This is a genomic window from Synechococcus sp. FACHB-909 (assembly GCF_014698945.1).
Classification (GTDB): Bacteria; Cyanobacteriota; Cyanobacteriia; order PCC-6307; family Cyanobiaceae; genus Cyanobium.
In genome coordinates, this window is record NZ_JACJTY010000002.1 from 275,022 (window position 1) to 331,415 (window position 56,394).

General features: G+C 69.7%; 47 protein-coding genes and 1 pseudogene (2 of these 48 running past the window's edge). 19 read left to right on the forward strand and 29 right to left on the reverse strand.

Annotated elements, in window-relative coordinates:
* Positions 1-456: the 5' portion of an NAD(P)-dependent oxidoreductase gene (locus H6G99_RS04760; protein ID WP_190610241.1), read on the reverse strand. It extends 402 nt beyond the left edge of the window; 456 of the gene's 858 nt are visible here — the first part of the coding sequence; its start codon is at positions 454-456; its stop codon lies off the left edge, out of view.
* Between the two features lie 27 nt (positions 457-483).
* Complete coding sequence (locus tag H6G99_RS04765) at positions 484-2,034, reverse strand: jacalin-like lectin (RefSeq protein ID WP_190610243.1); 1,551 nt, start codon at positions 2,032-2,034, stop codon at positions 484-486.
* 51 nt (positions 2,035-2,085) lie between these two features.
* Between H6G99_RS04765 and H6G99_RS04770 the strand changes: the two genes are divergently transcribed.
* Both H6G99_RS04770 and H6G99_RS04775 read left to right on the forward strand, forming a co-directional pair.
* The gene (locus H6G99_RS04770) at positions 2,086-2,772 is read left to right on the forward strand and encodes a TVP38/TMEM64 family protein (RefSeq protein WP_190610244.1); all 687 of its coding nucleotides are present in this window, start codon (positions 2,086-2,088) and stop codon (positions 2,770-2,772) included.
* On the forward strand, positions 2,723-3,622 hold the full coding sequence (locus tag H6G99_RS04775; protein WP_190610246.1) for a class I SAM-dependent methyltransferase: 900 nt from the start codon (positions 2,723-2,725) through the stop codon (positions 3,620-3,622). The genes H6G99_RS04770 and H6G99_RS04775 overlap by 50 nt, the downstream gene beginning before the upstream one ends.
* On the opposite strand, the gene H6G99_RS04780 is transcribed toward H6G99_RS04775, so the two are convergent.
* From H6G99_RS04780 to H6G99_RS04810, 7 genes and pseudogenes are all read right to left on the reverse strand, one after another.
* Positions 3,588-4,757 carry an HlyD family secretion protein gene (locus H6G99_RS04780; RefSeq protein ID WP_094585664.1) on the reverse strand — a complete coding sequence of 390 codons (1,170 nt, stop codon included), beginning with the start codon at positions 4,755-4,757 and terminating at the stop codon, positions 3,588-3,590. The two genes, H6G99_RS04775 and H6G99_RS04780, sit on opposite strands and share 35 nt — an antisense overlap.
* Entirely contained in the window at positions 4,757-7,699 is a 2,943-nt protein-coding gene (locus tag H6G99_RS04785; RefSeq protein ID WP_190610248.1) for an ABC transporter transmembrane domain-containing protein, read from the reverse strand. Before H6G99_RS04785 ends, H6G99_RS04780 begins: the two co-directional genes overlap by 1 nt.
* Positions 7,696-8,490, reverse strand: coding sequence for a peptidylprolyl isomerase (locus H6G99_RS04790; protein WP_353617175.1), 795 nt, complete (start codon positions 8,488-8,490; stop codon positions 7,696-7,698). Before H6G99_RS04790 ends, H6G99_RS04785 begins: the two co-directional genes overlap by 4 nt.
* 90 nt (positions 8,491-8,580) lie before the next feature.
* On the reverse strand, positions 8,581-10,767 hold the full coding sequence (locus H6G99_RS04795; RefSeq protein ID WP_190610249.1) for a glycosyltransferase: 2,187 nt from the start codon (positions 10,765-10,767) through the stop codon (positions 8,581-8,583).
* Positions 10,764-12,050 carry an HlyD family secretion protein gene (locus tag H6G99_RS04800; RefSeq protein ID WP_190610251.1) on the reverse strand — a complete coding sequence of 429 codons (1,287 nt, stop codon included), beginning with the start codon at positions 12,048-12,050 and terminating at the stop codon, positions 10,764-10,766. The genes H6G99_RS04795 and H6G99_RS04800 overlap by 4 nt, the downstream gene beginning before the upstream one ends.
* A gap of 123 nt (positions 12,051-12,173) precedes the next feature.
* A complete protein-coding gene (locus H6G99_RS04805) occupies positions 12,174-13,244 on the reverse strand; it encodes an endo-1,4-beta-xylanase (RefSeq protein WP_190610253.1) in 1,071 nt (356 codons plus the stop codon).
* A gap of 191 nt (positions 13,245-13,435) precedes the next feature.
* Positions 13,436-13,750: pseudogene (locus tag H6G99_RS04810) on the reverse strand (hypothetical protein); the annotation flags it as partial.
* A gap of 116 nt (positions 13,751-13,866) precedes the next feature.
* Here H6G99_RS04810 and H6G99_RS04815 point away from each other — a divergent pair.
* The gene (locus H6G99_RS04815; RefSeq protein ID WP_190610256.1) at positions 13,867-14,583 is read left to right on the forward strand and encodes a hypothetical protein; all 717 of its coding nucleotides are present in this window, start codon (positions 13,867-13,869) and stop codon (positions 14,581-14,583) included.
* A gap of 48 nt (positions 14,584-14,631) precedes the next feature.
* Here H6G99_RS04815 and ligA read toward each other — a convergent pair whose 3' ends face one another.
* Together ligA and H6G99_RS04825 are read right to left on the reverse strand one after the other, a co-directional pair.
* Positions 14,632-16,764, reverse strand: a complete 2,133-nt coding sequence (ligA, locus tag H6G99_RS04820; RefSeq protein WP_190610258.1) for an NAD-dependent DNA ligase LigA — start codon at positions 16,762-16,764, stop codon at positions 14,632-14,634.
* Positions 16,765-16,767: 3 nt separating this feature from the next.
* Positions 16,768-17,190, reverse strand: coding sequence for a hypothetical protein (locus H6G99_RS04825; protein ID WP_094585671.1), 423 nt, complete (start codon positions 17,188-17,190; stop codon positions 16,768-16,770).
* Positions 17,191-17,251: 61 nt separating this feature from the next.
* On the opposite strand from H6G99_RS04825, the gene H6G99_RS04830 reads away from it, so the two are divergent.
* From H6G99_RS04830 to H6G99_RS04840, 3 genes are all read left to right on the forward strand, one after another.
* Entirely contained in the window at positions 17,252-17,794 is a 543-nt protein-coding gene (locus H6G99_RS04830; RefSeq protein WP_190610259.1) for a SprT family zinc-dependent metalloprotease, read from the forward strand.
* A 129-nt stretch (positions 17,795-17,923) separates the two neighbouring features.
* Positions 17,924-18,607 (forward strand): RNA helicase, encoded by a 684-nt coding sequence (locus H6G99_RS04835; protein ID WP_286190988.1) that lies wholly within the window; start codon positions 17,924-17,926, stop codon positions 18,605-18,607.
* A 68-nt stretch (positions 18,608-18,675) separates the two neighbouring features.
* The gene (locus H6G99_RS04840; RefSeq protein ID WP_094585673.1) at positions 18,676-19,197 is read left to right on the forward strand and encodes a DUF1269 domain-containing protein; all 522 of its coding nucleotides are present in this window, start codon (positions 18,676-18,678) and stop codon (positions 19,195-19,197) included.
* Here H6G99_RS04840 and H6G99_RS04845 read toward each other — a convergent pair.
* The 4 genes from H6G99_RS04845 to mnmG form a co-directional block, all read right to left on the reverse strand.
* The gene (locus H6G99_RS04845; RefSeq protein ID WP_190610261.1) at positions 19,118-19,636 is read right to left on the reverse strand and encodes a hypothetical protein; all 519 of its coding nucleotides are present in this window, start codon (positions 19,634-19,636) and stop codon (positions 19,118-19,120) included. The two genes, H6G99_RS04840 and H6G99_RS04845, sit on opposite strands and share 80 nt — an antisense overlap.
* A 77-nt stretch (positions 19,637-19,713) precedes the next feature.
* The gene (locus H6G99_RS04850) at positions 19,714-20,325 is read right to left on the reverse strand and encodes a chorismate lyase (RefSeq protein ID WP_190610263.1); all 612 of its coding nucleotides are present in this window, start codon (positions 20,323-20,325) and stop codon (positions 19,714-19,716) included.
* 24 nt (positions 20,326-20,349) lie between these two features.
* Complete coding sequence (locus H6G99_RS04855; RefSeq protein ID WP_190610265.1) at positions 20,350-21,192, reverse strand: hypothetical protein; 843 nt, start codon at positions 21,190-21,192, stop codon at positions 20,350-20,352.
* Positions 21,193-21,218: 26 nt separating this feature from the next.
* Complete coding sequence (gene mnmG / locus H6G99_RS04860; protein WP_190610267.1) at positions 21,219-23,174, reverse strand: tRNA uridine-5-carboxymethylaminomethyl(34) synthesis enzyme MnmG; 1,956 nt, start codon at positions 23,172-23,174, stop codon at positions 21,219-21,221.
* Positions 23,175-23,265: 91 nt separating this feature from the next.
* Here mnmG and H6G99_RS04865 point away from each other — a divergent pair, with 91 nt between their 5' ends.
* Positions 23,266-23,832 (forward strand): cysteine hydrolase family protein, encoded by a 567-nt coding sequence (locus H6G99_RS04865; RefSeq protein ID WP_190610269.1) that lies wholly within the window; start codon positions 23,266-23,268, stop codon positions 23,830-23,832.
* Between the two features lie 6 nt (positions 23,833-23,838).
* On the opposite strand, the gene H6G99_RS04870 is transcribed toward H6G99_RS04865, so the two are convergent.
* The 4 genes from H6G99_RS04870 to H6G99_RS04885 all read right to left on the reverse strand — a co-directional run bounded on the left by H6G99_RS04870 (position 23,839) and on the right by H6G99_RS04885 (position 27,702).
* The gene (locus H6G99_RS04870) at positions 23,839-24,558 is read right to left on the reverse strand and encodes a sterol desaturase family protein (RefSeq protein WP_190610271.1); all 720 of its coding nucleotides are present in this window, start codon (positions 24,556-24,558) and stop codon (positions 23,839-23,841) included.
* A 95-nt stretch (positions 24,559-24,653) separates the two neighbouring features.
* Positions 24,654-26,063 carry a replicative DNA helicase gene (gene dnaB, locus H6G99_RS04875; protein ID WP_190610272.1) on the reverse strand — a complete coding sequence of 470 codons (1,410 nt, stop codon included), beginning with the start codon at positions 26,061-26,063 and terminating at the stop codon, positions 24,654-24,656.
* Positions 26,064-26,181: 118 nt separating this feature from the next.
* Positions 26,182-26,643 carry a 50S ribosomal protein L9 gene (rplI, locus tag H6G99_RS04880; RefSeq protein WP_015110235.1) on the reverse strand — a complete coding sequence of 154 codons (462 nt, stop codon included), beginning with the start codon at positions 26,641-26,643 and terminating at the stop codon, positions 26,182-26,184.
* A 42-nt stretch (positions 26,644-26,685) separates the two neighbouring features.
* The gene (locus tag H6G99_RS04885) at positions 26,686-27,702 is read right to left on the reverse strand and encodes an acyl-CoA desaturase (protein ID WP_190610274.1); all 1,017 of its coding nucleotides are present in this window, start codon (positions 27,700-27,702) and stop codon (positions 26,686-26,688) included.
* A gap of 56 nt (positions 27,703-27,758) precedes the next feature.
* On the opposite strand from H6G99_RS04885, the gene H6G99_RS04890 reads away from it, so the two are divergent.
* The gene (locus H6G99_RS04890; RefSeq protein ID WP_190610276.1) at positions 27,759-28,574 is read left to right on the forward strand and encodes a DUF8644 domain-containing protein; all 816 of its coding nucleotides are present in this window, start codon (positions 27,759-27,761) and stop codon (positions 28,572-28,574) included.
* A 9-nt stretch (positions 28,575-28,583) separates the two neighbouring features.
* Here H6G99_RS04890 and H6G99_RS04895 read toward each other — a convergent pair whose 3' ends face one another.
* Positions 28,584-29,456, reverse strand: a complete 873-nt coding sequence (locus H6G99_RS04895) for a fatty acid desaturase (protein ID WP_199297003.1) — start codon at positions 29,454-29,456, stop codon at positions 28,584-28,586.
* A gap of 206 nt (positions 29,457-29,662) precedes the next feature.
* On the opposite strand from H6G99_RS04895, the gene H6G99_RS04900 reads away from it, so the two are divergent.
* The 6 genes from H6G99_RS04900 (at position 29,663) to H6G99_RS04925 (ending at position 36,988) form a co-directional block, all read left to right on the forward strand.
* Positions 29,663-30,940, forward strand: coding sequence for a methionine gamma-lyase family protein (locus H6G99_RS04900; protein ID WP_190610538.1), 1,278 nt, complete (start codon positions 29,663-29,665; stop codon positions 30,938-30,940).
* A gap of 27 nt (positions 30,941-30,967) precedes the next feature.
* Positions 30,968-31,357 carry a glycine cleavage system protein GcvH gene (gene gcvH, locus H6G99_RS04905; protein WP_190610278.1) on the forward strand — a complete coding sequence of 130 codons (390 nt, stop codon included), beginning with the start codon at positions 30,968-30,970 and terminating at the stop codon, positions 31,355-31,357.
* Between the two features lie 38 nt (positions 31,358-31,395).
* Positions 31,396-34,332 (forward strand): aminomethyl-transferring glycine dehydrogenase, encoded by a 2,937-nt coding sequence (gene gcvP / locus H6G99_RS04910; protein WP_190610280.1) that lies wholly within the window; start codon positions 31,396-31,398, stop codon positions 34,330-34,332.
* 86 nt (positions 34,333-34,418) lie between these two features.
* The gene (locus tag H6G99_RS04915) at positions 34,419-34,652 is read left to right on the forward strand and encodes a hypothetical protein (protein WP_353617310.1); all 234 of its coding nucleotides are present in this window, start codon (positions 34,419-34,421) and stop codon (positions 34,650-34,652) included.
* A 381-nt stretch (positions 34,653-35,033) separates the two neighbouring features.
* Positions 35,034-35,831 (forward strand): DUF1194 domain-containing protein, encoded by a 798-nt coding sequence (locus H6G99_RS04920; RefSeq protein ID WP_190610284.1) that lies wholly within the window; start codon positions 35,034-35,036, stop codon positions 35,829-35,831.
* Positions 35,832-36,151: 320 nt separating this feature from the next.
* Positions 36,152-36,988: a hypothetical protein gene (locus H6G99_RS04925; RefSeq protein ID WP_190610285.1), complete on the forward strand. Its 837-nt coding sequence runs from the start codon at positions 36,152-36,154 to the stop codon at positions 36,986-36,988.
* A 38-nt stretch (positions 36,989-37,026) separates the two neighbouring features.
* Here the strand turns inward: H6G99_RS04925 and H6G99_RS04930 are convergent, their stop codons facing one another.
* Positions 37,027-38,844 carry a diflavin flavoprotein gene (locus tag H6G99_RS04930; RefSeq protein WP_190610287.1) on the reverse strand — a complete coding sequence of 606 codons (1,818 nt, stop codon included), beginning with the start codon at positions 38,842-38,844 and terminating at the stop codon, positions 37,027-37,029.
* Positions 38,844-40,631 carry a diflavin flavoprotein gene (locus tag H6G99_RS04935; RefSeq protein WP_286190989.1) on the reverse strand — a complete coding sequence of 596 codons (1,788 nt, stop codon included), beginning with the start codon at positions 40,629-40,631 and terminating at the stop codon, positions 38,844-38,846. The genes H6G99_RS04930 and H6G99_RS04935 overlap by 1 nt, the downstream gene beginning before the upstream one ends.
* Positions 40,632-40,778: 147 nt before the next feature.
* On the opposite strand from H6G99_RS04935, the gene H6G99_RS16550 reads away from it, so the two are divergent.
* Positions 40,779-41,144 (forward strand): PilZ domain-containing protein, encoded by a 366-nt coding sequence (locus H6G99_RS16550; RefSeq protein WP_094585690.1) that lies wholly within the window; start codon positions 40,779-40,781, stop codon positions 41,142-41,144.
* 5 nt (positions 41,145-41,149) lie between these two features.
* Here the strand turns inward: H6G99_RS16550 and H6G99_RS04945 are convergent, their stop codons facing one another.
* From H6G99_RS04945 to H6G99_RS04965, 5 genes are all read right to left on the reverse strand, one after another.
* On the reverse strand, positions 41,150-41,584 hold the full coding sequence (locus H6G99_RS04945; protein WP_190610288.1) for an Hsp20/alpha crystallin family protein: 435 nt from the start codon (positions 41,582-41,584) through the stop codon (positions 41,150-41,152).
* 137 nt (positions 41,585-41,721) lie between these two features.
* Positions 41,722-42,243, reverse strand: coding sequence for an MEKHLA domain-containing protein (locus H6G99_RS04950; RefSeq protein WP_190610540.1), 522 nt, complete (start codon positions 42,241-42,243; stop codon positions 41,722-41,724).
* Between the two features lie 10 nt (positions 42,244-42,253).
* Entirely contained in the window at positions 42,254-43,132 is an 879-nt protein-coding gene (locus tag H6G99_RS04955; protein WP_094585693.1) for a hypothetical protein, read from the reverse strand.
* 106 nt (positions 43,133-43,238) lie between these two features.
* The gene (locus H6G99_RS04960) at positions 43,239-44,123 is read right to left on the reverse strand and encodes a DUF1194 domain-containing protein (RefSeq protein WP_190610290.1); all 885 of its coding nucleotides are present in this window, start codon (positions 44,121-44,123) and stop codon (positions 43,239-43,241) included.
* A 188-nt stretch (positions 44,124-44,311) separates the two neighbouring features.
* Positions 44,312-45,178: an SWIM zinc finger family protein gene (locus H6G99_RS04965; RefSeq protein WP_190610291.1), complete on the reverse strand. Its 867-nt coding sequence runs from the start codon at positions 45,176-45,178 to the stop codon at positions 44,312-44,314.
* 70 nt (positions 45,179-45,248) lie between these two features.
* Here H6G99_RS04965 and H6G99_RS04970 point away from each other — a divergent pair, with 70 nt between their 5' ends.
* A complete protein-coding gene (locus tag H6G99_RS04970; RefSeq protein ID WP_353617176.1) occupies positions 45,249-46,409 on the forward strand; it encodes a fatty acid desaturase family protein in 1,161 nt (386 codons plus the stop codon).
* 21 nt (positions 46,410-46,430) lie between these two features.
* Here H6G99_RS04970 and H6G99_RS04975 read toward each other — a convergent pair whose 3' ends face one another.
* Positions 46,431-49,529: a DEAD/DEAH box helicase gene (locus H6G99_RS04975; RefSeq protein ID WP_190610295.1), complete on the reverse strand. Its 3,099-nt coding sequence runs from the start codon at positions 49,527-49,529 to the stop codon at positions 46,431-46,433.
* Entirely contained in the window at positions 49,526-49,975 is a 450-nt protein-coding gene (locus tag H6G99_RS04980; protein WP_190610297.1) for a hypothetical protein, read from the reverse strand. The genes H6G99_RS04975 and H6G99_RS04980 overlap by 4 nt, the downstream gene beginning before the upstream one ends.
* 309 nt (positions 49,976-50,284) lie before the next feature.
* On the opposite strand from H6G99_RS04980, the gene H6G99_RS04985 reads away from it, so the two are divergent.
* The 3 genes from H6G99_RS04985 to alaS form a co-directional block, all read left to right on the forward strand.
* On the forward strand, positions 50,285-52,027 hold the full coding sequence (locus tag H6G99_RS04985; protein WP_190610298.1) for an HD family phosphohydrolase: 1,743 nt from the start codon (positions 50,285-50,287) through the stop codon (positions 52,025-52,027).
* Positions 52,020-53,873, forward strand: a complete 1,854-nt coding sequence (gene glsA, locus H6G99_RS04990; RefSeq protein ID WP_190610300.1) for a glutaminase A — start codon at positions 52,020-52,022, stop codon at positions 53,871-53,873. Before H6G99_RS04985 ends, glsA begins: the two co-directional genes overlap by 8 nt.
* 74 nt (positions 53,874-53,947) lie before the next feature.
* On the forward strand, positions 53,948-56,394 hold the 5' portion of the coding sequence (gene alaS / locus H6G99_RS04995; protein ID WP_190610302.1) for an alanine--tRNA ligase. Its footprint extends 235 nt past the window's final position; 2,447 of the gene's 2,682 nt are visible here — the first part of the coding sequence; its start codon is at positions 53,948-53,950; the stop codon falls past the right edge of the window.

Below are 56,394 nucleotides of genomic sequence, written 5' to 3' on the forward strand. Positions count from 1 at the left end.
ACCGCCCAGCGCCGCCAGCACCGGCCGGGCCCGCTCCAGGGCCGCCGCCTCACCGCCCACCATCAGCTGCAGGTTGCCGGCCAGGGCCTCCGGCCGGCTGCCCAGCACCGGCACCTCCAGCAGCTCCGCGCCCCGCTCCGCCAGCGCGGCGGCCAGCTCCCGGCTTTCCTCCGGCGCGATCGTGGCCACCTGCAGCACCAGCCGGCCTGCCAGGGCCGCGCCGGCCTGCTCCAGCAGCACGGTCCGCGTGGTGGGGCCGTCGCTCAGCACCGTGATCACCACCTCCGCTCCGGCCACCGCCTCGGCTGGGGTGGCCGCGACCCGCGCACCCAGGGCCTGCAGCGGCGCGCAGCGCTCCCGGTGGCGGTTCCACACCGTCAGCGGCTGGCCGCCCTGCAGCAGCCGCTCGCCGATCGCCGCCCCCAGCAGGCCGGTGCCCAGCAGGCTGATCTCCATCGGTGCGGCCCTGCGGCGGCCGCCAACCTACCGGTGCTCTGGCTCGTCGGCTTCCTCCTCCAGTGGCTGCCAGATCAGGGGCCCGAAGCGGGCCACCACGGCCCGCAGGCCATCGAGTTCGCGGCCGCTGCGGCCGCTGAAGCCCAGCACCACACAGTCTTCGGGCACCGTCCAGTCCACCGAGCGGTCGCCGGCATCGCCGCCGCCGCCGATGCGCTGGCCGTCGCTGCTGCTCAGGAACAGCCGGTCGACGCGGCTGCCGCTGAGGCCCTCGATGCGGCGGATCGTGACGCCCTCCGGCAGCTCCAGGACGCCCCGGTCGCCGCCGCCGCCGCCGCCATGGACCTCCGGCTCGGGGGTCTCGTCCTCGCCGGCATAGCCCAGCCGGATCTGGTCCACCCGGGAGCCGGTGCGCAGCCCCACCTCCACCAGCCGCTGCCGCCGGCGGATCGCGTCGGCCCGCCCGGGGAAGGCGAAGGGGGCGCCGCCGTTGCCCCCCATGGGCAGCTCCTCGGCAAGGGTCACGTTCAGTTCCGGGCTGCCCGCCGCCAGGGACGGCAGCGCCGGGGCCTCCAGGGGGGTGGCGGCGGCGTCCCAGTAGGCGGCCCGGCAGGCGTCGATGGCCCGGCGATCGGCGGCGGCGGCGGCGCGCCGGACGGCCAGGGTCGGGTCCGGCGCCACGCCGTAGAGGCGGTACGTTTCCGCCACCCAGTCCATCTGGCGGATCAGTCCCACCACCTGCTCGCGACGCTCCAGCAGGCCGTCGCCCGCGTCTCCGCCGCTGAACAGCCGCCGGTTGGCGGCCACTGGCTCGAAGGCGGCGCCGATGGCCGGCACTGTCTCGTAGCCCCGCGTCCGCACCCTGATCAGCGCCGGCTGATCCAGCGGCAACCGGGCGAAGTCGTGGGCGAAGGGGATCAGGGAGGCGGCGTCCGCCGGCGGCTGGGCCCTGGTGCCGCTCACCTGCATCCGGAAGCCGACGTTCACCGCGGCGCTGCGGGCGACCGTCGTCACGGTCTCCACCAGAGCGGGGTTCAGGGTCAGGCCGCCCAGGCCCACTGCAGCGCCGATCTGCCGCTCCACCAAGCGGGCCTGCTCCCGCGACTGGGCGTAGAAGGTGAACACCCCATGGCACTCCCCGCCCACCTCCGCCGCCGCCACGAAGCCATCCCCGTGCAGGCCAACGAAGGCCTCGAGCTCGGCGGCGCCGGCCGGCACCGCCACCCCCTCCAGCAGCCGGGTCTGGCCCACCTCCACCGCGGCGCTCACCTGCCGCGCCCACACCACCAGCGAGAGGCTGAAGGCGGTGGTCTTCAGGGTGTCGCGGAACGACCGCTTGGCCTGCAGCAGGCTCAGGGGACCCAGGCCGACCCCCAGGGAGGTGCCGTTGTGCAGCGAATGCACCAGCTCCTCGCTGCTGCGGCAGAGCTGCCAGCCCACCGTGCTGCCGCCCCCCGCCGCCAGCACCGTGCCACCCACGGCCGCCTCGAGGGGTTCGCCGGGGTCGGCGACGCTGTGGCGCCCCCGGAACAGGGCCCCCCGGGCGACCTGCAGCGCCAGCTCCGACGGGTCAGCCATGGCGATACGGGCAGAGAACCCAAGCCTAGGCAGGCTCGATACGGTGGCCCCATGGACCCGCTCTGGCTGTCGGATCACCTGCTGAGCTGGCTGCGTTCGCCGCTGGGGGCGCTGGCCTTCGTGCCCCTCTATGCCCTGTGGGTCACCCTGCTGCTGCCGGGGGTCTGGGCCTCGATGCTGGCCGGGGTGCTCTATGGCCCGGTGGCGGGCAGCGCGCTGGTGTTCGCCGGGGCCTGCCTGGGGGCCCAGGCGGTGTTCCTGCTGGGGCGCGGCCGCTGGCGGGGCTGGGCCCGCCGCCGCCTGGCCGGTGCGCCGCGGCTGCAGGCGGTGGAGCAGGCGGTGTGCCGCCAGGGCCTGGTGCTGGTGCTGCTCACCCGCCTGTCGCCGGCCTTCCCCTTCAGCCTGCTCAACCTGGCCTACGGCCTCAGCGAGGTGAGCCTGCGCGACTACTCGATCGGCCTGATCGGCATCCTCCCGGGCACCGTGCTGTTCTGTGCCCTGGGGGCGGCGGCCGGCGATCCGCGGCGCTTTTCGGCCCTGCTGGCCGGCCCGGCCGATGGCGTCACCTGGGCCCTGCGGCTGCTGGGGGTGGCGGCCACCCTGGCGGTGGTGCTGCTGGTGGGCCGCCAGGTGCGCCTGGCCCTGGAGGAACGCGGGGTAGCCTCCCACGTTGCGATGCAGGCCAGCGATGGTGACGGCCGAGACTCCCCCCCACCCCAGCGCCGGCGCCTGCCCTAACTGCGGCGGCGATCGCCTCACCCCGGTGCGACAGGTGCGGGTCAGCAAGGCCCATGTCGCGGCTGAGCTCGCCCACTGCACCAGCTGCGACTTCCTGTTCCTGGCCGATCCCACCTGGCTGGACGTGGCCTACGAGGAGTCCTTCTACGGCGACACCGGCTACGTCGACCGCAACCTGCATGCCTCGCGGCTGCTGCGGCTGCTGCTGGTGATCGGCCGGCTGGGCCGCTTCGGCGCCAGCGAGCCGGGCTGCGACCTGGGCACGGGCCTGGGCATGTTGCCGCGGCTGCTGCGCGACCACGGTTTCGATTTCCACGGCACCGACGCCTATGCGGCCATGGAACTCATCCGTCCTTTCTGCGGCCCGCCCGGCGATGGGCCGATCGGCTGCAAGACCGCCTTCGAGGTGATCGAGCATGTGCCCTGCACCCCCGACTTCCTGCGCCAGGAGGTGGGGGCCACGCCCCTGTTCGTCTTCTCCACCCTGATGCGCCGGGAGGGCGAGATCCCCGGGCCGGACTGGTGGTACTACGCCTTCGGCAACGGCCAGCACATCAGCTTCCACAGCCGCCGCAGCTTCGAGGTGGCCATGGAGCAGGCGGGGATGGATCCGTCCTGGCTGGTCTGCATCGACGGCCCCGTGCATGCACGGGCCCTGCATCTGATCGCCCCTTCGGCCCGCTGGCGGCGGGCCTTCCGGGTGGCCGGCGCTCTGGTGAACCGGGGCCTCGACGGGCTGCTGCTGCCCTGGCTGGAGCCCCTGGTGGGGCTGCGCACCCGCATCATCCCCGACCACACCATCGCCATGGAGCGGCTCAGATCTGCCGCAGAGCGTCAGCCTTGTCCTTGAAGTCGCTGAGCAGCAGCTGCAGGTAGGTGACCTTGCGCAGCTTGACGTTGGCGGTGAGGGACATGCCCACCTGCAGCGGCAGCACCTTGCCGCTCTTGAGCTTCAGCTGCTGGGAGTTGAGCCGGATGTCCACCGGAAAGCGGTAGAAGTTGTCGATCTGATCCGGGGGCAGGGCATCGGAGCCGATGCGCCTCACCGTGCCCTGCAGCACGCCGAAATCGGTGGCGGGGAAGGAGTCGATGCTGATGTCGGCGGCCTTGCCCACCGAAACGAAACCGATCTCCCGGCTGGGCACCTCCACCCGCGCCTCCAGCTTGTCGAAGGGCACCACCTTCATCACCGGTTCGCTGGTCTGGGCGACGAAGCCGCGGGAGCGGGACTTGAGCTCGAACACCACCCCCGACTCGGGGGCCCGGATCTCCTGGTACCGGATGTTGACGTTGAGCTCGGTCAGCTTGCTGCGCAGATCGGCCAGTTCGCTCTGGATCTCGCGGACGCCCTGCTGCAGGATCGCCTGCTGGCGCAGCCGGTCGACCTGGGTTTCCTCCAGCTTGCCCTGCACCTCCTGCACCTTGTTGCGCTGGGAGAGGTACTGGAGTTCGGCGGTGGCGCCCTCCTTGTTGAGGGTCTCGAGCCGCCCGAGCACGTCCTTCTCCAGGGTCAGGCTCTGGCGCAGCACCCGCTGCTCGGTGTCGTTGAACTGCAGGTAGCGGTCGAGCTCCACCTGCTTGAGCCGCAGCTGCTGCTGCTTGTACCGGATCGTCTGCAGCAGGCTGCGCTGGCGGTCGCGGGTGGCCTCGGTGTCGAGGCGCAGCAGCACCTGGCCCTTCTCCACCCGCTCGCCCTCCTTCACCAACACCTCGTCCACCACGCCGCCGACCGGCATCTGGATGTCCTTCACGGCGCCGATGGGTTCGAGCTTGCCCGGGGCGGTGACGATCTCCTCGGTCTGGGCGAAGGCCAGCCAGCCGAGGCCGAACAGGGTGACCCCCATCAGGGTCCAGGTGATCGAGCGGGCCCAGAAGCGGGACTGCTGCAGCACCACATCGTCGCTGTCGGTGTGGATGCTGCGCTCGAGGCCGTTCTGGGCCCGCCGCAGCAGGCCGGCCGGAGTGGGCAGGGGAGGACGTGCCATCAGCCCGCCTCCTGCTGGCGATACAGCGCGAAATAGCGGCCCTTCAGGGCCATCAGTTCGTCATGGGTGCCGGTCTCGACGATGGCGCCCTGGTGCATCATCACGATCAGGTCGGCGCGGCGGATGGTGGAGAGGCGGTGGGTGATGAAGAACACGGTGCTCTGGCTCATCGCTTCGCGCAGGTTGTCGCACACCTGGCGTTCGGTGTCGTAGTCGAGGGCGCTGGTGGCCTCGTCCATCACCAGCAGCTGGGGCTGGCTCAAAAGGGTGCGGGCGATGGCGATGCGCTGGCGCTGGCCGCCGGAGAGGGAGGCGCCCCGTTCCCCCAGGGGGGTGCTGTAGCCGGCGGAGAGCTCCATGATGAAGTCGTGGGCGCCGGCGATGCGGGCGGCCTGCACGATGGCGTCGCTGGGGGCCTCCGGGTTGGTGAGGGCGATGTTCTCGCTGATGGTGCCGGAGAAGAGCAGGGGGTCCTGGGGCACGATGCCCACCTGGCGGCGCAGGGAGTAGAGCTCCACCTTGTCGATGTCGTAGCCGTCCACGAGGATGCGGCCCTTGGTGGGGGCATAGAGGCGGGGGAGCAGTTTCATCAGCGTGCTCTTGCCGCTGCCGCTCTGGCCCACGACCCCGGTGAAGGTGCCGGGGGGCACATGCAGGCTGACGTTGCTGAGCACCTCCGGCCCGCCGGGGTTGAAGCGGAAGCTGAGGTTCTCGAACACCACGTCGCCCTTCACCGGCGGCAGGGGAATGTGGCCGCGGTCGGCTTCGCTCGACTCCTCCGGGGTGTCGACCACGTCGGCGAGGCGCTCGAACGAGACCCGCAGCTCCTGGATGTTCTGCCAGATCGAGGAGAGCCGCAGCAGGGGCTGGGTGACGTAGCCGCTGATGATCCGGAAGGCGATCAGCTGACCCAGGGTGAGCTCCCCCTTGAGCACCAGGGTGGCCCCCACCCAGAGCACCAGCAGCTGGGAGAGCTTCTGGAGCACCGAGCTGGTCTCGTTGAGGAAGGTGCCGGTGATCGTCTTCTCGAAGGTGCGGGAGATGTATTTGGCGTACATCTCCTGCCATTTCCAGCGGCTCACCATCTCCACGTTCTGGGCCTTCACCGTCTGGATGCCGGTGAGCACCTCCACCAGGTGGCTCTGGGTGCGGGCGTTCTCCTCGGCCGCCTGGCGGTACTGGCGCCGGAACAGGGGCGCCCCCAGCAGGGTGAGCCCCACCTGGATGGGCAGCACCGCCAGGGCGATCAGGGTCAGCAGCCAGCTGTAGATCGCCATCACGATGATGTAGATCACCGAGAAGGCGGCATCCAGCAGCGTGATCAGGGCCTGGCCCGTGAGGAAGTTGCGGATCTTCTCCAGCTCGGCGATCCGGGTGCCGAGCTCGCCGACGGGGCGCTTGTCGAAGTAGCCGAGCGGCAGCCGCAGCAGGTGGTCGATCACCTCGGCGCCGAGGCGCAGGTCGATGCGGTTGGTGGTGTCGGTGAACAGGAAGGTGCGCAGCGAGCCGATCACCCCCTCCATCAGGGTGACCACCACCAGGGCCATGCCCAGGATCTGCAGCGTGTCGAGGCTGCGCTGGGAGATCACCTTGTCGATGATCACCTGGATCAGCAGGGGGTTGGCCAGGCTGAACAGCTGGACCACGAAGGAGGCCAGCAGCACCTGGAGCAACATGCCCCGGTAGCGCTTCAGGGCCGGCCAGAACCAGCCCGGACCGAAGGTCTGCTCCGGGGTGTCGATGCTGCGCTCCAGCAGCAGCAGCTCCAGCCCCTCCGGGTACTGCTCGGCGATCTGGGCGGGGCTGAGGTGAACCCAGCCCTCCGCCGGCGAGGCCAGCCGCAGGCCGGCGGCGTTGCTGGCGGTGGCGACGGCGAAGCCCTCCTTCCACGGCACCAGGCAGGGGGTGATCAGCCGGGTGGCGGAGGCCGCCGGCACCTTGGCACCGGTGACCAGCAGGCCGAGCATGGCGGCGATCTGGCCGCAGAGCTGCAGATCCGGCGGCTGGCCGCGGCGCATCTTGTCGCGCAGGATCTTGTCCACCGCGTCGCGGCGGTAGGGCAGCTCCAGAAGCTTGCCGAGCATCTGGAAGCAGGCCAGGGTCTCCTCCAGCGGACCGTTGCCCCGCACCAGGGTGAGGTGGCGGTCGGCCCGCTCCTGGCCCAGATCGAGGCTGCTGGGCTGGGCCAGCCCGCCGGCTTCGGCCTCGATCGGTTCGCCCGGGCCGCCGGCTTCGGCGCCGATCGGTTTCGGCGCCGGGTCCTCTGCGGGGGCGGGGGCGAGGGCCACCAGGCGCAGCGGCAGCGGCGGGCGGGCCTGGGGCAGGGGCACCGCCGGGTCGAGCACCGAGCCGATCGCCAGGTCGGGAACGTTGGCGCTGGCCAGCAGCAGTTCCTCGCCGTCCAGCAGGGTGACGGCCCCATCGTCTGGCGACACCGCCCGTGCCCGATGGCGCAGGCGTTCGAGCTTCTCCCGCCACAGGGCCGGATCGAAGCGGCCTGCGGCGGCCCCCTCCCGCTGCAGCAGCAGCTGGTGCAGCTCCGCCGTCCACAGGTGGCGGCCACACCACTGGCGCAGGCCGTCCTCGGCCAGCAGCAGCTCGAGCATCACCGCGTCGGGGATCGCTGTCGCCAGCAGGTCGGAGGCGGCGCTCACCGGTTCGATCCCCTCGGCCCGCAGCAGCGAGGCCAGCCCCACGACGGCGCCGGGTCCGAGGCGCTCGATGGTGAAGGGCCGACCGTCCCGTTCCGCCAGCAGGCGTGCATCCCCCTCAAGGAGCACCAGCACCCGGTCGCCGATGTTGCCGGCGCTGCTGAGGTCCTCGCCGACGCGGAAGCGACACGGGCGGGCCTCCGCCAGCAGGCGCTCATGGCCGGCGGCGGAAAGGCCGTCGAAGGGCGGCAGGGTGAGCCAGTCGGTGCGCCCCGGGACGGTGGAGGTCATCGTCCCTGCCCCGGACGCAGCCGCAGGGCCACCTCCTGATCCACCCATTCCTCGAACAGCTCCCGGGCCATCCGTTTCTGCATGGCGTCGTCGAAGCTGGCCGAGCGGAGCGTTTCCAGCCGCACCACCAGCCACCAGCGATCGATGCGCAGGGGCGGGTGCAGCTGGCCCGGGCGGCTGGTGCGCAGGAGTTCGGCCAGGGAGGGATGGGCCTGCAGCAGCGGCACCGGACCCACCACCCCCCGGGTGGAGCGCTCGGGCCCCTTGGCGTAGGTGGCCGCCAGCTCGGCGAAATCGGCTTCCCCCTCGGCGATGCGCAGGTAGAGCTCCCGGGCCAGGGCACCGTCCTCCACCCGCAGCAGGCTGTAGATCACCTGGTCCAGCTGGTTCTTGCGGGCCAGGTAACGCTGCTCGGCCCGGTGCAGGAAATGCTCCTGGCAGTGACGATCGATCCTGGCCGGCAGCTCGGCCTGCCAGAGCACGTCGGCCTCCGACAGCTCATGGCGCTGCAGGTGGGCCCGGAGGTCGTCGGCGGAGCGGAGGCCGTGGCTGGCCCCCCACTCCTGCTGGGCCTTCTGGCGCTCCTCCTCCGCCAGGGTCACCGCGGCCACGGCCGTGGCGATCACCGACTGGCGCAGCAGGGGAACCAGCAGCTGATGGCGGGCCAGGTGGCGCCGCAGCTCCCCGGGGATCTCCGGCAGCGGCTCCAACTGCACCACCACCGGTGGCCCGGAGGGACGCGCGGGCGGATCGAGGCTGATGTCGTGATCCAAGGAAAGGGCGACGGCCACGGGATCGGCTAACACCCGGGCATTCTGGGGCTGAACCGGCGATTCCCGATGTATCGGCGGCAGGATCAGCCGTCATACCGGATCGGCCGGTCAGGAGCGCCGCACGATCGGCTCGGCGCGCACCACGCTGCCGAGGAGCAGGAACAGGGCCTCGATGCTGCCCACCCGCGTCACTTTCTGGAACCAGGCATTTTCCCCGTAGATCAGCTGGATGAGGGCGGCCTCCGTCTCCTGGGCCGGCATCTGGAAGCTCAGCCCCAGCAGCGGCAGCTGGCGCAGGCGGCCGGAGCGCATCAGGCGCACCGGCAGTTCCAGGTGGAACTGGGGCACCCGCAGCAGGCCCTCGGTTTCCTTCCCTGTGGGGGCGGCGGTGTTGAGCACCAGACTCGCCCCCTGCTCGGAGACGTCGTTGGTGGTGCCCCAGTACTCCTTGCCCCCCAGTTCCAGGCAGGCCGCCAGTTCCAGGGGGAAACGGTCGGCCTGGCGACGCACCGGCTTGTCGATGCAGGCCAGCAGACAGATGAACATCAGCAGGCCGTTGTAGAGATTCCAGCCCACCATCAGGCCTTCCCCCTCGAAGACGGATCGGGACCAGCGGATGTCCAGCAGGGGCAGGCCGTAGTTCAGCACCAGCACACCCACGAACAGGAACAGGTAGGTGAGAAAGGGCCAGGCGAAACGCAGATCCAGGATCTGTTTCTGGCTGGTGACGTCCTTGTTGGTCACCAGGCTGCCCACGGAACGGAACGGCCGGAACAGAATCTGTGACAGCCTCCTCAGGGCCGGGAAGCAGAACAGGGCTTCATAGACTTCCGTCCAGAAATGGAAATAGTGGCCGTTGGTCTGCCAGGAGGGCAGGAAGTAGAGCATGATCACGAACGGCAGGCCGTAGGCGAGGTACTCCACCGGCGGAGCGGCGATCAGGGTGAAGCCGATCAGCATCGACAACAGCGGGAAAATGATGTAGACGGCGCGAAACAGGGGTGTCAGCAGGCTGAGCAGCAGATTCAGATAGAAGACCTTCTGCCAGACATTCAGCGTCTTCCAGATCGGCAGTTGCTTGGGAGACGTGAAGACCTGCACATTGCCCTGCATCCAGCGCAGCCGCTGCTCGAGGTAATCGCGGAAGGTGCGGGGCACTTCGCCCAGGCTCAGCACCTCATCGAGGTAGATCATGCGCCAGCCGCGGGTGAGCAGGCGGGTGCCCGTCTGGTTGTCTTCGACGATGCAGTGGGTGACATAACCGCCGATGGACTCCAGGGCCGATCGCCGCGCCAGGTAGGAGGTGCCGCAGCAGACCACGGCATTGAACGGATCGCGGATCACCTGGACGTAACGGAAGAAATAGTCCATGTCGTCCGGCACCAGCACATCCAGCCCGAGGTTGCGGTTGTGGAAATCGGAGTTGAAGTAGTGCTGCGGCGTCTGCACCAGGGCAACTTCGGGATCCTTGAAGAAACCCACCGTGCGGTCGAGGAAGCGGCTGAAGGGAATGAAATCGCAATCAAAGACGGCGATCAGCTCACCCTTGGAATGGGCCAGGGCGTAGTTGAGATTGCCGGCCTTGCGGTGCAGATTGTCGGGCCGGCTCAGATACTGCACCCCCAGCTCGGCGGCCAGGGCGGCAATGGCGGGCCGGTGGCCATCATCCAGAACGTAGATGGTCTTGTTGGCGTACTGGATGTTGCGGCAGGCCATGACGCAGCGACGGATCAGTCGCTCGGATTCGTTGTAGGTGGGAATCCACAGATCCACACTGGGCTGCTGTTCCTTTGCCCAGGCCAGCAGCTGGTCCGCCTCGCGTCGCCGTTGCTGGGGCCTGTAGCGGAGGGAGGGGTAGAACTGCAGCGCCGATGTCAGCAGGTAGGTGACCTCGCAGAGGAAGAAGACGAGGCTGAAGAACAGGCTGACCGGGTGGGCCGTGTTGATGGTGGTGGCGCGCCAGATGAAGTAGCGGATCGTGAAGACCGACAGCATCACGTTCACCAGCAGGTAACTGGAGGGACGCCTGGGCAGCAGGTTCACCCCCAGGCAGATGCCGATCGCCAGGGCCAGGGGCAGCAGCACGTCGACCCACACATCCCGCACCTGCCAGAGCTCCGGCAGCACCCGGAAGCTCAGGGGATTCAGCAGCCCGACCGCCACCACGGACACCTGCAGGTTGGCCAGCAGCACCGCCAGCACCAGGCACCCCGCCGAGAGCAGCAGCACCATCCAGACCCAGGGCGAGATCCTCGAGCGGCCCTGGGGATCCGAAAACGCATGCAGGAACTTCATCGCTGGAAGCTGACCTTCGCCGTGAACCCCACGTAGCAGAACTCCCCAGGAGGCGCCGGGAAGTCGTTGAGGATGCGGATCTTCACCTCGCTTTCCCTGGCCAGGTTGATCGGCACCGGCGTGGGGGCCTCCTCGCCCAGCTGGGTGCGGCCGATGCCGGAGCGGATCCCCACCACCTCACCCCGCAGCTTGTCCCGGCTGCCCACCAGCTCGATCCTGGCCTTGCTGCCCAGGCGGATCCGGTTGAGGTCGTTCTCCGCCACCGTGGTGGTGAGCCAGCGCTGGCTGCAGTCGATCATCTGGATCACCGACTGCATCGCATCGACGGAGTCGCCCCGCTGGGCCCCCAGCTGCCAGATCACCGCCTTGCGGGGGCTGATCAGGCGGGCGCTGCTGCGCTCCTGCCATTCCTTGCGGGCCACAACCACCTGCTGCTCCAGGCCACTCACCTGGAAGGCCTGGGTGCGCACATCGCCTTCGGCGTTCTCCAGGGCGATGGTGGCCTCCTGGAGCCGCACCACCGGATCGGAGTTGCTGCGGTTGTTGCGCAGGGTCAGCTCGTTGCGGGAGGCCTCCAGCACCGCCGCCTGGCCGGCCAGCTGGGCCTCCAGGCCCCGGACCTCACGGGCGCGCTGCAGTTCGGTGGTGCGGGCCCGGTCGACCACATTCGCGGCCACGGCACCGGCCCGGAACAGCTCATCCTGGCGCCGGGTCTCCCGCTGGGCGAAGGCCAGTTCCTTGCGGGCGCGATCCAGGGCGAAACCCAGGCTGTCCCGGTCGCCCTGGTCGCGGGCCACCTCCAGGTTGCGCTGCTGGCGGGCGTCCTGGGTGAGCCGCTCCACGAGCTTCTGGCGCAGGTCGCGGCGCGTCCGCAGTTCCTGCAGCCGGCCCCGGGCCGTTTCCAGATCCGTCTCGAGGGCCGAGAGGGCATCCCGGGAGGCCCTGGGGTTAACGATGATCGCCAGGGTCTGGCCGGGGCGGACCTCCACGCCCGTGCCGACGTTGAGGCTTTCCAGGGTGCCGGTGACCGGACTCCGCAGCACGATCGGGGTGGCATTGATGACCGCATCGCGGGAGCGGGCGGTGAAGAAGTTGATCACGATGGCCAGGGCCGTGATCAGCAGCCCTGCCGAAATCAGCAGGATGGTGAGATCCGCCCTGCGGGAGCTGGGAATGGTGTCGTCGTCATCCGTCGCGGCGATGTCAGGGGCGGCGACATCCAGGACCTGACCGGCAGCGCCGGCGGATTCAGGCTCACTTGCGCCCGCGGCGGATGGGGGCATCCCAGCGTTGGATGGAAGACACGCCATGCTAACAGCGCCGGATTTTTTTGCTTCGATAAGACCTATCGATTGGTTGTGAATCTGTCATCAGCCGGCTCTCCTGAGGCCGCCCATCTGAGCCGCTCAGCGCTTCTCGAGGGCCGCCTGAATCGTGGCGGTTGCCGGTTTGGGTTGGTTGTCTTCATCGAAGGGCAGGGGCCGCTGGGGCAGGCCATCCGCCCGCGGCATGAACGCATTCAGCCAGGTGGTGCGATCACTCAATCCCCAGGTGGTGATCAGCTTCAGCCGCGGTTCCGGCAGGACCGCCGCCAGGAAGGCGCCGTACACCGCCGCCACGGCCCGGTCCCGCTCCGGGATGGCCGCCGGCAGTTCCCGGTCGTTCACGTCCAGTTCGGTCACGAGGATGTCCAGGTCCAAGGCGGCCAGCTCCTTCAGGAAGGCGGGCAGGGTGCGGAAGGTGGTCGGTCCGCTGCCGTTGGCATAGAGATGGGCCTGCAGACCGACGGCGTTCAGCGGGACGCCGCGCTGCCGCAGCTGCCGCAGGAGCTTCAGGAGGGCCTGCCGTTTGCGCGCCGTCTTGGCGTCATCGCCCTCCAGCCCGTACTCGTTGATCACCAGGGCCGCCTTCGGGTCGGCCTGGTGGGCAAGGGTCAGCGCCCGGGCGATGTAGTCGGGGCCCAGCCGCTCCAGCCAGAGGCTGCGGCGCAGGCCCGTGCCGTCGTCGGCGATCGGTTCGTTCACCACGTCCCACGACGGAAGCTGGCCGCGGTAATGGCCCACCACGGTGCGGATGTAGGTCGCCATGGCCCGATCGAGCTGAGCCGGTGGCAGGGCCTTCACCCAGGCCGGCAGCTGCTCGTGCCACACCAGGGTGTGGCCCCGCATCGCCAGGCCCTGCTCGCGGGCGAAGGCCAGCAGCCGGTCCGGGGCGCTGAAATCGAAGCGGCCGGGCGCGGCCTCCACCCCATCCCACTTCAGCTCCGATTCGGGCACGATCAGGCCGCTCTGCTCGCTCACCAGGCGGCGCAGGCCCGGATCCCGCAGCTGGTCATTGGTGACGGCGGTGCCCCAGCGCAGCCCGCGCGCCGCCGCCAGCCCCTGCAGGGTCGGGGCCGCTCCCGGGGGCAGGGCCCGGGCCACGCTCCAGCCCAGGGCGGCCACCACGGCGATCACGATCAGTTGCCGACGTCGCATGGAGCGGGGCGGGGGGAGGGGCGCCCCCATCACTCTGGCCGGCCGTCCCGGCGCCGTCATCCCAACGGGAGGCTCAGGCCGGATCCGCCGCCAGCAGCGCCCGCAGGCCGTCCTCATCCAGCACGCTCACCCCCAGGGACTGGGCCTTGGTGAGCTTGCCGCCGGCCTCCTCGCCGGCCACCATCGTTGTAGACGCAGCGGATGGCGGCCTCCCCCTCCTCCCGCACCAGCGCCGAGCCGCATTCCTGGCAGGTGAGGCGCAGCAGGCGGCTGGGGGCCTCCTCGGCGGCGTACTTGAGGGCGATCGCCCAGCGGGGTGCCTTCTGGGTGAAGCCCGCCTCCTCCTGCAGGCGCAGGTCGTCGAGTTTCACCACCACCCCATCGGTGGCATAGGGCAGGCCGCGGCGCTCCTGCTCCCAGCGGTCGCAGAAGGCATACACCGCCGCGAGCGAATGGAGCAACCCGGCTCTGGGACTCACCCGGAAGCCGGCGGCCTGGAGCCACTGCTCCGATATCACTGGGTGATCAATTAGGACCTGCGATCAAAGAAGCACCACAATCGACTGCGAACTGTCAGACTATGCTCGTTAGGCTACTGAAGAGGATGCGATCTTTGTCAGTCATGTGGGTTGAGGACTCGTTTGATGTGGAGCCTGGCATTGGCGTCGCCTGTGCCCGAGATAACTCGACCTCCGATCCTCTGTTTAAGCAGGCTCAAGACCATCTGCGCCGTGAATTGTCTTTATTCCTGCTCACCAAGGATGATGTGGACATTGTCTATAAGCCACAATGCAGTCTGCTGTTGACAAGCTCTCTAGACCACATTGAATCCAACAACAAGGTTCGTGATGCCTATGGTGCCGGAGTTCCAGTCGTGCTGGCATCCGATGTTCTTACATGCTCTGTCGGAGAAAGAATTCGAGCTTTCCTTGCGCCTTCTCGTCATGCGGAATATTGTAATGACAAGCAAGAATTTGAGGGGTCCTGGCATCTCGCTAGCCACGTCCTAAAGGCCAGCGATCGGTATTTTGCGACGCACACTCGAGCTGGAGGTAAGTTGAAGTGCATTGAGCGCATTGAAGAGCATCTGCGCAATGTTATTGGCGAGTCACAGGACGTGGGCAATGCGCTTCCTCAAAAGCAGCCGATCGATTTTGTTGTCGTGCCAACTCTCCGCACAATTTCAAAAAACCTCAAGCTTGCGGTCAATCGGCATCCTCCTGTTCCGGTGATTCGCTCTTACGAGTTAATTGATAAAGCCGAAGGTGATGAGGTGCCAGCATGGATTTGGAAGGGCGGTGAAATGTGGGCATATCCTCGGAAGTGCAATCCTCGATAGCTGTACCCCGAATTGAACTAGGATCGAAATTCCGAGCAGCTTCGAAAGCTATTCTGTGTCTTTGCGCCCAAATTGTCTTTTGATTTCTGCCATTTTTGGCTGATTCAACAAAGTCTTCAGCCCATCTTCATCTAGCACTTGAATCCCAAGGCTCTTGGCTTTGGTTAGCTTGCTGCCAGCTTTTTCCCCGGCTACGACGTAGTCAGTCTTGTTGCTCACACTGCTGATCACCCTGCCCCCTGCTGCCTCGATCAGGGTTTGGGCATCGGCTCTCTTTAGTGTGGGTAGGGTGCCGGTCAGCACAAAGCTCTTGTTGGCTAGATCGGTTGACCGGTGGCCGCGTGGCTGATTTAGGTCATCTGAGAGAACGAATTGGGCACTTTCCGAAAGAAGGGTGCCCGTTTCCTGTTGAAGAGATTTGATTAAGTCCTCGTTGGCGCGCGTGGAAAACCAGATGATCAGGCTTTGAATAGTGCTTTCGCCAATGCCTGGTATTTCACGGAGGATTTCCGGCGTCTCATCAAGAGCGGAACGTAGATCGGCCACGCTTCTATATCGACTGGCCAGAGCTTTGGCATTCACCTCTCCCACGTGGCGTATCCCCAGCCCGTAGAGCTGGCGGTACCAGGGCTGCTGCTTTGAGGTCTCCAGAGCGGCCACCAGATTGCTTGCACTCTTCGCCCCCATTCCCTCCATGCTGGCCAGGAGAGCCGCATTGAGCCGGTAGAGATCCGCGATGGAGTGCACTGATCCGTTCTCCACAAGTTGCTCGATCCGTTTTTCGCCCAGCCCTTTGACATCGAGGGCCCCCTTGCTCACCCAGTGGCGCAGGGAGCCCCGCAGGATGGCGGGGCAGCCGTTGTTGACGCAGCGGGTGGCGGCCTCCCCCTCCTCCCGCACCAGCGCCGAGCCGCATTCCGGGCAGGTGGGCGGCAGCTCCAGCCGCCTGGCCCCCTCCGGCCGCAGCTCGACCAGCACCCGCACCACCTCGGGGATGATCTCGCCCGCCTTGCGCACCACGATCGTGTCGCCGGCGCAGAGATCCAGCTCCGCCAGCCGGTCGGCGTTGTGGAGGGTGGCGCGGCTCACGGTGGTGCCCGCCAGGGGCACCGGCTCGAACTCCGCCACCGGCGTGACCACCCCCGTGCGGCCCACCTGGCAGGTGAGGCGCAGCAGGCGGCTGGGGGCCTCCTCGGCGGCGTACTTGAGGGCGATCGCCCAGCGGGGTGCCTTCTGGGTGAAGCCCGCATCCTCCTGCAGGCGCAGGTCGTCGAGTTTCACCACCACCCCATCGGTGGCATAGGGCAGGCCGCGGCGCTCCTGCTCCCAGCGGTCGCAGAAGGCCTTCACCGCCGCCAGGTCGGGGCAGAGGGCGCAGTGGGGATTGACGCGGAACCCGGCCGCCTTCAGCCAATCCAGGGCCTGCCACTGGCTGCGGGGCACGGCCGGGTCGCCGGGGCCGGCCCGCCAGTCCTCGGGCAGGTGCAGGGTGTAGGCGAAGAACGACAGCCCGCGGGAGGCCACCACCTTCGGATCCAGCTGCCGCAGGGTGCCGGCACAGGCGTTGCGCGGATTGGCGAAGGGGGCCTCGCCCCGCTCGGCGCGCTCGGCGTTGATGGCGGCGAAGGTGGACTCCGGGATGAAGGCCTCACCGCGCACCTCCACCCAGGCGGGGGGCTGCTCCAGGTCGAGCCGCAGGGGCACGCTGCGGATCGTGCGCACGTTGGCGGTGATCTCCTCGCCCCGCTCCCCGTCCCCCCGGGTGGCGGCCCGCACCAGCACCCCCTGCTCATAGCTGAGGGCGAGGGCGTTGCCGTCGATCTTGAGTTCGCCCACCATCGGCAGGGCCGGAGGAGGGGATCCGGCCGGCGGCTCCCGGTCGAGCACCCGCAGCAGCCGGGAGTACCAGCCGTCGAGCTCGTCGTGGGAGAAGGCGTTGTCGAGGCTCAGCAGGCCGATCCGGTGGGCCACGCTGGTGAACCCCTCGGCCGGGGAACCGCCCACCCGTCGGGTGGGGCTGTCGGGCCGGATCAGCTCCGGATCGGCCTCCTCCAGGGCCACGAGCTCCCGGTAGAGCCGGTCATACACCGGGTCCTCCATCACCGGAGCATCGAGCACGTAGTAGGCGTGGGCGGCGCGGTTGAGCAGCCGCCGCAGTTCCTCCGCCCGGGCTTGGGCCACGGCTCAGGCGGCCGCCAGCTTGGTGATCCGATCCACCCGCCAGGCCTCCTCCACCTTCACGAAGGTGAAGTCGAGGGGGAGTTCCTCCTTGCCGTCGGTCTTGAGCTTGACCGTCAGGATCACCTGGCCCTCCTGCAGCCGGGGACGGCCGGACTTGAGGTTGCGGTACTTGTTGAGCTGCAGCCCGGCCAGGAAGCGGATGAACTGCTGGCGGTTGACGTGGGAGCGGTAGTTGCGGGTGGTGAGCAGGTAGGCCCCGTCCACCTGGCCGGAGGCCACCTGGGTGAAGAACTGCTTGATCAGCGGATTGATGCCCCGGGCGCTGAGCACCAGCCGGACCGCCGAGATGGTCCAGTACAGAAGCAAGCCACCGGCTCCCGCCAGCAGGAGCTTGGTGCCGATGTCGCGGGCCAGTCCCCAGTCCATGGTGATCCCATCCGTTCGCAGCGTTGCAGAGTCTGACGGACGACCCCACCAGAATGGGCCGATGCCCCTGGAACCGCTCCTGCCCCTGTTCCACCGGCTCAACCGCGAGCACTTCGACGGCCAGCTCACCCGCCAGGACAGGCCGCTGGTGGACGTGCGCTGGAGCGACGGCAGGCTCACCCGCACCGCCGGGCTCTATCGGCGGGGGCGTCTGGCGGACGGGCGTGACCTCTGCGAGATCGTCCTCTCGAGGCCCCTCCTGGAGCCGCTGCCGCGGCAGGCCACCCTGGGCACCCTCTGCCACGAAATGATCCATGCCTGGGTGGACCGGGTGCTGGTGGCGTCGGAGGTCCATGGCCCCCGGTTCCGGGCCCGCATGGAGCAGATCAACCGGGCCCAGGACGACTTTCAGGTGAGCCTGCGGCACCGCTATCCCCTGCCGGTGGCCGCCAGCCGCTGGATCGCCCGCTGCCCGTGCTGCGACAGCCGCACGCCCTACCAGCGCCGCCGGCAGGGCCTGGCCTGCCGCCGCTGCTGCGAGCGCCTCCATGGCGGGCGCTGGGATGCGAGCTGTCTGCTGGTGTTCGAGCCCAACACCGCCTAGGTTCTGGCGCAGGTGTTGGGGCCGATGGCGACGTTTCTCTGGACCCTGGAATGGGGTGGCTTCACCATTGCCCTGGTGGGGATGGGGCGGGAGCACTGGCTGTCCGGTCGGCGCCGCTAAATTGGTCTGATGCATCCGATGGATCAGGGCTACGGCCGCGAACGGGATCCCTGGGACCGCGAACCTCCCGAGCGCGACTCCCGTGAACGCGAACCCCGCGAACGCGACATCCAGCCGCGCGATGCTCGGGAACGCGAGCTGTCCCGGCGGCCCCGTGGCGGCAGCGATCCTCTCGATCAGCGCGTTGATCGCTGGGTGACGGCCGGCCGACAGTTCGTTGAGGGGGTGGCGGGGTCGCGGCCGGGGGGCCGACCCGCCGGGCGGGGGACCGACCGTCGCTCCCAGCTGCGGCCCCGGATGGATGAGCTCGGCCGCTGGGTGGAGGGCCGCCTCGACTGGCTGCTCGACGACGGCGACGACTGGCGGGAACCCTGGCAGGAGAGCGACCGCGGTGCCCCCGGGGCTCCGGTGGAACCGCCGGCCCCGGGCCGTTCCCGCCGCCCGATGCTCGAGGCGGTCTCCCGCCGCGGCCGCTCAGGGCCGCCGCCATCGCCCGCCCCCGCCTCGGCTTCCACCGCCGCCCCTCTCTCGGCTCCAGGCTCCGGCGCGGCAGACGATGGCGACTGGCCCGATGACGCCAGCTTCACCCTGCCCCGCTGGCAGCGCCCCGAAGGCCCCGGCGAGCCGGAACCGACCTTCACGCCTCCGGCCTCCGGCCGGCCGCTGCCCCGCTCGAGCCGCCGCCGCGCCTGAGCCGGCGACACCGCCATTTCGGCGGGAAGTGGGCTAGGACTGGCTTCGTACTTGCAGGGACGTCGGCCATGAGCAGCCTGGTGGTGGTTGGGTTTCCGTCCGTGGCGGAGGCCGACCAGGTGCGGCGCCAGCTGGTGGAGATCCAGAAGGAAGAACTGATCGCCCTCGAGGATGCGGTCGTCGTCGAGGCCGAACCGGACGGCAAGGTGCGCCTGCACCAGTCGCTCAATCTCACCAAGGCCGGTGCCCTCGGCGGTGGCTTCTGGGGCACCCTCGTGGGCCTGCTGTTCCTCAATCCCCTGCTCGGGGCCGCCGTCGGCGTCGGCCTGGGGGCCGCTTCAGGTTCCCTGTCGGACCTGGGCATCAACGACAACTTCATGCGGGAGGTGGGAGAAACCCTCCCCCCCGGCAGTGCGGCCCTGTGCCTGCTGCTGCGCGACGCCACCCCCGATCGGCTGATCGAGCGGCTGCGGGTTCATGCGCCCCACGCCAAGCTGCTGCGCACCAACCTCAGCCATACCGACGAGGACCGGCTGCGTCAGATGCTCGAGCAGGCGAGCAAGCAGGCCCAGGCCCTGCGGCTGTCCTGACCTTCGGGTTGACGCGGAAGCTGCAGCCCCGCTGACGCAGTTCCCTGTTCACCGGCTTCACCAGGTCGCGGGGAACGTCAATGGCCATCTCCTCGGCCGAGATGCTGATCGACGGGGAGCCGTTCTGCAGGGCGCTGAGCAGATCGGCCCAGAGACTCACCATGGTGCGCTGGGCCTGGGGCACCAGCCCCAGCCGCTCGAGGTGGGGGGCGCAGCCCTGGTGCAGCCAGAGGCTGGAGTGGTGATGACCCGGCTGGGGACGCATGGCCAGGCCGGCCGCCAGGGCTTCGGCGGTGGGTTCGCCGCTGCTGCGACGCAGGCCGGAGGCCACCAGCAGTTTTCCGGTGTGCACGGCGGAGACGCCGTAGCGGCGGCCCAGTTCGGTGAGGGTGAGCCAGTCCCCTCCCGGCGGGGTCTGGGCGCTGTGGCGGTTGGACATGGGGCGGTTTCAAGTATCCGAATGCTGGCCAGCGACTTTCGAGCGTCAATTCGTCAACAGCAAACCGCCACACGGTGTTACCGAATTGATGAGTCGTTACGAACCGATTCCGCCTGGGCCGGCCCCAGCCAGCGCTCCAGCGCCGGGGAGAACACCTCCCGGATCACGGTGAGTTCCCGCCCGTGGCGAAAGAAGCGGTAATGCCGGCTCCAGAAGGGCCCCGCGTGGCCGAAACGCTCCTGCAGCCAGGGTTCCTGCACCTGACCGAAGCCATCCACCTCGCGGTACAGCTCCGCCCGCCCCGCCGAGAGGCTGCGCCAGATCGGCAGCCGGCGATCCTGCAGATGGGCCTCCGCCTCGGCCTGGTTCCACCAGCTCTCGGCCCAGCCCAGGGTCTGGGGCCCGCAGGTGAGCCACACCTGGCGCCGCAGCAGCGGCTCGGCCAGCTCGGCCACCTCCGCCGGTGCTCCGGCGGAGACCCCCGCTTCGGCAGCCATGGCGATCAGTTCCACCTCCACCGGATGGCCGGTGAGAAGCTGCAGATGCCGGGTCGGGCTGCCGTCCCCCAGCAGCAGCAGGGTCCAGGGGCCGCTCAGCTCACCACCGGCCGGCGGCTGGGGGCGATCGGTGGCACTGGCCTGCCACAGGCACGTGGGGGACGGCAGCAGGCCGCCGGTGGCTTGGATCATGGCGGGCCGGGGGGCAGGTGCAGGTCAGTAGCCGTTGCTGATCGAGATGCGCCGCACCTCGCCACCCCGTTCGATCATGGCGGTGTCGCCATCGGCGGAGCGAAGGCGCCAGCCGCTGCCCCCGATCGCCTCGCCGACGTTGACGCTGGTGGAGCTCCCCCCCATCTGGAAGATCGCCGAGGCGGGTCGCCCCGCCGAGCCCACCACTCCCACCAGTTCGGGCATGGGGCCGCCACCGGCCGGGGCGGCGCTGCGTTCGCCGTAGCCCCCGCCTCCGCCACCGGTGGCAGGGGGTGCGGCGGCGGCCAGTTTCGGGCTCACCGGCACCCGCAGGACCGGCGCCCTCGAGCCCTCCGGCTGGGGCAGCTGGGACAGCTGCTCGATCCAGGGTTCCTCCGGGGGCGGGGGCAGCTGGTCGCTGGCGAGCGGCAGAACGGACGGGCCGCCGGCCAGGCTGGTTCCAGCGGCCCCGAGCGGGGCCGGGTTGGCCGGGCCGAGGCTGCGCAGCCTCTCCACCAGCAGCAGGCTGCGCTCCTGGCTGAGGGCCTGCTGCATGCGGCTGGAGTGGGTGAGGTACAGCACCGAACTGGCGACGCTGACCATGCAGACCCCTCCCATGGCCGTCAGCAGCAGGGTGTTGCGATCGTGCCGGGATGGGGCAGCGGCCGGGGAGGCGGGACGGCCCCGCAGCCGCCGCACCGGGGGGGCCAGGGGCAGGGGCGGCGGGACCTCGGCCTGGGAGGCCACGTCGAGATCGATGGTGGCCTCCGGATCGAAGACCCGGTTCATCATCTGCTCGGCCTTCAGCTCCCAGTAGGCACGGGAGGTGGGAATGCCACGCAGGGGACGCCGAGGGGAGGGGCTCATCTGCAGACCTCGGCGTCAGGCGTGCGTCACTGTAACGATGCTTCCGCGGTCTGACGAGGGCCCGGCTGTCCCCGGCGCCGCTGCAGCTCCAGCCAGAGCAGCAGGGCGTTGACGTCGGCGGGGCTGACCCCGGGAATCCGGGAGGCCTGGCCCAGGCTGCGGGGCTGGATGGCCGCCAGCTTCTCGCGGGCCTCCGCCGAGAGGGTGCCGATGGCGGCGTAGTCGACGTCGGCGGGGATGGCGCGGTCGAGCTGGCGCCGCACCCGCTCGATCTGCTGTTCCTGGCGGGCCAGATAGCCGCTGTACTTGATGTCGATCTCGGCGCCGTCGCGCACTTCGATCGGCAGATCCGGATCGGCGAGCCCCAGCCGCACCAGATCCTCGCCGTGCAGGCCCGGCCGGCGCAGCAGATCGGCCAGGGTGATCGAGCCGTTGATGCCGGCGCCGGTGGCGGCGGCCACGTCGGTGGCGGCGGGATCGGAGGCCTTGAGCCGCACCGTTTCCAGCCGCTGTTTCTCGGCGTCGATGGCGGCCTGCTTCTGCTCGAACAGGCGCCAGCGCCGTTCGTCGATCAGGCCCAGCCGGTGGCCCAGGGGCGTGAGGCGGCGATCGGCGTTGTCGCCGCGCAGCACCAGGCGGTACTCGCTGCGGCTGGTCAGCACCCGGTAGGGCTCCTTGAGGTCCTGGGTGACCAGGTCGTCCACCAGGGTGCCGATGTAGCTGCCCTCCCGGGGGAAATGCACCGGGTCCTGGCCCCCCAGCAGGCGGGCCGCGTTCAGCCCGGCCACCAGCCCCTGGGCGGCGGCCTCCTCGTAGCCGGTGGTGCCGTTGAGCTGGCCCGCCGAGAACAGGCCCCGCACCCGTTTGGTTTCCAGGGAGGGCTCCAGCTGGGTGGCCGGCAGGATGTCGTAGTCGACGGCGTAGGCGGGCCGCAGCATCACGCAGGCCTCCAGCCCGGGCAGGGTGCGCAGCAGGGCCAGCTGCAGGGATTCGGGCAGGCCGGTGGAGAAGCCCTGGACGTAGAGCTCGGGGGTGTCGCGCCCTTCCGGCTCCAGGAAGATCTGGTGGCTGTCTTTATCGGCGAAGCGCACGATCTTGTCCTCGATCGAGGGGCAGTAGCGGGGCCCCTTGCTGTCGATGAAGCCGCCGTAGATCGGCGTGAGGTGCAGGTTGTCGCGGATCAGCTGGTGGGTGGCCGCCGTGGTGCGGGTGATGTGGCAGGCCATCTGCTCGCCGCTCACCCGAGCGGTGGGATCGAAGCTGAAGAAGCGGTCGGCGGCGTCGCTGGGCTGCTCCTCCAGTTGGTCGAGGGCCACGCTGCGCCGGTCGACGCGGGCGGGGGTGCCGGTCTTGAGGCGGTCGGTGCGGAAGCCCAGGGCCTGCAGGGCTTCGGTGAGCCCTTCGGCGGGCTGCTCGCCGGCCCGGCCCGCCGCCATCGAGCGGTTGCCCACCCAGATGCGGCCCCCCAGGAAGGTGCCGGTGGTGAGGATCACGGCGCCGGCGCCGTAGACGCTGCCGAAGTAGGTGCGCACGCCGATCACCCGGGCCGGCGGGCCGGCCGGATCGTTGGGATCGCCCTCCAGCTCCAGCCCCGTGACCATCGCTTCGCGCAGGGCCAGGTTGGGGGTGTGCTGCAGCAGCTGCAGCATCTGGCGGGCGTAGTGGCGTTTGTCGGTCTGGGCCCGCAGCGCCCAGACCGCCGGGCCGCGGCTGGCGTTGAGCAGCCGTTTCTGCAGGGCGGTGGCATCCGCCAGCCGGCCGATCACCCCCCCGAGGGCATCCACCTCATGGACCAGCTGGCTCTTGGCCGGGCCGCCCACCGCCGGGTTGCAGGGCTGCCAGGCGATGCGGTCGAGGTTGAGGCTGAACAGGGCCGTCGAGATGCCCAGCCGGGCGGCGGTGAGGGCCGCCTCGCAGCCGGCATGGCCGCCGCCGACCACGATCAGGTCGAAGCGTTCGGTGGGGTCTGCGCTCAGGGCCATCCTTTGAATGTATGGCGTTGCAGGGGCCGGTGGGGCGGCCGGGCACGGTCCGGCGGCCGATGATGGGTAACTGCGGTCGAGGCGCCCGCCCATGCGCACCGCCCTGGTGCTGATCGATCTGATCAACGACCTCATCCACCCCGACGGGGCGATGCCCACCTGCGCCGCCGAAGTGCAACGGCGTGGCGTGCTGGGCGCGGCCAATCAGGCCCTCGAGCGGGCCCGCGCCCGGGGCTGGCCCACGATCCTGGTGAAGGTGGCCTTCCGAGCCGGCTATCCGGAGCTGCCCGCCCACGCGCCGCTCCTGGGCCGGGCGCGGGAGCTGGGGGCCCTGCGGCTGGGGCAGTGGGGGACGGACTTCCACGCCGATCTGGCGGTGGAGCCTGGCGATCCGGTGCTGGTGAAGCACCGGCTGAGCCCCTTCCATGGCACCGCCCTCGCGACGCTGCTGCGGGCCGCCGGGATCGAGCGGCTGCTGCTGGGGGGCATCAGCACCGCCTGGGCGCTGCAGGCGGCGGCCCGGGAGGCCCACGATCGGGACTTCCAGGTGGTGCTGGTGGAGGACGCCTGCGCGGCGGCGAGCCCGCAGGAGCATCAGGCCTCCATCGCTCAACTGTCCCGCCTGGCCGCCGTGGTGCGGGCGGCCGACCTGGCCTGATCGTGCTTACGGCACCGGTGGCTGCAGCGAGGCGGCGTAGGCGGGATCCTCGGTGCCGAACACCCGGTCCCAGAAGGTGAAATAGAGCCCGAAATGATGGCCGTGGCGGCGGTGGTGCAGGGAGTGGTGGGCGGGGCCGATCAGCCAGCGCCCCAGCCAGTGGTGGGGAAAGCTCAGCGGCAGCACCTCCAGGCCCAGGTGGTTGACCACGGCCCACACCGTCATCGTGGTGAGCACCGCCAGCAGGGTGGCGAAATGCAGGGGAATCAGCATCACGATGCCGATCAGGAACAGGGCCTGAACGACGGCTTCGAGGGGGTCGAAGGCGAAGGAGGTCCAGGGTGTGGGCTGGCGGGATCGGTGGTGCCCACGGTGAAACCAGGGGAAGAGTTTTGGCTGGTGGAACAGCCGGTGGGTGGCGTAGAAATAGGCATCCTGCAGTACCAGCACGGCCACGTAACTGAGCGGCAGGCTCCACCAGGTGTCGGCATGGATCTGGCCATGCAGGCGGGTCAGGCCCTGCTCCTGCAGCGTCATCAGCAGGGCGGTGGCCAGGGAGAAGATGACGGCCGAGATGATGGACAGCTGGATGTCATTGAAAACGGAGACCCTGGCCTCCTGGCGCTGATAGAGAAGCCAGTGCGCGAAGCCGGCCATGGCGAGATAGCGCGCCAGGATGATGGCGAAAAAGGCGATAACATAAAACCAGAAGGAATGATGTTGCACGTATAGCTTCACGGGGCCTTGATGTTCAGACTACTGGCCCTTTCCCTGGCTGGATACGGCGGATATCCCTATGCAGCGCCGCAATGCAGCCGATTCTATGCAGCCAGATTGCGGAAGCGGGTGAACTGCGGTTCGAACAGCAATTTCACGGTGCCAACAGGGCCGTTGCGGTGCTTGGTGACGATGACTTCGGTGATGCCGCGGTCGGCGGTTTCGGGGTTGTAGTACTCGTCGCGGTAGATCATCAGCACCAGATCGGCGTCCTGCTCGATCGAGCCCGATTCCCGCAGGTCGCTGAGCATGGGGCGTTTGTTGGTGCGGGACTCGACGCCGCGGCTGAGCTGGGAAAGGGCGATGACGGGCACGTGCAGTTCGCGGGCCATGCCCTTGAGGCCCCGGGTGATGCGGGAGAGTTCCTGGACACGGTTGTCGGGGGTGCTGCCCTCCATCAGCTGCAGGTAATCGATCACGATCAGGCCGAGTTCCTTGCCGGTTTCGGCCATCAGGCGCCGGCAGAGGGAGCGCATCTCGAGCACGCCGGAATTGGGCTTGTCGTCGATGAACAGGGGCAGCTGGCCGAGGCTGTTGATGCCCTGGCCGAGCAGGGGCCACTCCTCCTGCTGCAGGCGGCCGGTGCGCAGGCGGCCGCTCTCGATGCCCACCTCCATCGACAGCAGGCGGTAGGTGAGCTGCTCCTTGCTCATCTCCAGGCTGAACACGCACACCGGCAGCTGGTGCAGCTGGGCGACGTTCTTGGCGATGTTGAGCACAATCGAGGTCTTGCCCATGGCGGGCCGTCCGGCGACGATGATCAGGTCGCTGCGCTGCAGGCCCTGGGTGATGGCATCCAGGTCGTAGAAGTTGACCGGGATGCCGGCGACGGCGGTGCCGAGGGAGCGGCTCTCGATCTCGTTGAAGGTGCTGGTGAGGATCTCCGCGGTGGGGGTGAGGCCGGCGGTGGGCTTTTCCTGGCTGATGGCGAAGATCTTCTGCTCGGCCTCATCGAGCACCTGCTCCATGGGCAGGCTCTGGTCGAAACCGAGGCGGATCACCTCGTTGGCGGAGCGGATCAGCTGGCGCCGCAGGTGCTTGTCCATCACCAGGCGCGCCACCTGGTCGATGGAGGCGGTGGAGAGGGTGCGCTCCACCAGCTCGACCAGCCGGGCGCTGCCGCCCACCTTCTCCAGCTGGCCCGTGTCGGCGAGCCAGGCGGCCATGGCCGTGAGGTCGGTGGGCTTGCCCTGGCTGTGCAGCATCAGGGCGGTGCGATAGATCTCGCGGTGGGCGCCGAGATAGAAGGCCTCGGGCCGCAACACGTCGGCGACGCGGCCGATGGCGTCGGGATCGAGAAGGATGCCGCCCAGAACCGACTCTTCAGCCTCCAGGTTCTGGGGCGGGACGGAATCGGGCAGGGCCTCGAAGCCGGCCTGCTCGTCGCGCCGGGACGCCGGCCTCGGACCGTCGGGCCGGGGTGGCTCGGAACCAGCCAGGGGCACGCTCACCATGGACGGGACTCCAGAACGCGGCTCACGGAACGCAAAGCCGGATCGGTCAGGATCGGGCGCCGGTGAGGAGGATCACTCTGGCGCCCGGAGCGGAAAGAATCGGTTCGCTGCTGGCCGATCAGTAGCTGACCACTTCCAGGTTGACGTCGGCGACGACCTCGGGGTGCAGCTTGACCTGCACCTTGTAGGAGCCGGTGCGGTGGATCTCGGGAACGGTGATGGCGCGGCGGTCGACCTCTTTCTTGGTGGCCGCCTCGATGGCCTCGGCCACGTCACCGTTGGTGACGGTGCCGAAGAGGACGTCGTCGCCGCCGGTCTGCTTCTTGACGGTGAAGCGGCCGATGGTGTCGAGGGCGGTGCGGAAGGCGACCGCCTCGGCCTTCAGGGCCGCCTGGCGCTCCGCCTCCTTGGCCCGGCGGTGCTCCACCTGGCGCAGCACCGCGGCGGTGACGGCCAGGGCCTTGCCGGTGGGCAGGAGGTAGTTACGGGCGTAGCCGGGAGCGACATCCACCAGATCCCCGTCTTTGCCCAGGGAAAGGATGTCCTCGCTCAGGACCACCTGCACACGCTTCTTGACCATGACAACGCCCCGGCTGAGCCATCTGAAATCCGATCGGCAAGCCTACGACATGGAGCTGGTGGGGGCCGCGGCGCGGGGCAGGCGGACCCGGGTGGCCAGGCCCAGGGCCCGCATCAGGCGGATGTGCTGCCAGGTGAGGTCGAACTGGCGGGGGCCGAAGCCGTGGCGGGCCGAATGGGGGTAGGCGTGGTGGTTGTTGTGCCAGCCCTCACCGAAGGTCAGCGCCGCCACCCAGGGGTTGTTCTTCGACTTGTCGCCGCTGTCGTGGACGGACTCGCCCCACATGTGGGTGGCCGAGTTCACCAGCCAGGTGCACTGGTAGACGATCACCAGGCGCAGGGGGATGCCCCACAGCACCATGGCCCAGCCACCGGCACCGGTGACGCTGCCGATCCAGAAGAGCAGCAGGCCCAGGGGCACCTGGAGCAGCAGGAAGCTGTGGTTCAGCCAGCGGTAGTAGGGATCGGTGGCCAGGTCGCCCGTGAGCCGGGGCACGGCGGCCATGGCGGGAATCTCCTCGAACATCCAGGCCATGTGGGACCACCAGAAGCCCTTGTTGCTGTCGTGGTGATCCGCTTCCGTATCGGAAAACTTGTGGTGGTGGCGGTGCAGGCCGACCCAGTCGATGGGGCCGTGCTGGCAGCTGAGGGCGCCGCAGGTGGCGAAGAAGCGCTCCAGCCACTGGGGAACGCGGAAGGAGCGGTGGCTGAGCAGGCGGTGGTAGCCGATCGTGACGCCCAGGCAGGCGGTGACCCAGTACATCACCAGCAGGGCACCGACGGCCTCCAGGCTCCAGAAGCGGGGCAGCAGGGCCACCACCGCCAGGATGTGGATCAGGACCATGAAGCCGATCGTGCCCCAGCGGGTGCCCTTGGGGGAGACGCCCCGGGGTTCGCCGCGGCGCGGTTCGTGCAGGGCCCGGGCCCGGACCAGGGAATCGCTTCCCTGGTTGATGGTGGCGGGGCGGCGGGTGTGGCGGGCTTTGGTGCCGACATCGCGGCGGTCGCCGGATGGGGCGCCTGGCTGGATGCCGGGGCGGGAGAGGGGGGTGACGGCCATGAAGGACCGGGCTCCTGATGAGTGACTAAGATGGTAGCAATACGAATCCTGATCGAGTGGGGTATCGAGACGAACTCGTATCTGGTCGCGTCGCCTTCGCCCACCTGATCCGCGTCTGGCACGAGCGCAACGGCTGGTCCCACCGGGTTCTGCCGATGCTGGCCGAGGCCCTCGATCTGGGTCGGGTGCACAACTCCCAGCTCTCGATGCTGCGCAACGGCAAGCTGGCCTCCCCCGGTCCGGAGGTGTTCCTGGCCCTGGGGGGCGTCAACCTGTGGCTCGATGCCCAGGCCCCCGGGGGCCGGTTGGAGCCGCTGGCGGCGCGCACCCTGCTGGCGGCCCACCCCGAACTCATGGAGGCCCTCTGCAGCTCGGCCCTGCCGGTGCGCGATGAGCAGCAGCGGGTGCTGGGGCCCGGGGCCCTGCTCGAGGTGTTCGTGGGCTTCCGCCAGCCGCCGGCCAGCTTCGATCTGCGTATCAGTGAGGCGGAGGCCGCCGGGCTCAGCGGGGCCCTGGCCCAGCTGCTCACTGCCGGGCGGCCCTGGCGGGACTGTCGCGACCGGCTGATGGCGGCCTATCCGGTGGCCAAGCGCCAGCGGCGGGAACGCTTCGCCGAGGTGATCGCCGGCCAGCGCGACTACACGGCGGTGGAACTGGACGCCGAGTTGCCCGAGCTGCGCCGCACCCTGGCGGCCCTGGGGGCGGCGGGGGAGGAGGAGCTGGGCCCGGACCGCTTCCTGGACCTGCTGCGCCAGCGGGCCCGCCGGCTCCAGGGGGAGGGCGCCGCCCAGGCCCCGGACGACCTGGCGGCCGCCATCCGCCGCGAGATCGGCGCGGCGATTCCGGCCACGGCGGACCCGGCCGAGCTCTGATTCAGGGATTCAGGCGGCGGCGTCGGCGCGGCGACCGAAGACCGGGGCGATGCGCACCTTCCTGGCCAGGCCGAGGGCCCGCAGGGCGCGGATGTGCTGCCAGGTGATGTCGAACTCGAACCAGCGCAGCCCGTGGCGGGCCGAGTGGGGGTAGGCGTGGTGGTTGTTGTGCCAGCCCTCGCCGAAGGTGAGGATCGCCACCCACCAGCAGTTGCGGGAGCGGTCGGGGCAGTCGAAGTTGCGGTAGCCGAAGGCGTGGGTGGCGGAGTTCACCAGCCATGTGACGTGATAGACGAGCACCAGGCGCAGGGGGATGGCCCAGAGCACCAGCCCCAGGCCGCCGCCATGGACGCCCGCCCAGTTGCCGTACCAGTAGAGGGCGGCGCCCAGGGGCAACTGCAGCAGCAGGAACCAGCGGTCCAGCCAGCGGTAGAAGGGATCCTTCTCCATGTCGCCGGTGAAGCGGTGGATCTCGGTGAGGGCCGGGATCTTGTGCAGCATCCACTCGCTGTGGGCCCACCAGAGGCCGCGGGCGGCGTCGTGGTGGTCGTTGGGCTGGTCGGAGAAGAGGTGGTGGTGCCGGTGCAGGCCCACCCATTCGATCGGTCCGCTCTGGCAGGCCAGGGTGCCCATCAGCACCAGCAGCCGCTCGACCCAGCGGGGCGCCTCGAAGCCCCGGTGCGCCACCAGCCGGTGCAGCCCGAGGGTCACCCCCAGCACCGTGGCCCAGTAGAGGACCGCCAGCACGATCACCCCCTGGAGGCTCCAGAAGCGCGGCAGCAGGGCGAAGACCGCCCCCACGTGGATGGCCAGCATGAAACCGGTGGTGCCGGTCTTGAACTTGCGCTGGTTCGCCGGCAGGGGCGGCCGGGGCAATTCCATGGCCGCCAGCAGCTGGGCCTTCTTGCGGGAATGGCTGGCGTCCTGCAGGGGCACGCGCACGGTCCGGGCGCTCTGGCCTGATCGGGAGGCTTCGGATCGTGCGACCAAGCGGTTCTCCGGTGGAAGGGCGGGTGTGGTCTGGGGCTCGGCCTCCCATCCTGACCCACGGCAGCGATGGCAGAGTGACCCCTGCTGGCCCCAGGGCTTTGGAGCAGGTCTGTCCCGGCCCCGCTGACACGGCTGCCCATGACACGGTCGCCGCTGACACCGTCGCCGCCGCCCTTGGGCGGCTGGCCCCGGTGGCCGCCGCCCGCACCGCCGCCGTGCGGCCCCGTCTGGCGCGGGTGCTGGAGGCCTTCGCGGCCGAACGCCTCGGGGTGCATCACTTCGCCTCGGTCAGCGGCTACGGCCACGGCGACCTGGGCCGGGAGGTGCTGGATCGGGTCTTCGCCCGGGTGCTGCAGGCCGAAGCCGCCGCCGTGCGGCTCCAGTTCGTCAGCGGCACCCACGCCATCACCGCCGCCCTGTTCGGGGTGCTGCGCCCGGGCGACCGGCTGCTGGCGCTCACCGGCCGCCCCTACGACACCCTCGAGGAGGTGATCGGGCTGCGGGGCTCGGGCCAGGGGTCCCTCGCCGAGTTCGGCATCACCTACGACGAACTGCCCCTCACCGCCGACGGCGGAGTGGATGAGGCGGGCCTGGAGGACGCCCTGGCCCCGGAGACGCGGATGGTGCTGATCCAGCGCAGCTGCGGCTACAGCTGGCGCCCCTCGCTGCCTGTGGCCACGATCGGGCGCCTCTGTGAGCGGGTCAAGGCGCTGCGGCCGGACTGCGTCTGCTTCGTCGACAACTGCTACGGGGAGCTGGTGCAGGACCTGGAACCCACCGCGGTGGGCGCCGACCTGATCGCCGGCTCCCTGATCAAGAACCTCGGCGGCACCATCGCCCCAACAGGGGGCTATGTGGCCGGCCGCCGGGAGCTGGTGGAGATGGCCTGCTGCCGCCTCACCGCCCCGGGCATCGGCAGCGAGGGGGGCACCGGCTTCGACCAGTACCGCCTGCTGTTCCAGGGGCTGTTCCTGGCCCCCCAGATGGTGGCCGAAGCCCTGATCGGCGCCGATCTGGTGGCCGAGGTGTTCGCCGGCCTGGGCTATGCGGTGAACCCCGCCGCCGGTGCCGAGCGCAGCGACGTGATCCAGGCGGTGCGGCTCGGCCACCCCGACCGGCTGATCGCCGTCTGCCGGGCGTTCCAGGGGTGCTCCCCGGTGGGGGCCTACCTGGATCCGGTGCCGGCCCCCATGCCCGGCTACGCCAGCGATCTGGTGATGGCGGGCGGCACGTTCATCGACGGCAGCACCAGCGAGTTCTCCGCCGACGCCCCCCTGCGGGAGCCCTGGGTGCTCTATGCCCAGGGCGGCACCCACCACGGCCATGTGGCCCTGGCCCTCGAGCGGGCCCTGGCGGCCCTGGCCCAGGCAGACTGAGGCCTGCTCCTCCGCATCGCACCGGCCTTGGCGCACACCTTCCCCGACGACTGCCGCTACTCCGAGAGCCACGAATACGTGCGCCCCGAGGGTGACCTGGTGCGGCTCGGGATCAGTTCCTTCGCCGTCGATCAGCTGGGGGACATCGTCTTCGTCGAGCTGCCGGCCGTGGGGGCCGCCCTCGCGAAGGGGACCAGTTTCGGCAGCGTCGAATCGGTCAAGGCGGTGGAGGACCTGATGGCCCCCGTGAGCGGCACGGTGGAGGCCCGCAACGAGGCGGTGCTGGCCAGCCCCGAGGAGCTTCAGAACGATCCCTACGGGGAGGGCTGGCTGCTGCTGGTGCGGCTGGGGGCCCCCGGCGAGCTCGACGAACTGATGGATGCCGCCACCTACGGGGCCAAGGTGCAGGCGGGCTGATTGTCCTTAGGATCCCGCCACCTCCAGCCCGAACGCCCGTGTCCGCCTCCTTCCTGGTCCGGCATCTGGGTCCGGATTCCGAGGATCAGCTACGGATGCTGGCGGAGCTCGGCCTCGGTTCCCTTGATCAGCTGGCGGCCGAGGTCGTTCCCGCCGACATCCTGCTGACGGCGGAGGAGGCCGCGGTCGGCCTGCCGCTCCCCTGCCCGGAGGCCCAGGCCCTGAAGGAGCTGGGGGTGCTCGCCTCCCGCAACCAGGTGCTGCGCAGCCTCATCGGCCTCGGCTACCACGGCACGGCGACGCCGGCCCTGATCCAGCGCCATGTGCTGGAAAACCCCTGCTGGTACACCGCGTATACCCCTTATCAGGCGGAGATCGCCCAGGGGCGCCTGGAGGCCCTGCTCAACTTCCAGACCCTGGTCAGCGAGCTGACGGGTCTGCCGATCGCCAACGCCTCCCTGCTGGATGAGGCCACCGCCGCCGCCGAGGCGATGGCGATGGCGGCGGCGGTCACGACGCGCCGCGGTGCCCGCCGCTTCCTGGTCGACCGGGCCGTCCTGCCCCAGACCCTCGCCGTGCTCCACACCCGGGCCGAGCCCCTGGGGATCGTCATCGAGACGTTCGACGCCGAAGCCGCCGCCAACGGCCCCGAAGCGGCGCTGGGCGAGGACGTCTTCGGCCTGCTGCTGCAGCTGCCCGGCGTCGAGGGCCGGCTCTGGGATCCCGCGCCGCTGCTGGCGGCGGCCCGCTCCGGCGCCGTGATCAGCACGGTGGCCGTGGATCCCCTGGCCCAGGCGCTGCTGGCCCCGGTGGGTGAGCTGGGTGCCGACATCGCCGTCGGCAGCCTGCAGCGCTACGGGGTGCCGATGGGGTTCGGGGGGCCCCACGCCGCCTTCTTCGCCACCCGGGAGGACTTCAAGCGCCAGATCCCCGGCCGCCTGGTGGGCCAGTCGAAGGATGCGGAGGGGAACCCGGCCCTGCGGCTGGCCCTCCAGACCCGGGAGCAGCACATCCGGCGCGACAAGGCCACCAGCAACATCTGCACCGCCCAGGTGCTGCTCGCCGTGATGGCGAGCTTCTATGCGGTCCACCACGGCCCCGATGGCCTCGAGGCCATCGCCCGTCGCCTGCTCGTCCTGCGCCAGGGCCTGGTGCTGGCCCTGGACGCCCTGGGCCTGCCCGCCGATCCCGGGGCCGGCTTCGACACCGTGGTGGTGCGCACCAGCGCGGCCCCCGCCCTGCGCCAGCGGGCCGTGGCCGCCGGCTTCAACCTGCGCTGCGGCGTCCGCGGCGACGACGGCCAGGATGCCCTGGCCATCAGCCTCGATGAACTCTCCACGGCCGAGGAGCTGGCCGCCCTGGTGGGCGCCCTGGCGCCGGATGCCGCCGCCGGCGCGGCGGCCCAGGCGGCCCTGCGGGCCGGCCTGTCCACCCTGGAGGCCCGGCCCCTGGCGGAGTTGCTCGACGGCGTGCCCCTGCGGCAGCGCCCCTGGCTGCGTCAGGAGGTGTTCCACCGCTATCGCAGCGAGACCGAACTACTGCGCTACATCCAGCGCCTGGTGAGCAAGGACCTGTCGCTCGTCCACGGGATGATCCCCCTGGGCAGCTGCACCATGAAGCTGAATGCCGCCGCCGAGCTGGCGCCGGTGAGCTGGCCGGCCTTCGGCCAGATCCACCCCTTCGCCCCCGCCGACCAGACCGCCGGCTACGCCGCCCTGGTGGCGGATCTGGAGGCCTGGCTGGGGGCGATCACCGGTTTCGCCGGGGTGTCCCTGCAGCCGAACGCCGGCTCCCAGGGCGAGTACGCCGGCCTGATGGTGATCCGGGCCTGGCACCGCAGCCGGGGCGAGGGCCACCGGCAGGTGTGCCTGATCCCCACCAGCGCCCACGGCACCAATCCGGCCAGTGCCGTGATGGCGGGGATGCGGGTGGTGGCGGTGGCCTGCGACGCCCAGGGCAACATCGACATCGCCGACCTGGAGGCCAAGGCCGTCGCCCACGCCGCCGACCTGGCGGCCCTGATGGTCACCTACCCCTCCACCCACGGAGTCTTCGAGACCGGCATCCGCCGCATCTGCCAGGTGGTCCATGACCACGGCGGCCAGGTGTACCTGGACGGCGCCAACCTCAATGCCCAGGTGGGCCTCTGCAAGCCCGGCCTCTACGGCGCCGACGTCTGCCACCTCAACCTCCACAAGACCTTCTGCATCCCCCACGGCGGCGGTGGCCCCGGGGTGGGGCCGATCGGCGTGGCGGCCCACCTGGTGCCGTTCCTGCCCTCCCACCCCCTGGCTGCAGGCGCGGCGGATGAGGCCATCGGGCCAGTGTCGGCGGCGCCCCTGGGCAGTGCCGGCATCCTGCCGATCAGCTGGATGTACATCCGCATGATGGGCGGCGCGGGTCTGCGCACCGCCAGCCAGGTGGCCCTGCTGGCGGCCAACCTGATCGCCGAGCGTCTCGAGCCCCACTTCCCGGTGCTCTACCGGGGCCGGGGCGGCCGCGTGGCCCACGAATGCATCCTCGACCTGCGGCCCCTCAAGCGCAGCTGCGGCCTGGAGGTGGACGATCTGGCCAAGCGGTTGATGGACTACTGCTTCCATGCCCCCACCGTCAGCTGGCCCGTGGCCGGCACGGTGATGGTGGAGCCCACCGAGAGCGAGTCGCTGGCGGAGATCGACCGCTTCTGCGCGGCCATGGAGGGGATCCGCCGCGAGGCCTGGGCGATCGAGACCGGCGCCTCCGACCCCCTGGACAACCCGCTCAAAATGGCGCCCCACACCCTGGCGGCGGTCACCGCCGATGACTGGGATCGGGCCTACAGCCGCAGCGAGGCGGCCTTCCCCGCCGGGGAGAGCCAGCGGCAGGCCAAGTTCTGGCCGGCCGTCGCCCGCATCGACAACGCCTTCGGTGATCGGAACCTCGTCTGCACCTGCCCGAGCGTCGAGGAAGTGGCAATTGCCGAACTGGCCGCCTGAGTGTTCCGGCGGTACCTATCCGGCCCGGGATGGCGCATCATTGCTGTGCCATCCCCCTGCGGCGATGGCAGCCGCCTTTCATTGTCATGGGGTTCATGAACGGCAACGACAGTTCAGGCGGTGAGCCGGGCACGGGGATCCTTTCCCCGGATCTGCCGGAAGCCAGCCAGCGGGTGGACGGCACCAACGTGGTGCGGGTGCCCTTCGGGGTGCGCCGGGCCCGGCGCAGCCGGCCCGAGCGGCCCGACCACTGGGCCACCCTTGTGCTGCCCTTCCAGGCGGGCGGCGGCGGCTCGCCCACGCCGCCTCACGCGGCCTAGACCTCCCTGTGCGGTCCACCCTGCTGCGACGATCGGTCTCCGACGGGCTCGGGGTGCTGATGGCTGGGTTGAGGAGGTGTCCCCAGCCGACGCCTTCATTCGCCGACGCCGTCGATCACGGAACAACCGCCAGCGCCCGGCAGTGAGCCCCTGCAGGAGGAGAGGCGGCATGCTTTCGCTTCCTCCGCGCCATTGCTGCGCCGTGCCTAGGCCGCCGGCCTGATGTCTCTCTTCCTCTGCCAGCAGGGGAGAAGGGCGAAGGGACCCCCGTGGGCCCATGAAGATGGTGATGCATATGCGCAGCAGTCTTGGCGCATGCAGAGAACATGAGGGCTTGGTGAAGGTAAAAGTGAACGGGTCCAAATAATTACCTATCTCGTCATGAGCGTCGCCTCTCGCCCACTCTGGCTGCAAGCCGTCGGGGCCTCGGCAGCCGTTGCCGTCACCACATTGCTGTCCGCCTCGATGGCGTCGGCAGCGACACCCGTCGATCTCGAGCTGTTCCTCTCCGTGGATGTGTCCGGGAGCGTGAACGCGACTGAGTTTGATCTCCAGAAATCCGGCTATGTCCAGGCCTTCCAGGATGCAGCCGTTCATGCGGCCATCGCCAGCAAGCCGAATGGAGTGGCAGTGGCTCTGGGCCAGTGGAGCTCAACGGCGAACTCCCCCCTTGCCGTCGGCTGGACCCTGCTGACCGATGCGGCCAGTTCCAATGCCTTCGCCGCTGCCATCAACACCATGGCCAGGCAGTCGTTTGGAAACACCTGTGTGGCTTGTGGGATCAATGCGGCGGTGGCGGAACTGCAAACCAACGCCTATTCCGGCCCCGGCATCATCGATGTCTCCGGGGATGGCCGGGATAACGTCCTCGGCACGGCAGCTACCGCTGCCGCTCGCGATGCCGCCGCTGCGCTGAGCATCAAGATCAATGGCCTGCCGATCCTCACCGATGACCCGGGCCTTGGCCTCTGGTACCAAACCAATGTCCAGACGGCGAATGGCTTCACGCTGCCGGCCGCCGACTTCGATGATTTCGATCAGGCCGTTCAGCAGAAGATCGTGAGGGAAATCAATGGCGGGGATACCGTCCCCGGCCCCCTGCCCATCCTGGGTGCCGGCGTTGCGTTCGGCTTCAGCCGTCGTCTTCGCAAACGCATCACTACCGCCACCCTGGTGTGAGAGGGGCAGCCTCAGCGGATCCCGCGGGCTGATGCCATCGGACCCCTCTTCTGCTGAGGGGTCCTGTTCTTCGCAACATCGTCTGCTGGCGATGATGATCTTCCCTGTGGATGAGCCTGTGGAAAAGGATTCGAACGCATGGGACCCTTCTCGCCTGTCTTCGTGATCGAGAGGATCTTTCTTGTGCTGTCCCGTTGTGTGCGAATCAGCTTCTTTCAGGGAAGCCACTTGAAGCTTTCTGCTGCATTTAGGGCGTAGAGGATCCATTCACTGATCGATCTCCAGATTCTTTCCTGATCTCTTCATCCCGGGCTATCCGCGTGTCCAACACTGCCGACCACTCCAGGGCTCAACAGCGCGTTCTCGCTAGGCGGCTCGGTGCCATCGCTCTCGCGCTCTTCGTTGTCTTCGCCGCCAGCGTGCTGGCGAGGATCATCCCTTTTCGCGTCTTGCTCGCAAGCTGGCAGCTGGAGTTCGCGGCCAGCCTGATCGATGCGGCACCGATCGCCCTGCTTGGCCTGATCCTCGTCCATCTGGCTGCCTACCTCGACCCCAACAGCCCGATCCTCAAGGAGCGGAAGCAAAGGTTTTCCCGCTTCGCCCTGGCCGCTGTGCTCGGTTTCCTGCTCCTGATTCCGCTGAATGTCTATGCGGTCTGGACTGGCCTCGGCAATCTTGAGGCGACCCGGACCAGGGTTGAAGTCGATGCTGTGCGCAGGATTGATCGGTTCCGGCAGGTCGTCCGTTCCGCCACCACGCCAGAGGATCTGCAGCAACGCCTTGAATCCATCGGTGTCCCGGGCCTGAGGCCCTCTGACCTCCGTCAGCCTCTGCCTCGACTGAAGCAGCAGCTGCTGGCCAATCTGGATAAGGCACAGGGAAATCTGGAAGCCAGGAAGGAGGGAGCTGGAGCGGTCCTCCGTGAGGGTCTCTGGTCACTGATCCAGAGTGTCCTGAAGCTGGTCGTTGCCGCACTGGCCCTGGCCTTCGCCTTTGCGGCCGGAGCCCAGGCCCGCAACAGCGACATCTCTCTGTTGGAGTCCTGGCAACGTAGCTGGGACAAGCGAACCCAGAGAGGGGGGCGTCGACGCCCCCATGCCCCTGCTGCCGATGAGGACTATCTCCGACAACTCAGTGGTGTCGACGACGTTTCCTGACGGCCCTCCCCTCACTCAACACGGCCTAGACCCTCCGCTCAGTAGCTGGCGCCGCTGCGGCGCTGGTGCACGGCCGTCGTGGCGGCCGGATCCAGCAGGTCGCCGCTGAGGGCCTCGGCGTACAGCAGCCAGTGGTCGCCGCATTCCATCCGCTGGCTCACCCGGGCCTCCAGCCAGGCCAGGGCCTCCGGCAGCAGGGGCTGGCCGCCGGGGCTGGTCTCCAGCTCCAGTCCCGCCAGCCGGTCGGCTCCGGGGGGGAAGGGCTGCAGGAACCGCTTCATCGGGCCGCTTTCGCGCCCGGAGGCCAGCACGTTGAGGGAGAAGGCGTCCCCCACGTGCAGCAGGCTCTCGATCGCCCGGTCCTTGGCCACGGCCACGGTGAAGCCGGGGGGGCTGAAGCTGGCCTGGCTCACCCAGCTGGCCACCATCGCCCCACCGATGGCGTCGGCGCCGTCCCCCTTGCGGGTCAGCACCACGCACAGGGACCCCACCACCCGGCCAAGGGCCTGGATCGCCGGGTTGGTGCGGCTCTCGCTGAGACCGCCGCCGGTGCTGCGCCGCTGGGCCTGGCGATGCTGCTGGCGCAGACGTCGGCCCAGGGCGGTGCCCGTTTCCTCCAGGGTCCGCAGGGTGGCCAGATCCGGGCTGAACTTCACCCGGATCGGATCGAAGGCGAACTGGAAGCCGCCGTCGCGGAGCTTGGCTTCGAGCAGGTCGATGGCTTCGCCGCTCCAGCCGAAGCTGCCGAACACCCCCACCGGCTTGGCCCGGTCGCCTTCGGCGAGCACGGTGCCGAGGGCTGAGACGATCGGCGTCGGCGCATGACCCCCGAGGGTGGGGGAGCCGATCAGCAGGGCGTCGCAGGAGTGGATCGCCTCCAGCAGCTGCTCGGCGGGCGCGAATTCGCAGTTGATGCTCTCGACACGCACGCCGCTGCGCGCCACCCCCTGGGAGAGGGCGTCGGCGATGGCGGCGGTGTTGCCGTAGGCGCTCGCGTACAGCAGGGCCACCGACAGGCTGGCCTTCTCCTGGCTCTCCCCCCAGCGCCGGTAGTCGGCCAGCAGGCTGCGCCAGCTCTGGGCGATGGCCGGGCCGTGTCCCGGCGCGATCGTGCGGATCGGCAGTTCGTCGAGCCGGTCGACCACCGTCTCCACCTGGCGGGCCATCGGCGCCATCAGGCAGTCGAAGTAATAGCGGCGGTCCTCTTCGGTGCTGGTGCGGTTCGCCTCGGCGAAGTCCTCGGTGCAGAGGTGGGCGGCGAAGAACTTGCCGCTCATCAGCAGCCCGGTGGTGGCCTCGAAGGCGATCAGGCCGCCGGGCCAGCGGGGGGTGGGGGTGGGAAGCAGGGTGAGGACATGGCCGTCGGCGAGGGTGCGGCTGGTCTCCTGCTTGACCACCTCGATCGTCGGCAGGGGCACGGCGTCGGCGGGGGCGGCAGCCTCACCCCCCGGGCCGGGCCGCTGCTGTTCCCAGAGTTCGGTGAGGACCTGGGCACCCGGATTGGAGGCCACCAGCACCGTGGCCGGCCAGCCCGTCGCCAGCTGCTTCAGCAGGGCGACCCGGTTGGGGTTGACGTGGCCCACCACCACCTTGAGGGGCGCGTCGGCCGGCACCAGCAGGGCCAGCTGCTCCAGGAAGGGGGCGGCGAAGGAGGCCCCCGGCGGATGGACCAGCACCGGGGCGCCGCCGGAGCCGTCCTGCTGGAACAGGAAGCTGTTGGCGGTGGTGCCCCGCTCGAGGCCGTATTCGACTTCGAAACGGAGGCGGCGCGGGCTGAGGCCGCGCAGGCAGAGCAGGCCGGGTTCGACCGGCAGGGTGATGACGCGCCGATCGGACGCGGATGGGGAGGTGGTCATCAGTAGTGGTTGCCCACCTTGCGGTGATGCACGGCCGTGGCGGCGGTGGTGTCAGCCACATTGCCCTCCTCCACCACCGCGTAGATGATCCAGTGGTCCGGGCCTTCCATGCGCTGGGTCACCCGGCAGCCCAGGTAGGCCAGGGCATCCCCGAGGACGGGACCGCCGGCGGCCACGCCTTCGAGCACGTTGACGCCGGCGAAGCGGTCGGCCCCCGGCGGGAAGCGGCGCAGGAAGTGGCGCAGCAGGGGCTGGTGGTTGTCGTCGCGCAGGATGTTGAGCACGAAGCGGTCATCCACCTGCATCAGGGCCTCGATGGCCCGGTCCTTGGCCACCGCCACCGTGAGCCCCGGCGGATCGAAGCTCGCCTGGCTCACCCAGCTGGCCACCATGGCGCCACTACGGCTGCCGGCCTCGTCGTCCTGGCGGGACGTGACGATGTACAGGCCGCCGCTGAGGCGGCCGAGGGCCTTGTCCAGGTCGCCGTCGATGGCCTTCATGGCGGCGATGGTCTTCTCCTTGGTGAGCAGCTGGCCCAGGTCGGTGCCGGCCTCCTCGCAGCGCTGGTAGTCGGCGCCGCCGGGAACCTGGCGGATGCGCAGGGGCTCGAACGCCCATTTCTGCCCCAGGTTGCGCAGCTGGCCGGCCAGGGTGTCGATCGGTTCGTCGTTGCCGCCGAAGGCGTCGTAGCAACCCACCCACTGCTTGGGATGGAGGGCCGCCAGCAGGGTGCCGATGGCCGTCTGCAGGTCGGGATCGGGGGAGGCGGGCCAGGTGGGCACCACCACGGCGCTGGCCTCACCGATCAGGGCGGCGAGCTCCTGGGGATCGGTGCCGCGCAGGTCGACCAGCTGCACCTGGCCGGAGGCCTTGCCCACGCCCCGGGCGATGGCCTGACTGAGCCGGTCGCAGAAGCCGTACTGGCTGAGATAGCAGACGGCCGCATAGGCCTCGCCGGCGCTGCGCTGGCCGCTCCAGTCGCGGTAGTCGCCCACCCAGAGGGGCAGGTGCTCCCGCAGCAGGGGCCCGTGGCCCACGGCGATCGTGTTGATCTCCGGCAGCCCCTCCATCCGCTTGAGCGCCTGCAGCACACTGCGGGCGTTGGGGGCCATCAGGCAGTCGTAGTAGAAGCGGAAGTCCGGGGCGATGGCGCCGGGGTCGACATCGAAGAGGTCGTCGGAGCAGTAGTGGAGGCCGAAGGCATCGCAGGTGTAGAGGATGCCGGTGCCGTGGTCGAAGGAGAAGATCGTGTCGGGCCAGTGCAGGTTGGGGGCACTGAGGAAGCTGAAGCGATGGGCCACACCGCTGTCGGGATTCACGCCCAGGTCGAGCTCGTCGCCGCTCTTGACCGCCCGGCTGCGGAAGGGCCGGTGCACCTGGTCCTGGAGGAACTGGATCGCCACCTTGGAGCCGACGATCTCGATGTCCGGGTGGCGGTCGATCAGATCGCCGATCAGGCCGGAATGGTCAGGCTCGGTGTGGGAGACGATCAGGTGGTCGATCGCCGTGGGGTCGATCAGACCCTCCAGCAGGGGAATCCAGGTGTCGCGGAACTTGGCGTGGCTGGTGTCGACCAGGGCCGTGCGCTCGCCGCGCACCAGGAAGGCGTTGTAGGTGGTGCCGTTGCGCAGGCCGAACTCAATGTCGAAGCGGCTGCGGTCCCAGTCGAGGGAGCGGATCGCCGTGGTGTCGGTGGCGATCGGCGCGCACTGCAGGCTGAGCCGGGAGGCGGCGGCCCCCGCCGGGGACGGCAGGGTGGTCGGGGCGTCGGCGGTGCTGCTGCTCATGGGGTCAGACTCCTTCCGCAGACACAAGACTTTAGGCAGGCAGGTTGGTTTTGGGTCTGTTAGACAAAGCGAGGGTATCCCGAAGAACCCTGGTATCCCGAGGAACCCTGGAGAATGATCAGAACCATTCCGAGGTCGAGTCGATAGGTGGCCACCGGAGACCTGGAACGGTTTCAGGAGTCCTTCAGGCGCCTCGAGAAGCGCCTGGAGGAGGCCTCGCGCGCCGACCGGTACAAGCCTCCGACGGGCCTGGCCACGGCCCGCCTCCATCTCGCATCGATGCAACCCGCCGAAGGGGTGTTCGCCGAGGTGCTTGACCTGAGTGCCGATGGTCTGAGGATCGCCATCGAGGCTGGTCACCATCCCGCCGTCGGCCAGCCCTGCAGCGTGGTGGTGGGGGATGGGGAGGGAGAGACCTACGACCTTCAGGGCACGATCCGGTGGATCGAAGCCACCAGCTACATCTCGGTCATCGGTCTCTCCCTCGATTCCGCCCAGCGCCTCGAGGCCTGAGGGCCTCAGTCGGCCACCTTCACGCTGACCGTCGTCAGGGACTGCGCCTTGGGCGCCGTCACGGTCAACAGGCCATCGCGGTAGTGGGCTTCGAGGGCGTCACGCTGGATGCCGCCGGGGAAGCGGAAGCTGCGGCTCCAGGTGCCGTAGCGGAACTCGCCCAGCAGCGGGGCGCGGCGGCGGCCTTCCGCGGCCGGGGCCTCGCCGTTGCCGGCCTCAGGGATGGCTGGCGGCTGGCAGCGGCGCTCGGCACTGATGATCAGGGACCGGTCCGTGGCCTTGACGTCGATGGAGCCGCGGTCGACGCCGGGGAGCTCGAGGGCAATGGTGTAGCTGTCCTCGGTTTCGTGGATCTCGGCGGCGGGAACACGCTCGGCCGTCTGCAGCTGTTGCTCCAGCCGGTCGAACAGATCGAAGGGGGAGGGATGAAGCGTGCGCATGGTTGGTGCTTCCGAAGGGAGCGACGGGGATGGTCGGGTGAGGAACCACCCGTCCGATCAATGTGCCCGCCATGGCTGTGGACTTCGAGGGGGAGAACCGACGATGCAGGTTCGGTCCCCCCGACAGGGTTCGGCCCCTACGCCAGCGGGGGCGGAGAACCGGAACAGGGCGGCTCCAGCCACCACCAGCGGCCGAAGGCGGCCGCCTGGCCGCAGGGCTGACCGCCGGGATTCCGCAGGGTCCACAGCCGGGCGTTCTCGATCCGGAAGCGGCGCCCGCCGCTGTCGATGCGGACGCCGCCGTAGCCCTCGAGGGCTTCGACCCTGCGGGCCCGCTCCAGGGCCCGGGCCCGGCTCTGCCGTTCGGCCGGCTCCGCCGTGAGCCGTGAGGGCAGGCCCACCATGGCGCCCCAGGGGCGGCGCCACAGCACCAGGGCGGCCCGGTTGGCGTAGATCAGCCGGGGATCGGCGCCGCCGTCATGGGCCAGTACGACGGTGGGGGCCACGAACAGCTCCTGGGCCGTCTGCAGGGGCGAGAGGCCGGCCGAAACGCCGGCGAGCAGCGGGCGGCCGAAGGCCAGCCGGTGGCCCTCGATCAGGCGCCCGGCGGTGGCGATGGCGTCCTGGCTCAGCCAGGGGGGTGGTTCCGGCGGTGGGATGGCTCGGGCCTCAGCGGCGGGGCTCGTTCTCGTCGGGCATCATCATCCGCATGGCCGCGTCCAGCTCCGGCGGGGCCTGATGCCGACGGCTTGCAAAGGAGGAGAGCAGCCGGCCGGAGAGCACGTTCTGGAGCAGGGTGGGCTGGGCGGCGAAGCGCTTGCCGATCGCGGCGAAGCAGCAGAAGAGCAGCACGGCGGCGAGGACATTCCTGGCCAGCTGCACGAACCAGTCGTTGAGCCGCCTCATGCCCAGGGCATCGGCGCTGTTCTGGTAGCGCTTGATGAAGGGATTGAGGTCGTTGCTGAGCCTGGTTTTGACGGCGTCCAGGGGCAGGTCGATGGAGGGGGGAAGGTTCGGGGCCTGGCCTGGCAGCAGCCGCATGGCCCGGAGGATGTCGTCGTAGGAGCGGGCGCTTTCGATGGCCCGGGTGGTGGCGATGTAGGCGTTCAGCTCCCGGGTGTCGTTGGCCCTGAACTGGCGCAGCAGGCTGATGCCGCTGTAGACCTGCACAGGGATCAGCAGCAGGAAGCCGAAGGCGATCCAGAAGCTCAGGCGCCGCATCAGCACCACCCGGCCCTGGATCGTCGTCGAGGCGGGATCGATGAGCCTGGCGAGCAGCAGCAGGATCGCGCCGACCATGGCGATCGGGCCCGAGGCGAGCAGCTTGTCGCCCACCGCCTGGAGCCAGAGGGGATCGATCAGGCGCACCGGCCAGGCGGAGGCGGCCAGGCCCACCAGGAACAGGACGAACAGCAGGATCGCCCCCCAGTGGAGGGCCATGGCGACCTCCTCGCCATAGTTCTCGCTGAAGGTCCGCTCCGCGCCGGCGCGGGGGTGGGGCTCGGGATGGCGGTCGGCCGTGGGCTGGGGGTCGGCGTGGGGGCTCATGGGAAGGAAAGGGCTCAGGTTGAGCGAGGGGGTGCCGATAGCCAGGGGGCACCGAAAAAAAAGCCCGGCACGGGGCCGGGCTTGGTGGTCTGCCGGCCGGAGCGGATCAGGCCTGATGGAGGTTGGCGGTGTTGATGCGGCGGCGCAGCTTGCGGGAGAAGCCGAAGGCGGCGGCGGCGCCCAGAACGGGCAGGGGACCGGGCACAGAATCGCCGGGACCGGGACCCACTTCGCGGATCAGCTTGTTGGTGATCGCCGTCTCGAAGGCATCGAAATCGGCGGCGGTCTCGACGAAGCCGGCCTTGGTGGCGCCATTGGCGGGGGTCGCCACGTTCGCTGTCAGGAAGCCGCTGGCACCGGCGCCGACACCCAGGCCATTGATGATGATGCCGCTGGCAACGGCTTGAGCCCTGCGGGTCTGGGCACACTGGGCCTCGGTAACGTTGCCAGGGCACTCTTCCTCATTCCCCACCCCATCGGTGGAGATGTCGATCACCTTGCCGTTGACGCGAGTCGTGTTGAACAGGTTGGTGTTGATGGCATTGATGGCGGCCAGCATGCCGCAGTCAATGCAGGTCCTGTTGCCGATACCGCCTTGGCGGTTCATGTTCTGGAGGGCGGTGACGAAGCTGTTCAGGGAGGTGCCGCCATTGATACCGTCCGTGGTGAGGTCGGTGATGTGCTTCCAGTCGATGGCGAGCGTCGGAGACGCAATCGTCGACCACTGGCCGACGGCGATCGCCAGACCGCCGCCGGCGAAGGTTTCGGCGATCTTGGTCTTGACGGCGGCATCCTGGAAGGCGCTGACGTAGCCGTCCCTGTAGAGGGTGAATTCGTTGTTGTCGATGCTGCCGGAGACATCCAGCGACAGGAACAGCTCCTGGAAGACGTTGGTGACGGCGTGGGCCGGCTGGGAGGTGCCGAACAGGCCGATGGTGACAGCCGCAGCGGCCGCTCCTCCGCGGAGCAGGGGCTTGAGGGTGGATCTCATGGCGGATGGGATGGGGGGACGGTGTGGTGCTCCGGATGACCGGAGCCTGCCTTAACGCAGGCAGTGCACAGGGCCTCCTGGGAGGTGAGCGACCAACGCCCAAAACTTAGCACTGGGTGATAGATCTTTCACCCAATAGACGCAAACTTAACACGGCATTAATCGACGCCCTCCTCCGGGCCCGCCACTCAGCCTTCGCTGTCGTTGCCGGTGGCCATCGCCCGCACCATCGCCTGCTGGGCCATGGCCGTCCCGTGGGCCTTGAGCCGGTCGAGGAAGAGCCGGTTGGCCTCCGGGAAGCGGGGCTCCTCCGCCAGGGGCAGGGGACCGGCGCCATCCAGGCCCGACTCCCCTTCCATGGCCGGCGTGATCACCACCAGATCGGGGTCGAGGGGGGCGTCGTAGCGCCACCAGCGGGCCGGGTCGGCGATGGCCGGATGGATCGGATGGGGGGCGTGCTCCAGGGGGGCGGCCACCCCCTCCCGGCGGCGCTTGGCCAGGTCACCCAGCAGCTGGCTGCGGGTGCGGCCGCGCAGCTGGAACAGCACGAAGGGGTCCTCGCTGAAGCGGTCCCCCATCAGGTAGTAGACGGCGCTGATGTGCTTGCAGGGGTTGGCCTTGTCGGGGCAGCTGCACTCGCTGCGCACCTCCTGGAGCTTGAACGGGAACAGGCGTTTGCCGCTGGCGGCGAAGGCCCGCTCGATGTCGGCGGGCATGATCCCCGCCAGCAGCTGGGCCGACCAGCGGGCCTTCTGGCTCAGGGCCTCCAGCACGTAGCCCCAGTCCTCGTCGTTGAGCACGTCGAGCCAGAGCTTCACCTTGTAAGGGTCCGGGTCGGTGCCCTGCACCCGGGCGTGGACCCGGCGCCCCTCGAAGCGGATCGAGACGACGTTGCCCTCCCGGGCATAGGTCCAGGCACGCTCCAGGCGCTTCTTGAACCGATAGGAATGGATCAGCTCCATCCACTGCTCCACCCACCAGGGCTGCTGCCCCAGGCCCTGCTGGCCCAGTTGCGTGGTGATGGCGCCGGAGGCGCCGGGGAAGGAGCTGGTCATGCCGCCGGCCTCACGCGGCCCATCCTGCCGCCTGCCGGACCCACTGGCCTAGGTTGTCCCGACGCAGGGCGTGGAGTCCTTGAATCGCATCACGTTCGGCGCCGGCGACGGTTTTCAAAGTCTTCTCAGGACAAGGGTTCAGGATCACTTCGAGGCCACCGGGCAGGAGCGGCGCGATGCGCCGGCCATGGTGATCAAATCGGCCGTGATCCTGGCCTGGTTCGTCCTCACCTACGGGCTGCTGGTCTTCCGCGTCGGCAACACTCCGGGGGCGATCGCCCTGTCCGCCGTTCTGGGTCTGGCGATCGCCGCCATCGGCTTCAACATCCAGCACGACGGCGGCCACGGCGCCTACTCCCGCCACCGCTGGATCAACCGGGCCGCCGCCATGACCCTCGATCTGCTCGGTGGCAGCTCCCTGATCTGGGCCCACAAGCACAACGGGCTGCACCACACCTTCACCAACCTCTCCGGCCACGACGACGACATCAACCTCGGCCTGATCGGTCGTCTGTCTCCCCATCAGCCCCATCGCTGGTGGCACCGCTGGCAGCACCTCTACCTCTGGCCCCTCTACGGGATGCTGCCCATCAAGTGGCAGTTCTTCGATGACTTCGCCGATCTGGCCGGCCGTGGCCGCGGCGACCATTCCCTGCCCCGCCTCGGCCCCGCCGACTGGGTGGTGTTCCTGGCCGGCAAGGCGATCTTCTTCTCCCTGGCGTTCGTCATCCCCCTTCAGTTCCATCCCGTCGGTGCGGTGATCGGCTGCTACCTGGTGACGGCGATGGTGCAGGGCGTCGTGCTGAGCGTGGTGTTCCAGCTGGCCCACTGCGTGGAGGAGGCCGATTTCCCCATGGCCGACCCCGCCAGCCCGGCCATGGGTCCCTGGGCCGGCCATCAAGTGGCCACCACCGTCGACTTCAGCCGCTCCAACCCCCTGCTGAGCTGGTTGCTGGGGGGCCTGAACTTCCAGGTGGAACATCACCTGTTCCCCCAGATCAGTCACGTCCATTACCCCCAGATCTCCGCCATCGTCGAGCAGACCTGCCGCGACTGCCAGGTTCCCTTCCGCACCCACCCGTCCTTCCTGGCCGGTGTGGCCTCCCACTACCGCTGGCTGCGGCGCATGGGCCAGCCCCCTGCCGTGCCGGCCCTGCCCCTGCTGCTGCCGGTGATCGGGGAGAGCGCGGGACTCGCCCACCCCTCCGACGTCACCCTGGCCCGCCGCTGAGGCCCCTCGCCGCGCCGCTCCTCAGCCCTCCTCCAGGGCCACCAGGTCCCGCAGCTGGCCCACGTCGAAGCCACCGAGCCATTCCTCACCGCTGCCGACGATGTCGGCGGCCAGCCTGGATTTCTCCTCGATCATGCGGTCGATCTTCTCCTCCACCGAACCGCTGGTGATGAACTTGTGCACCAGCACCCGGTTGGTCTGGCCGATCCGGTAGGCCCGGTCGGTGGCCTGGTTCTCCACGGCGGGGTTCCACCAGCGGTCGATGTGGAACACGTGGCTGGCCCGGGTGAGGTTGAGGCCCACACCCCCGGCCTTGAGGGAGAGCAGGAACAGCTGGGGGCCGCGGGGATCCTCCTGGAAGCGGTCCACCATCGCCTGGCGGTCCGTCTTGCTGCTGCCGCCGTGCAGGAAGGGCACGTCCTGGCGCCAGCGCTGCTCCAGGTAGACCTTGAGCAGGTGGCCCCATTCGGCGAACTGGGTGAACAGCAGGGCCCGGTCGCCCGCCTCGATCACCTCCTCGAGGATCTCCTCCAGCCGCAGCACCTTGGCGCTGCGGCCGGCGAAGCCGCTGTCGACTCCGCGCTCCTTGAGGGCCAGGGCCGGGTGGTTGCAGATCTGCTTGAGCCGGGTGAGCAGGGCGAGCACCTGGCCGTGGCGCTGGCCGAGGGGGGCGCGGGCGATGGCATCGAGGCTCTCGTCCACGGTCTTGCGGTAGAGCTTCGTCTGCTCCGCCGACAGGCCCACCCATTCGCGCAGCTCCACCTTCTCCGGCAGGTCGGAGATGATCGAGCGGTCGGTCTTGAGCCGCCGCAGGATGAACGGCCCGACCCGGGCCTTGAGATCCCGCAGGGAACTCATGTCGCCGTAGCGCTCGATCGGCAGCCGGTAGCGCTGGCGGAAGAAGCCCTCCTCCCCCAGCACCCGCGGATTGAGGAAGTCCATCAGGGCCCACAGCTCGCTCACCCGGTTCTCGACCGGGGTGCCGGTGAGGGCGATGCGGAAGCGGCCCTGCTTGCCCGGACGGCCCAGGTCGCGGGCCGCCTGGCTCTGCTTGGCCGCCGGGTTCTTGATCGCCTGGGCTTCGTCGATCACGACGCCCTGCCAGTCGATGCTCTCCAGCAGTTCGCTGTCGCGCTGCAGCAGCCCATAGCTGGTGAGCACCAGGTCCACCCCGTCCAGGGCCTTGGCCAGCTTTTCGGGGGTGGAGGGCCGGCGGGGACCGTAGTGCTCCCGCACCTCCAGGTCCGGTGTGAAGCCCGCCGCCTCCCGCTTCCAGTTGGTGAGCACCGAGGTGGGGGCCACCAGCAGGACGGGTCGCTTCAGTTCCTGCTCCACCTTGAGGTGCTGCAGGAAGGCCAGCAGCTGCACCGTCTTGCCCAGGCCCATGTCATCCGCCAGGCAGGCCCCCTGGTCGAAGCGGTGCAGGAAGGCCAGCCAGCCCAGGCCCCGCTCCTGGTAGGGCCGCAGCTGGCCGGCGAAGCCCTCCGGCGCCGGCAGGGGATCGGGGGCCTTCTGCTGGTGGTACTGCTCCAGGACGGCGCTCAGCCGGGGCCCCGGGATGAAGCGATGCACCGGCAGCCGCATCAGGGTGTCGCCGTCGCTGGCCGTGAGGCGCAGGGCATCGTCGAGGCTGAGGACGGGATCGGCGGCGCAGAAGCGGGTGGCGTTCTTGTGATCGCTGGGCCGCAGCTCGATCCAGGCCCCCTTGTGCTGCACCAGCGGACTGCGCTTGGTGGAAAGACGCTCCAGGTCCTTGAGGGTGAGGGTGACCCCGCCGATCATCAGCTCCCACTTCCACTGCAGGCTTTCCCCCAGGGAGAAGCCGCGGGAGCGCTCGGGCAGCTCGGCTTCGATCGCGAGTCCCAGCCGGCTGGCCAGCCCGCCGCTGAGGCTGGCCGGCAGCACCACGCCTACCCCCACATCGCGCAGCTGGGCGGCGGCGGTGCGCACCAGCACGAAGGCCTCGGCCGGGGTGAGCTGCATGGTTTCCGGGGCTGCCGCATCGAGGCCCCGCCCGATCGGCTCGAACACCTGCAGGGCCCGGCCCAGGCCCTCCAGGAGCAGCTGGCCCGGCTCGGCCACATCCACCTCGCCAAGCTGGAGCCGGCCGTCGCCCGCATTCCAGACCGTGCGTGCCGGCATGCGCAGGCTGGGATCGGCCTCCGCCTGCAGGGAGAAGCGCAGCTCCCAGAGCTCCTCGCCCTCCTCGGGGGTGAACAGTTCCAGGCAGGCCCGGGCCGGGGCCACCCGCCCCGCCACCGCTTCGCGCCAGTGCTGGGTGGCCACCGCCAGCCGCTCCCGCTCCTCCTCGTCCAGGTCGAGCCGGCCGGGGCCGGGGCCGAGGGCCTTCTGCCAGGCCCCCAGCAGGGGATCGAGGCCCTCGGCGGGGGGACGGAAGCCGGCGCGCAGCTGGCCGTCGAGCAACGCCTCCAGCAGGCTGGCCACCCGCAGCCGGCCGCTGCCGGGGCGGCGGCAGGCCAGCCCCCCCTCCCCCGGCGCTCCGGGGGCCATGGCGCAGGTGGCCACCTGGGGCAGCCGGATGGCCAGTTCCTCCAGCCGGCGCCGGTCCCCTTCCCGGTTGAGCAGGGGCAGCCAGCGGGCCCGGTCCTCCTCCACCTGGGGCAGCCAGCGACCGCGGGCGATCAGGCTCAGGGCCCAGCGCTCCAGATGGCTCCACCAGCGCAGGTCGTCGGCCAGGCCGGGGTCGTCGCCGGAGAGGGGCAGCCCGGCGAGCCATTCGCCCGCCCCCGCCGGATCGAGGGCCAGGCCCTCCACCCGCCAGGGCCACCACTGCACTTCCTTCGGGATCGGCTCGCCCGCCTGCAGCGGCAGACCGCTCCAGGCCGCCAGACCCTCGCTGGCCGCCTTGCGGCGGCCGCGGGCCCCCTGGCTGCGGCTCGGCAGGGTGAGCTGGGCCTCCGCCGGCCGGAAGGCCTCCGACCAGAGGCCATGGTCATCCAGCCAGGCGCCCAGATCGTCGACGCTGAGGGACAGGGGATGGTCGGGAACGGTGCGCAGCGGCGCCACCGGAGTGGCGACCCTCCAGGTGTCGGCCCAGAGCAGCAGCCGGCCACCGGCCCCTTCCGGCGGAAACAGCCAGGTGGCATGCAGCAGGCTCATGGCCGCAGGGCGGGCAGGAGGCGCTGGGCGGCCTGCAGCAGCAAGGCGCTGCCGATCAGGGGAAGCCAGAGCGGCAACCAGCCGCGCAGCAGCTCAAGGATCGCGCCGACCGCGCCGCGGGCCAGGGGCTGGTGCAGGAGGGACTGGATCTCCGGGACCGGCAGGGCCAGGGCGGTGACAGCCACGGGACCTCCGAGGCTGCGGATGCCGCAGACCGCCCCCACCAGGCCGGCGGCCAGGTGGTCGTCATCCGGATCGACGCGCTGGAGGTGAAAGGCCAGCAGGCCGTAGAAGAAGCCGCAGCCCGCCGAGCGCAGCCCGCTCTCCAGGCCGGCCGGCAAGCCGATAAGGGCGGCGGCGAACCCCCCCAGCAGCGCCCACGACAGGGACTGCAGCCGCAGACGGGCACGGGAATCGTCGGACGCCTGGGTCAACGGCAAGGCCATGGCGATGGCCCGATCATGCCTGGCCACCGGCAGCCTTACATTATTCATCGGCTGTGGCCAGTGCTACGGGTCAGCCATTCCATCGCTGCTTAAGCAGCTCAACAGAACGTCTCTCCAGCAAGGCCACTGGGCCTCGGCAGCAGGCCGCTGTTGCGGTCACGGCTTTCCGGTGTTTCCCTGATTCCAGTCACGCGTCACTGCTGCCGGGCAGGGAACGGACTCCCACCACGGTTGGCCACCCCCTTGAGCGCCGCCCATCCGCCACCGCACGCCTCCGATGCCCACCAGGCACGGCGCGCGCTGCCGGAGATGCTGCAGATCGCGACCGCCATCAGCGGTGCGGTCAACCTGCCGGCCCTGTTGCGGCAGATCCTTTCCAGCTCCAGGGATCTCACCCTCAGCGACGCCGGCAGCATCTACCTGGTGGAGCAGGAGAAGGGGGAGAAGCGGCTCTGGTTCACCGCCTTCCAGAACAGCTCCCTGGCCGCCGGCGACACCGGCATCGATGCCAGCCTGCTGGACGAGCGCTTCCCGATCACCCCCGAGCGACTGGTGGGCTGGACGGCCCTGAACGGTGAGGCGCTCAACCTGCCCGACGTCTACGCGATCCCCGCCGACCGTCCCTACCGCTTCAACGCCGAACTGGATCGCCGCATGGGCTACCGGGCGGTCTCGATGCTGGTGGTGCCGCTGCGGACCATGGCCGGGGAGGTGGTGGGGGTGATGCAGCTGATCAACAGGAAGCGGGAGTCCTCCTCGCTGCTCACCCCTGAAACGGCCCCCTCGCTGGTGCGCCCCTACGACGCCGGCGACCAGCAGCTGATCGAGGCCCTGGCCGCCCTGGCGGCGGTCTGCGTCGAGCGCACCCAGGCCCTGGAGGGGCAGCAGCGGCAGATCGATTCGATGATTGCCCTGCTGGCGGGGGCGATCGATGCCCGCAGTTCCCACACGGGCCGCCACTGTTCCCGGGTGCCGGAGCTGGCTCTGCTGCTGGCGGAAGCGGCGGAGGCCACCCAGGACGGGCCGCTGGCCCCCTTCCGCTTCAAGGGGGAGGCGGAGCGCCGGGAGTTCCGCACGGCGGCCTGGCTGCACGACTGCGGCAAGATCGTCACCCCCGAGGCGGTGGTGGAGAAGGCCACCAAGCTGGACGCCCCCGCCAACCGGCTGCACGAGATCCGCACCCGCTTCGAGGTGCTGCTCCGGGATGGACGCATCGCCATGCTCGAGGGTCTGCTGGCGGGCGGCGACCCGGTCGCCCTGGAGCGGGAGTACGCCCGGCTGGAGCAGGAGCTGCAGCAGGATTTCGCCTGCGTGGCCCGCTGCAACCTGGGCAGCGAAGGCACCGATCCGGAGGATCTCGCCCAGCTCCGGCGGCTGGCGGAGCGCACCTGGTGGCGCCATTTCGACGACCGGATCGGCCTGGGCTGGGAGGAGCAGACCCGGTACAGCGGGCCGCCGCCGCCCCTGCCCGCCCGGGAGTCCCTGCTCAGCGACGCCCCCCACCACCGCATCCCCCGGCCGCCGGAGGAGGTGCCGGAGGCCCGCTGGGGGTTCAACCTGGCGGTGCCGGAGCTGCTCTACAACCGCGGCGAGCTCTACAACCTCTCGGTGGCCAGGGGCACCCTCACCCCCGAGGAGATCTACAAGATCCGCGAGCACATGATCCACACGATCGTGATGCTGGAGAGCATGACCTTTCCCCCCTCCCTGGCCCGCGTCGCGGAGATCGCGGGCGGGCACCACGAAACCCTCGACGGCCGCGGCTACCCTCGGGGACTGGGGGCGGAGCAGTTGTCGATCCCGGCCCGGATCCTGGCCATCGCCGACATCTTCGAGGCCCTGACCGCCGCCGATCGGCCCTACAAGCGGGGCATGCCCCTGTCCCAGTCCCTGGCGATCCTGGCCGGTCTGCGGGATCGCGGCCGCATCGATGCGGACCTGTTCGCGCTCTTCCTGCGATCCGGCGCCTACCTCACCTACGCGGAGCGCTTCATGGCCGCCGACCAGATCGATCCGGTGGATCTGGACGCCCTGCTGGGGCCCCATGCCTGACCAGCCCCATTCCAACGTCATCCAGGAACTGCTGGGCGAGCTTCACGCCTCCTTCGCCGGGGTCCGGGAAGGGCGGGTGGCGGATTACATCCCCGAGCTGGCCAAGGCCTGCCCCGACGACTTCGGCATCGTCATCGCCACCTCGGGCGGACGCATCTATGAGATCGGCGACACTAGGAAGGAGTTCACGATCCAGTCGATCTCCAAGCCGTTCATCTATGCCCTGGCGCTGAAGATGCTCTCCTTCGACGTCATGGCCAGCAAGATTGACGTGGAGCCCTCCGGGGAAGCCTTCAACGCCATCAGCCTGGATCCGGACTCCGGCAAGCCGCGCAACCCGATGATCAACGCCGGGGCGATCGCCGCCTCCGCCCAGATCTGTGACGCCAACCCCGGCGGGGCCGTCGATCTGCTGCTGGAGTACTTCGCCGAGCTGGCCGGCCGGCCCCTGACGATCAACGAGGCCGTCTACCGCTCGGAAAAGGAGACGGGCCACCGCAACCGCGCCATCGGCCACCTGCTGCGCAACTTCAACATCATCGAATCGGATCCGGAGCCGGCCCTCGATCTCTACTTCCGCCAGTGCGCCATCTCCGTCACCTGCCGCGACCTGGCCGTGATGGCCGCCACCCTGGCCTGCCAGGGGCGCAATCCCTTCACCGGCGGCCAGCCCCTCTCCTATGACATCACCGTGCGGGTGCTGGCCCTGATGGGCACCTGCGGCATGTACGACTTCGCCGGCCAGTGGCTCCATGACGTCGGCATCCCGGCCAAGAGCGGCGTCGCCGGCGGCGTCATGGCGGTGATTCCTGGACGACTGGGCATCGCCACCTATTCACCGCCCCTCGACGGTTTCGGCAACAGCGTCCGGGGGGTGGCGGTCTGCCGCCAGCTGTCGGCTGGAGTGGGCCTGAGCCTGTTCAATCAGTACTACCAGGTCGATGCCACCATCCGCCGCTCCTACCAGGGCTCCCAGCGCAAATCGCGCCGCTGGCGCAGTGAGCGGGAGCTGGAGATCCTGGCGCCCCACCGGGACGAAGTGCGCATCATTCACGTGCAGGGGGTGCTCGATTTCGGCGGCATCGAGCAGCTGGCCGCCGAGCTGGTGCGGCTCAGCGGCGACGTGCGCATCCTGATCCTTGATCTGGCCCACGTGACCGAGTGCCCGATGGAGTCCTCGGGGCTGCTGGACCGCCAGCTCTGTTCCCTGGAGGATCAGGGGGTGGAGATCCTCCTGTCGCGGGCCGGCCGCTTGCCCCTGGTCTCCAGGGCCGGCTGGGCCATCACCGAACGGATCGATGCCTATGAGCACCTGGATTCCGCCCTCGAGGCCGCCGAGGAGCTGCTGCTCACCTGGTACGCCCCCGCGGCCGACGCGGACAACGGCGACGACGACGATCTGGCGGATCAGGGTGTCCTGGCCGCCCTGGGGGCGGACCACCGCCGGATCCTGGCGGAGCACCTGGTGAGGCGATCGTTCATGGCCGGGGATTTCGTGATCCGCCGGGGGGATCCCGGCGACGAGCTGTTCCTGGTGCGCTCCGGCTCCTTCGACATCGCCCTCGACATCAAGACCGGCGACGGACAGAGCCATTCCACCCGGCTGGCCACCTTCGGCCCCGGGCTCTGCTTCGGCGAGATCGGTTTCGTGGCCCAGACGCCGCGCACCGCCGACATCATCGCCACCCGCCCCGGTGAGTGCTGGGTGCTGCACCGCAACGCCTTCGACGAGCTTAGTGCCAGCCATCCCGAGGTGGTGATCGCCCTGCTCAAGGCGCTCACCTGCGACATCGGCGCCAAGCTGAGCCAGACGAGCGTCCAGCTGACGCTGATGGAGCACTACTGAGGCCGGCGGCGCGACCCCGGGCCCCCGCGCTGGGCGATCATGCCTGTCCCAGGACCTCTCCCTGCGTTGTCGTGATGGCTGCCGATTCCACCCGCCCCAGGCCCCGCAGCGGAGCCGAGATCCGGGAGGCCTTCCTCGCGTTCTACGAACGGCAGGGGCACCGGCGGATGGCCAGCGCCTCCCTGGTGCCCGACGACCCGACGGTGCTGCTCACCATCGCCGGCATGCTGCCCTTCAAGCCGGTGTTCCTCGGCCAGGCGCCGCCGCCGGCGCCCCGGGCCACCAGCAGCCAGAAGTGCATCCGCACCAACGACATCGAGAACGTGGGCCGCACGGCCCGGCACCACACCTTCTTCGAGATGCTGGGGAACTTCTCCTTCGGTGACTACTTCAAGGAGGAGGCGATCGCCTGGGCCTGGGAACTCACCACCGAAGTCTTCGGCCTCGATCCGGCCAACCTGGTGGTCAGCGTCTTCCGGGAGGACGACGAGGCCGCCGCCCTCTGGCGTGATGCCGTGGGGGTGGATCCGAAGCGGATCATCCGCATGGATGAGGCCGACAACTTCTGGGCTTCCGGCCCCACCGGCCCCTGCGGCCCCTGCTCCGAGATCTACTACGACTTCCACCCGGAACGGGGCGACGACGGCATCGACCTGGAGGACGACAGCCGCTTCATCGAGTTCTACAACCTGGTGTTCATGCAGTACAACCGCGACGCGGCCGGCACCCTCACGCCCCTGGCCCGGCGCAGCATCGACACCGGTATGGGTCTGGAGCGCATGGCCCAGATCCTGCAGCAGGTGCCGAACAACTACGAGACCGACCTCATCTATCCGCTGGTGGAAGCCGCCGCCGCGCTGGCAGGGGTCGATTACCGCGCACTCGACGCCCGCGCCCAGACCTCCCTCAAGGTGATCGGCGACCACAGCCGGGCCATCACCCAGCTGATCGCCGATGGGGTCACCGCCTCCAACCTGGGCCGGGGTTACGTGCTGCGCCGCCTGCTGCGCCGGGTGGTGCGCCACGGCCGGCTGCTGGGCATCGACCGTCCCTTCCTGGCGGTCATGGGGGAGGCGGCGATCGAGCTGATGGCCCCGGCCCATCCCCAGCTGCCGGAGCGCCGCGAGGTGATCCTGGCCGAGCTGGTGCGGGAGGAGGCCCGCTTCCTGGACACCCTGGAGCGGGGCGAGAAGTTGCTGGCCGAGGTGCTCGCCGCCCGGCCGGAGCGCATCAGCGGCGACGCGGCCTTCGAGCTCTACGACACCTACGGCTTCCCGCTCGAGCTCACCGCGGAGATCGCCGAGGAGCACGGCCTGACGGTGGACCTGGACGGTTTCGAGGCGGCCATGGAGCGGCAGCGCCAGCGGGCCAAGGCGGCGGCCGTCAGCATCGACCTCACCCTGCAGGGGGCGATCGAGCAGGTGGCGGGCGCCCTCGAGCCCACCGACTTCCGCGGCTACGAGGCCCTCGACCAGCCGGCCTGCGTGCTGGCCCTGGTGGTGAACGGGGAACCGGCCACCGCCGCCGCCGCCGGCGATGCGGTGCAGATCGTGCTCGACAGCACCCCCTTCTACGGCGAGTCGGGCGGCCAGGTGGGCGACCGGGGCGTGCTGCTGGCGGGGGAGGGGGCCGCCGGGGTCGGGGGAGGCCTGATCGTGGCCATCGAGGCGGTGAGCCGCAACCGCAGCGTGTTCGTCCACAGCGGCCGGATCGAGCGCGGTCGTCTGGCGGTGGGCGATGTGGTGCAGGCCCGGGTGGATCGCAGCTGCCGCCGCCGCGCCCAGGCCCACCACACCGCCACCCACCTGCTGCAGGCGGCCCTGAAGCAGGTGGTGGATGAGGGTGTCTCCCAGGCGGGCTCTCTGGTCGATTTCGACCGGCTGCGCTTCGACGTCCACTGCCCCCGGGCCCTGACCCCGGCCGAGCTGGAGCGGATCGAGGACCTGGTCAACGGCTGGATCGCCGAGGCCCACCCCCTGGAGGTGGCGGAGATGGCCCTGGAGCGGGCCCGGGCCGCCGGGGCCGTGGCCATGTTCGGTGAGAAGTACGGCGAGGTCGTGCGGGTGGTGGACGTGCCCGGTGTCTCGATGGAGCTCTGCGGCGGCACGCACGTGGCCAACACCGCCGAGATCGGCCTGTTCCGGATCGTCGCCGAGACGGGGGTGGCGGCGGGCATCCGCCGCATCGAGGCCGTGGCGGGTCCGGCCCTGCTCCCCTATCTGCGGGAGCGTGACCGGGTGGTGCGCGAGCTGGCCGATCGCTTCAAGGCCCAGCCCGGCGAGATCCTCGAGCGGGTGGCCCTCCAGGGAGAGGAGCTGCGGGCCACCCTCAAGGAGCTGGCGGCGGCACGGGGGGCCTTGGCGGCGGCCAAGGCCAGCGCCCTGGCGGAGCGGGCCGAAGCGCTCGGTTCCCATCGGCTGCTGGTGGAGCGCCTCGATGGCGTCGATGGCGCCGGCCTCCAGGAGGCCGCCCAGCGCCTGCAGCAGCAGCTCGGGGAGGGGGCGGCGGTGGTGCTCGGCGG

Bases quoted from the DNA above. Each gene is read 5' to 3' on its own strand.
- H6G99_RS04780 (WP_094585664.1), bottom strand. From the start codon at position 4,757: ATGGCACGTCCTCCCCTGCCCACTCCGGCCGGCCTGCTGCGGCGGGCC.
- H6G99_RS04985 (WP_190610298.1), top strand. From the start codon at position 50,285: ATGCTGCAGATCGCGACCGCCATCAGCGGTGCGGTCAACCTGCCGGCC.
- H6G99_RS04865 (WP_190610269.1), top strand. From the start codon at position 23,266: ATGCGCACCGCCCTGGTGCTGATCGATCTGATCAACGACCTCATCCAC.
- H6G99_RS04960 (WP_190610290.1), bottom strand. From the start codon at position 44,123: ATGAGATCCACCCTCAAGCCCCTGCTCCGCGGAGGAGCGGCCGCTGCG.
- H6G99_RS04850 (WP_190610263.1), bottom strand. From the start codon at position 20,325: ATGATCCAAGCCACCGGCGGCCTGCTGCCGTCCCCCACGTGCCTGTGG.
- mnmG (WP_190610267.1), bottom strand. From the start codon at position 23,174: ATGGCCCTGAGCGCAGACCCCACCGAACGCTTCGACCTGATCGTGGTC.
- H6G99_RS04830 (WP_190610259.1), top strand. From the start codon at position 17,252: ATGCCCCTGGAACCGCTCCTGCCCCTGTTCCACCGGCTCAACCGCGAG.
- H6G99_RS04845 (WP_190610261.1), bottom strand. From the start codon at position 19,636: ATGTCCAACCGCCACAGCGCCCAGACCCCGCCGGGAGGGGACTGGCTC.
- H6G99_RS04825 (WP_094585671.1), bottom strand. From the start codon at position 17,190: ATGGACTGGGGACTGGCCCGCGACATCGGCACCAAGCTCCTGCTGGCG.
- H6G99_RS04915 (WP_353617310.1), top strand. From the start codon at position 34,419: ATGGGGTTCATGAACGGCAACGACAGTTCAGGCGGTGAGCCGGGCACG.
- H6G99_RS04980 (WP_190610297.1), bottom strand. From the start codon at position 49,975: ATGGCCTTGCCGTTGACCCAGGCGTCCGACGATTCCCGTGCCCGTCTG.
- H6G99_RS04885 (WP_190610274.1), bottom strand. From the start codon at position 27,702: ATGGCCGTCACCCCCCTCTCCCGCCCCGGCATCCAGCCAGGCGCCCCA.
- H6G99_RS04835 (WP_286190988.1), top strand. From the start codon at position 17,924: ATGCATCCGATGGATCAGGGCTACGGCCGCGAACGGGATCCCTGGGAC.
- H6G99_RS04795 (WP_190610249.1), bottom strand. From the start codon at position 10,767: ATGAAGTTCCTGCATGCGTTTTCGGATCCCCAGGGCCGCTCGAGGATC.
- H6G99_RS04935 (WP_286190989.1), bottom strand. From the start codon at position 40,631: ATGAGCAGCAGCACCGCCGACGCCCCGACCACCCTGCCGTCCCCGGCG.
- H6G99_RS04945 (WP_190610288.1), bottom strand. From the start codon at position 41,584: ATGCGCACGCTTCATCCCTCCCCCTTCGATCTGTTCGACCGGCTGGAG.
- H6G99_RS04800 (WP_190610251.1), bottom strand. From the start codon at position 12,050: ATGCCCCCATCCGCCGCGGGCGCAAGTGAGCCTGAATCCGCCGGCGCT.
- H6G99_RS04965 (WP_190610291.1), bottom strand. From the start codon at position 45,178: ATGACCAGCTCCTTCCCCGGCGCCTCCGGCGCCATCACCACGCAACTG.
- dnaB (WP_190610272.1), bottom strand. From the start codon at position 26,063: ATGGTGAGCGTGCCCCTGGCTGGTTCCGAGCCACCCCGGCCCGACGGT.
- H6G99_RS04805 (WP_190610253.1), bottom strand. From the start codon at position 13,244: ATGCGACGTCGGCAACTGATCGTGATCGCCGTGGTGGCCGCCCTGGGC.
- H6G99_RS04920 (WP_190610284.1), top strand. From the start codon at position 35,034: ATGAGCGTCGCCTCTCGCCCACTCTGGCTGCAAGCCGTCGGGGCCTCG.
- H6G99_RS04955 (WP_094585693.1), bottom strand. From the start codon at position 43,132: ATGAGCCCCCACGCCGACCCCCAGCCCACGGCCGACCGCCATCCCGAG.
- H6G99_RS04770 (WP_190610244.1), top strand. From the start codon at position 2,086: ATGGACCCGCTCTGGCTGTCGGATCACCTGCTGAGCTGGCTGCGTTCG.
- H6G99_RS04785 (WP_190610248.1), bottom strand. From the start codon at position 7,699: ATGACCTCCACCGTCCCGGGGCGCACCGACTGGCTCACCCTGCCGCCC.
- H6G99_RS04815 (WP_190610256.1), top strand. From the start codon at position 13,867: ATGTGGGTTGAGGACTCGTTTGATGTGGAGCCTGGCATTGGCGTCGCC.
- H6G99_RS04840 (WP_094585673.1), top strand. From the start codon at position 18,676: ATGAGCAGCCTGGTGGTGGTTGGGTTTCCGTCCGTGGCGGAGGCCGAC.
- H6G99_RS04855 (WP_190610265.1), bottom strand. From the start codon at position 21,192: ATGAGCCCCTCCCCTCGGCGTCCCCTGCGTGGCATTCCCACCTCCCGT.
- rplI (WP_015110235.1), bottom strand. From the start codon at position 26,643: ATGGTCAAGAAGCGTGTGCAGGTGGTCCTGAGCGAGGACATCCTTTCC.
- H6G99_RS04930 (WP_190610287.1), bottom strand. From the start codon at position 38,844: ATGACCACCTCCCCATCCGCGTCCGATCGGCGCGTCATCACCCTGCCG.
- H6G99_RS04895 (WP_199297003.1), bottom strand. From the start codon at position 29,456: ATGGAATTGCCCCGGCCGCCCCTGCCGGCGAACCAGCGCAAGTTCAAG.
- H6G99_RS04765 (WP_190610243.1), bottom strand. From the start codon at position 2,034: ATGGCTGACCCGTCGGAGCTGGCGCTGCAGGTCGCCCGGGGGGCCCTG.
- H6G99_RS04775 (WP_190610246.1), top strand. From the start codon at position 2,723: ATGGTGACGGCCGAGACTCCCCCCCACCCCAGCGCCGGCGCCTGCCCT.
- H6G99_RS04975 (WP_190610295.1), bottom strand. From the start codon at position 49,529: ATGAGCCTGCTGCATGCCACCTGGCTGTTTCCGCCGGAAGGGGCCGGT.
- glsA (WP_190610300.1), top strand. From the start codon at position 52,020: ATGCCTGACCAGCCCCATTCCAACGTCATCCAGGAACTGCTGGGCGAG.